Here is a 55,001-nt window from a genome sequence, read left to right as displayed (position 1 = left end):
GGCAAGCGCTGATGTCTAAGCCAGCATCCCCCCGCAAGGTCGGCGAGAAGGAAGCCCTCTCGGTCGGCACGCAGATCCGTGGATCGGCGCAGAAGCTCAACCTGGTTGCCGGGCTCATCCGCGGCAAGAAGGTCGGCGATGCGATGAACATCCTTCAGTTCTCCACGAAGGGCATGGCAGTCGACGCGCGCAAGGTGCTGGCGTCTGCCATCGCCAATGCGGAGAACAACCACAACCTCGACGTCGACGCGCTCGTCGTCGCCGAGGCGTCGGTCGGCAAGTCGATCACGATGAAGCGCTTCGCGACCCGCGGCCGTGGCAAGTCCACCCGCATCCTGAAGCCGTTCAGCCGTCTGCGCATCGTCGTGCGCGAGCAGGAAGAAGCATAATGGGTCACAAGAGCAACCCCATCGGCCTGCGTCTGCAGATCAACCGCACGTGGGACAGCCGCTGGTTCGCCGAAGGCGCGGACTATGGCCGTCTGCTGCTGGAAGATCTGAAGATCCGCCAGTATATCCTGAAGACGCTGCCCCAGGCGGCGATCTCGAAGGTCGTTATCGAGCGTCCGGCCAAGCTGTGCCGCATCTCGATCTATGCCGCGCGCCCCGGTGTCATCATCGGCAAGAAGGGCACCGACATCGAGAAGCTCAGGAAGACGATCGGCGGGATGACCTCGTCGGACGTGTCGCTGAACATCGTCGAGATCCGCAAGCCCGAGGTTGACGCCAAGCTCGTCGCACAGGGTATCGCCGACCAGCTCGAGCGTCGTATCGCTTTCCGCCGCGCGATGAAGCGTGCGGTGCAGTCCGCGATGCGTCTCGGTGCCGACGGCATCCGCGTCGCGTGTGGCGGTCGCCTTGGCGGCGCCGAGATCGCGCGGTCGGAAAGCTACCGCGAGGGCCGGGTGCCGCTGCACACGCTGCGCGCCAACCTCGACTATGCCGAAGCCACCGCGCACACCGCCTACGGCGTGTGCGGAGTGAAGGTCTGGGTGTTCAAGGGCGAAATCCTTGGCCATGACCCGATGGCGCAGGACCGGCTGATGATGGAGGCACAGACCTCCGGCGTGCGCCCAGCGCGCGATGATCGCCGATAGGAACGGATCATGCTGCAACCGAAAAAGACCAAGTTCCGCAAGGCCTTCAAGGGCCGCATCCACGGCGATGCGAAGGGCGGCACCAGCCTCAACTTCGGCTCGTATGGGCTGAAGGCGATGGAGCCGGAGCGGATCACCGCGCGTCAGATCGAGGCGGCCCGCCGCGCGATCACGCGCCACATCCGCCGTCAGGGCCGTTTGTGGATACGCGTGTTCCCGGACGTTCCGGTTTCGTCGAAGCCTGCCGAAGTCCGCATGGGCAAGGGCAAGGGCTCGCCGGAATTCTGGGCTGCGCGCGTCAAGCCGGGCCGGATCCTGTTCGAGCTCGACGGGGTCGAGGGCAAGATCGCCGCTGAGGCGTTCGAGCGGGCAGCGATGAAGCTGCCGATCAAGGTGAAGGTCGTCGCCCGTCTCGGCGACACCTCGCATCTCGGAGGCGAGTGAGATGGCCAAGGCGAGCACCAAGACCAAGACCAAATCGGATTTCGTCGGCAAGACCGACGACCAGCTCGGCGAGAGCCTCGGCGAGCTGAAGCGCGAGCAGTTCAACCTCCGCTTCCAGGCGGCCACGAACCAGCTCGAGAAGCCGAGCCGCGTGCGTGAGGTCCGTCGGGACATTGCGCGCATCAAGACTCTCCAGGCGCAGCGCACCGCTGCTGCCGGCAAGTAAGGAACGAGCACATGCCAAAGCGCGTGCTGACCGGGCTGATCGTCTCGGACAAGGGCGACAAGACGGTGGTCGTGAACGTGGAGCGCAAGGTTCGCCACGCGCTCTACGGCAAGATCATCCGCCGCTCGAAGAAGTACCACGCCCATGACGAGGCGAACGAGTACAAGCAGGGCGAAACCGTGCGGATCGAAGAGACCGCACCGATCTCCAAGCTGAAGACCTGGAAGGTCGTCGATCGCGTGAACACTCATGCGACGCCGGAACGGGTCGACCTGGCGGGCGAAGAAGCCGCTTCGGCGTAAGTTTTAACCAAGGCGGGGCTGGGTCAGAAATCCACCCCAGTTGAGAAGGAACCGGATCGATGATCCAGATGCAGTCCAATCTCGACGTCGCTGACAACAGCGGCGCGAAGCGGGTGCAGTGCATCAAGGTGCTTGGCGGGTCCAAGCGCCGCACGGCAGGCGTTGGCGACATCATCGTCGTCAGCATCAAGGAGGCGCAGCCGCGTGGCCGCGTGAAGAAGGGCGACGTTCACCGCGCGGTGATCGTGCGGACCCGCAAGGACATCCGCCGCGCGGATGGCTCGGTGATCCGTTTCGATTCGAACGCGGCGGTGCTGGTCAACAAGAACGAGGAGCCGATCGGCACCCGTATCTTTGGACCCGTCGTTCGCGAGCTTCGCGGCAAGAAGCACATGAAGATCATCTCGCTGGCTCCGGAGGTTCTGTAATGGCCGCTGCCAAGATCAAGAAGGGCGACAAGGTCATCGTCCTGTCCGGCAAGGACAAGGGCAAGACCGGCACCGTCACCATCGCGATGCCGAAGGACGGCAAGGTCGTGGTCGAGGGCGTGAACATCGCGACCCGCCACAGCAAGCCGAGCCAGGCCGATCCGCAGGGCGGGCTGAAGCGCGTCGAGGCGCCGCTGCACATTTCGAAGGTCGCGCACGTGACCGCGGACGGCAAGCCGACCCGCGTCCGTTTCGAGACCAAGGACGGCAAGAAGGTCCGCGTGGCCGTCAAGACCGGAGACAAGATCGATGGCTGAGAAGAACGCCGCCGCCTACACGCCGCGCATGCGGCAGATGTATGACGAGCGAATCGTCAAGGCGATGACCGAAAAGTTCGGTTACAAGAACGCGCTCGAAGTGCCGCGGATCGAGAAGATCGTGCTCAACATGGGCGTCGGTGAGGCGACCCAGGACAAGAAGCGCGTCGATCAGGCCGCGTCGGAAATGGAGCTGATCGCCGGACAGAAGCCGGTCGTCACCAAGGCGAAGAAGTCGATCGCGCAGTTCAAGCTGCGTGAGGGCATGCCGATCGGCGTGAAGGTCACCCTTCGCCGCGAGCGGATGTACGAGTTCCTCGACCGCTTCATCACGATCGCGCTGCCGCGCGTCCGCGACTTTCGTGGCCTCAACCCGAAGTCGTTCGATGGCCGTGGCAACTATGCCTGCGGCCTGAAGGAGCAGATCGTGTTCCCCGAAATCAACTATGACCGCATCGACAAGGTGCGCGGCATGGATGTGATCGTCGCGACGACCGCGAAGACCGACGACGAGGCGCGCGAGCTTCTTCGCCTGTTCGGCTTCCCGTTCCCGATCGAGGAAACCGAAGAAGAGAAGAAGGCGGCGTGAGCCACCTGTGTTCGAATTGGAAGAAGAGAGCTTAAGTCCATGGCGAAACTGAGTTCGGTGAACAAGAATGAGCGTCGCAAGAAGCTGGTCGCGCAATATGCGCCCAAGCTTGCGAAGCTGAAGGCCCAGGCCAACGACACGTCGCTTGACGAGACCGAGCGTCTCATCGCGCGGCTTAAGATGGCCGAACTGCCCCGCAACGCGAACCCGACGCGCATCCGCAACCGCTGCGAGCTGACGGGCCGTCCGCGCGCCTATTACCGCAAGTTCCGCCTCTGCCGCGTGCAGCTGCGCGATCTGGCCAACAAGGGCCTGATCCCGGGCGTCACGAAGTCGAGCTGGTAAGGATCAAGAGATGGCAGTGACCGATCCCCTGGGTGACCTGCTCACCCGCATCCGCAACGGCCAGCGCGCGAAAAAGGACTCCGTCCTGACGCCTGCGTCGAAGCTGCGCGCCCGCGTGCTCGACGTGCTGCAGCGCGAGGGCTATATCCGTGGCTACAGCGACGAGCAGATGGGCCCCGTGCCCGGCATCCGCATCGAGCTGAAGTATTTCGAGGGCCAGCCGGCGATCAAGCATGTCGCGCGCGTTTCGAAGCCGGGCCGCCGTATCTATTCGGGTTCGCAGGATCTTCCGCGCGTCCGCAACGGCCTTGGCATCACGATTGTCTCCACGCCTCGCGGCGTTCTCTCGGACGCGGAAGCGCGCGAGCAGAATGTCGGTGGCGAAGTGCTGGCGGAGGTGTTCTGATGAGCCGCATCGGCAAGAAGCCGGTCACCGTGCCTTCGGGCGTGACCGCGACGATCGAGGGCAAGCAGCTGAGCGTCAAGGGTCCCAAGGGCACCCTGAACCTCGCGCTGCGCGACGAGATCACCTACACGCTGGAGGATGGCGGCATTTCGGTGCAGCCGGCCAACGAGACGAAGCAGGCACGCGCCTTCTGGGGCATGCAGCGCACGATGGTGCAGAACCTGGTCACCGGCGTGACCGATGGTTTCACCAAGAAGCTGCTGATTACCGGCGTCGGCTACCGCGCCGCCGCCCAGGGTCGCAAGCTGAAGCTTCAGCTCGGCTACAGCCACGACGTCGATATCGAGATTCCGGAAGGTCTCGAGGTCAAGACGCCCGACCAGACCACCGTCGAGATCAGCGGTGCGGACAAGCAGAAGGTCGGCCAGCTGGCCGCCGAGATCCGCCGCTGGCGCAAGCCGGAGCCCTATAAGGGCAAGGGCATCAAGTACGACGGCGAATATATCTTCCGCAAGGAAGGGAAGAAGAAGTGATGACCAAGGGACTGTCTCTCTTCGAGAAGCGGCGCCGCCGCAACCGCACTGCGCTCCGCGCGCGGGCCGGCACGCGTCCGCGTCTGTCGGTGCACCGTTCGGGCAAGCACATCTACGCGCAGGTGATCGACGATGCCGCCGGCACGACGCTGGCTTCGGCATCGACGCTGCAGGGTCACGACGGCGCGACGTCGAACGTCGATGCGGCATCGGCGGTCGGCAAGCGCGTGGCGGAAGCCGCAAAGGCTGCCGGCGTCACCCAGGTGGTGTTCGACCGCGGTGGTTTCCTGTTCCACGGCCGCGTGAAGGCGCTGGCCGAAGCCGCGCGCGAAGCCGGATTGGAGTTCTAAGACATGGCTGACGAGAACAACCAGGCCGAGGCGCCCGTCGCCGAAGCAGCAGCCCCCGAAGCAGCACCGCAGCAGTCCGGCTATCAGGGCCAGGGCGGTCCCGGCGGCGGCGGTCGCGGTCGTGGCGGTCCCGGTGGCGGCGGTGGTCGCGGTCGTGGCGGCCCGGGCGGCAATCGCGGTGGCCGTGACGGCGGTCGCGGTCGCGACGGTCGTGGTCGTGGCGGCCCCGGCACGGACGATGGTGGCGAGGAGCTGATCGAAAAGCTCGTCCACATCAACCGCGTCTCGAAGACGGTGAAGGGCGGCAAGCGTTTCGGCTTCGCAGCACTCGTCGTCGTTGGCGACGGCAAGGGTCGCGTCGGCTTCGGTCACGGCAAGGCGCGCGAAGTGCCGGAGGCCATTTCCAAGGCCACTGCGGCTGCGAAGAAGGCGATGGTCCGCGTGCCGCTGAAGGATGGCCGCACGCTGCATCACGACGGCAACGGCCACTTCGGTGCCGGCCGCGTGACGCTACGCTCGGCGCCGCAGGGCACCGGCATCATCGCGGGCGGCCCGATGCGCGCCGTGTTCGAATCGCTCGGCGTTGCCGATGTGGTGACCAAGTCGGTCGGCACGTCCAACCCCTACAACATGATCCGCGCCACCTTCGAGGCTCTGGGCGACCAGACTTCGCCGAAAGCGGTGGCGCAGCGTCGTGGCAAGAAGATCGCCGATCTGCTCGGCCGCGGTGGGTCGCAGACCGCCGAGGCTGACGCCGCGGCCGTCACGGAGTAAGCGACATGGCGACCATCAAGATCAAGCAGACCGGTTCGCCGATCCGCCGCACCAGCGATCAGCGCGCGACTCTGATCGGCCTTGGCCTCAACAAGATGCACCGCGTCTCGGAATTGCAGGACACCCCCGAGGTGCGCGGCATGATCCGCAAGGTGCAGCACATGGTGGAAGTGCAGGACTGAGGTCCGGCATACTTCCACGTGACAAATATGGGGAGGGGGGCTAACCGGCCCCCTTCTCTTTTCCATCAGCGCGACAAAAGCGAAAGCGAGTGCAAATCATGAAGCTCAACGAACTCCGCGACAATGCAGGTGCCCGCAAGTCCAAGATGCGCGTCGGACGCGGCATCGGCTCGGGCAAGGGCAAGACCGCCGGCCGCGGCCAGAAGGGTCAGAAGAGCCGCGAGGGCGTGTCCATCGCCGGCTTCGAAGGCGGCCAGATGCCGCTCCACATGCGTCTGCCGAAGCGCGGCTTCAACAACATCTTCGCTAAGGATTATGCCGAAGTGAACCTGGGCGCGATCCAGAAGGCGGTCGATGCCGGCAAGATCGAAAAGAACGCGACGCTCGACCATGATGCGCTGAAGGCCGCTGGCCTTGCGCGTGGCGGCAAGGACGGCGTCCGCCTGCTCGCCAAGGGCGAGCTGACGACGGTGCTGTCGTTCTCGGTGGCCGGCGCGTCGAAGGGCGCGATCGAGGCGGTCGAGAAGGCTGGCGGCAAGGTCGACGTGATTCATGTCGTCCCCGCCGCCGAGAAGGCCGCTGCCAAGAAGGGTGTGATGTACAAGGAACGCCAGGCGAAAAAGGCCGCGTTCAAGGCTTGAAGCTTTGCACCCCGGCGAAGGCCGGGTTCCGGTAGCGGGCCGCCCGCGACTGGTCCTGGTCTTCACCGGGGTAGAAAACGCTCTGGCGGGTTAGACAAGCCACCAAGCGTGACTATATGGCGGCGGGGGCGGTAAAACGTCTTCCCGCCGTTTTTGTTTCCTAGGACGTTTGAACGCATGGCATCCGCAGCCGACCAGATGGCGCAAAGCATCAGCCTGTCGAAATTCGCGCAGGCGACCGACCTCAAGAAGCGGTTGTGGTTCACGATCGGCGCGCTGATCGTGTTCCGGATGCTCAGCTACGTGCCGCTGCCGGGGATCGATCCCACCGCACTCGGCCTGCTGTCGCAGCAGACCCAAGGCGGCGTGCTCGATTTCTTCAACACCTTCTCGGGCGGCTCGCTCAGCCGAATGTCGCTGATCGCGCTCGGCGTGATGCCCTATATCACCGCCTCGATTGTCGTGCAGCTCGCGACGTCGCTGTCGCCGCAGCTCGCCGCGATCAAGAAGGAAGGCGAGAGCGGCCGCAAACGGCTCAACCAGTATACGCGTTACGGCACCGTCGCACTGACCGCGGTGCAGGGCTATTTCATCGCGGTCGGGCTGGAGGCGCTGGGCGCCAATCAGGGCGTCCAGGCGGTGATCGAGCCGGGGATGCTGTTCCGCATCGGCGCGGTCGTCAGCCTTATCGGCGGCACGATGTTCCTGATGTGGCTGGGCGAACAGATCACCAGCCGCGGGATCGGCAACGGCGTCTCGCTCATCATCATGGCCGGCATCGTCGCGCATCTGCCCACGACGCTTGTCAATCTTCTGGAAGGCGGCCGTTCGGGCAGCGTCGATGCGGTGCGGCTGATCGGCATCGTCGTTGCGGTCGCGTTCCTCGTCCTCTTCATCTGCTTCATGGAGCGTGCGCAGCGCCGCATCCTGATTCAATATCCCAAGCGCCAGACGCAGCGCGGCATGCAGGCGGATCGCAGCCACCTGCCGCTCAAGATCAACACCGCCGGCGTCATCCCGCCGATCTTCGCCTCGTCGCTGCTGCTGATGCCGCTCACGATCAGCCAGTTCGCCGGTCAGCGTGTCGCGGGCGAGAGCGCGTGGGGCGATTTCATCATCAGCCTGAACCAGTATCTCCAGCACGGCTCGCCGGTGTATATGGCGCTCTATGGTGCTGGCATCATCTTCTTCTCGTTCTTCTACACCGCGGTCGTCTTCAACCCCGAGGAAACGGCGGAGAATTTGAAGCGGCACGGCGGGTTCATCCCCGGCATCCGTCCGGGCAAGAACACCGAGCAGTATTTCGATTACGTGCTGACCCGCATCACCGTCATCGGTGCCGCGTATCTGACGATCATCTGCCTGCTGCCCGAATATCTGGTGACGGCGCTGCAGATTCCGTTCTACCTCGGCGGCACGAGCCTGCTGATCGTCGTGAACGTGACGATGGACACGGTCACGCAGATCCAGTCGCATCTGCTGGCGCACCAGTATGGTGATCTCATCAAGAAGGCCAAGCTCAAGGGCGGACGTCTCCGGTAAAATAGAAACGGACGAATGGGAGTGCGTTCGCGGTGAACATCATCCTGCTTGGGCCGCCGGGGGCGGGCAAGGGCACGCAGGCGAGCCAGCTCGTCGAAACGCGCGGCATGATCCAGCTGTCGACCGGCGACATGCTGCGTGCCGCGGTCAAGGCGGGCACTGCGGTCGGGCTGAAGGCCAAGGCGGTGATGGACGCAGGCGAGCTCGTCTCGGACGAGATCGTCTCGGGGATCATCGGCGAAGCACTCGACGCGCTGCCGCTGACCACGGGCGTGATCTTCGACGGCTATCCCCGCACCGCTGCACAGGCGCACGCGCTCGACGATATTCTGTCGACACGCGGCCGCACGCTCGATTTCGTGATCGAGCTCGAGGTCGACGAGGCGCAGCTGATCGAGCGCATCGTCGGGCGCTATACCTGCGCGAAGTGCGGCGCGGGGTATCACGACACCTTCAAGAAGCCCAGGGTCGCCGGCGTTTGCGACGTCTGCGGTTCGACCGAATTCAAGCGCCGTCCGGACGATAATGCGGAGACGGTGCGCACCCGCATGGCCGAATACCGTGCCAAGACCGCGCCGATCCTGCCGATCTATGAAGCGCGCGGTCTTGTGCGGCGCGTCGACGGCATGGCCGACATCGCGCATGTCAGCGCCGCGATCGATGCGATCCTGGGGGCGATGGGTTAAGCGCGAGAATAATCCTCCCCTGGAAGGGGAGGGGGACCAGCCGTAGGCTGGTGGAGGGGTGTCGCGCTATCGAAAGGGCGATACCCCTCCGTCAGCGCTACGCGCTGCCACCTCCCCTTCCAGGGGAGGATTTCGCCAATCCACGCCCATGACGCATTTGTCATGTCGGCTTCACCGCTTTGACCGCGGCGAGCGTGTATTTCCGCTTCAACGACGGATGACAGGTCCATCGCAATTGAGCTTCAGCCCACGTTCCGCGCCGGCGATCGCCCAATGGAACGCCAAGGCCAGAACCGAGATCGGTGCCCGACACTCCCGGGGGTGCCGTGGGGCCGGCGGGAAGTTCGCTTCCCGCCGGCTTTCCTATATAGGCCGGGAACGGAGACGCCGATGAGCCGCAAGATCCTGATTGTCGAGGATGATGCCGCCACCCAGACCTACCTGCAAAAGGGGCTGGTCGAGGCTGGCTATGCCGTCGAGGCGTGCGCCGACGGGCGCGACGGCCTGTTCCTCGCCAGCGAAGGGATTTTCGATCTCATCATCGCCGACCGGATGGTGCCGGGGCTGGACGGGCTGGCGATGGTTAGCGCGATTCGCGCCGCGGGGCTGGCGACACCGGTGCTGATCCTCTCCGCGCTCGCCAGCGTCGATAACCGCGTCGATGGCCTGCGCGCCGGCGCCGACGACTATCTGTGCAAGCCGTTCTCCTTCGCCGAGCTTTCCGCGCGGATCGAAGCGCTGACCCGCCGCACCGATCGTGCGGCAGCCGAGCCGCAGAAGACGCGGCTTGAGGTCGGCGATCTGGAAATCGACCTGCTCGCCCGATCCGTGATGCGGGCCGGGCGCAGCATCCCGCTGGGGTCGCGGGAATTTTCGCTGCTCGAATACCTCGCGCGTCATGCGGGGCAGGTCGTGACCCGGACGATGATGCTGGAAAAAATCTGGAACTATCATTTCGATCCGGGCTCGAACGTGGTCGACGTTCATATCGGCCGCTTGCGCCGCAAGCTGGAGGAGGGATATCCCACCCCCATTCTCCACACCGTGCGCGGCGCCGGCTACAGGCTCGCCGCCGAAGCCTAGGAGCCTGAATGCGGCTGTCGGTTACCGCGCGCATCGCGCTCCTCACGATCGCGCTGGCGCTGGTATCGAACTTCGCCGTCATCCTCTTCGTCTGGAAGCAGACGCATGACGACGCGATCGCGGGCATCCGCCGCGATGCGATCGAGCAGGCCGACGCGCTGCAGGGCGTGTATCGCACCAGCGGCGTCGTCGCGCTGCGCGCGGCGATCGACGATGCGCATGGATCGGGCGACACCACCCTGATCGCCGAACTGCTGAGCCCGGACGGTCGCCGGCTGACCGGAACAGGCCCCTCGGCTTTGACCCGCCGGCCGCTGGAGCCGGTCGCCTTCCACATCGGCACGCTCGGCAACGAGCAGCCCTGGGGCCAGCACGATGCGGGCTACACCATCCGCCGCGTCGGGCCATATTGGCTGCTCTACGGCCGTCTGCTCGCGGTGGTCGAGCAGGAACAGCGCGCGGTCGAGCGGGCGCTGGCGGTCGCGGTGCTCGTATCGCTCGCCCTCGGCATCATCGGCGGGCTTGTGGTGTCGCGCTACGTCGCGACCCGGCTCGTGCGGATCGCCGGCGTCGTCGAGGCGGTCGAGGCGGGGGATTTGTCCCCGCGCGTGCCGATCCTGATGGGGGGGCGGGGCGATGCCTTCGACCGGCTGTCAGCACGCCTCAATGCGATGCTCGACAAGGTGGAGCGGCTGATGGCGGAACTGCGCGTCGTCACCGACAGCCTTGCGCACGACTTGCGCTCGCCGCTCACGCGGCTGCGCACGAAGACCGAAAATGCGGTGCTCATCGCCGATCCGCAGGGGCGCGAGGCGGCGCTGAGCGGGCTGCTGACCGAAACCGACATCGTCATGCGGATGTTGACGATGGTGATCGAGATCAGCCGCGCCGAGCAGGTGACCCGCGACCGTTTCATCGCGGTGGCGCCCGCGGAACTTGTCGAGGAGATCGGCGAGCTCTACGAACCCGTTGCCGAAGATGCGGGAATCGACTTTTCGGTGGCGCTGGATGCTGAGCCGGCGCCGCGGCCGATCCACCGCGAACTGCTGACCCAGGCGGTCACTAACCTGATCGACAATGCGATCCGCCACGGTGCGGGCGGCGCGATCACGCTGCGGCTGGCGGAGACCGCGCGCGCGGTCTGCATCCAGGTCGAGGATCGCGGCCCGGGCATTGCAGAGGCGGATCGGGCGCAGGCGCTCAAGCGCTTCGGCCGGCTCGACTTGGCGCGGTCCAAGCCGGGAGCGGGGCTCGGCATGGCGCTGGTCGAGGCGGTGGCCCGGCTGCACGACGGGCGCTTCGAACTTGACGACAACGCGCCCGGCTTGATCGCGAGGATCGTGCTGCCGAGGGCCTAGGCTTCCCGCGCTGTCTACCCCAGCGCCTCGACCTGCTCTGCCAGTTCCAGCCAGCGCATCTCCGCCGTCTCCTTGTCCGCGCGCACCTTCGCGATTGCTGCGCTCAGCCGGTCGAAGGCGGCGGGATCGCGGGCGTAGAGGCCGGGATCGTGCAGAGCAGCCTCGTCGCGCGCGATGGCGGCGTCGAATTCCTCGATCCGCTTGGGCAGCAGATCGTAATCGCGCTGATCCTTGTAGCTGAGTTTCGCGCGGGTCGGGGTGGTGGGTGGTGGCGGTGGCGGCGCCTTCGTCGCAGGGCGCTTGGCGGGCGCGGTGCGCTGCGCGCGCTGCCGCTCCCAATCCTCATACCCGCCGACAACGATATCGACCGTCCCCGATCCATCGAGCCCAAGCGTCAGGGTGACGGTGCGATCGAGGAAGTCGCGATCATGGCTGACGATCAGCACCGTGCCCTCGTAATCCGCGATCACTTCCTGCAGCAGGTCGAGCGTTTCGAGATCGAGATCGTTGGTCGGCTCGTCGAGCACCAGCAGATTGGACGGCCGGGCGAACTCGCGCGCCAAAAGCAGCCGCGATCGTTCGCCGCCCGACAGCGTGCCGATCTTCGCCTCCGCGATCGACGGATCGAAGAGAAACTCCTTGAGATAGCCGTGGACGTGCTTGCGCGCGCCCTGCACGTCGATCCAGTCGCCGCCGTCAGCCAACACTTCGCGAACACGCTTTTCGGGCGCCATCAGGCTGCGCTGCTGATCGATGACGATACCGTCGAGCGTCTTCGCGCGCTTGATCCGCCCCGCATCGGGTTCGATCTCGCCGGTCAGCAGCTTCAGCAGCGTCGTCTTGCCCGCGCCGTTGCTGCCGACGATGCCGATCCGGTCGCGGCGCGTGACGCGGAGTGTGAGGTCGCGGATGATCGTGCGTTGAGCGCTTCCGGCGCCATAAGCCTTGGTGACATGCTCGGCATCGATCACCACCTTCGTCTTGGTGTCGTCGGCCGCGATGGTCAGCGCGGCGGCCCCCTGCTGGCCGACCATCGCCGCGCGGACGGCGCGCATTTCCTTGAGTTTCGTGAGGCGACCCTGGTTGCGACGTCTGCGACCCGTGACGCCGCGCAGCAGCCAGTGCTCTTCGATCTTCAGCTTCGCGTCGAGCCGCTGCGCCTGGCGTTCTTCCTCGGCGGCGACCTGCTCGGTCCACGCCTCAAATCCACCGAAACCCACTTCGGCACGGCGGATCGCCCCGCGGTCGAGCCACAGCGTGCTTTTGGTCAGGCGGGTCAGGAAGGTCCGGTCATGGCTGATGACGACGAACGCGCCGCGAAAGCGCGAGAGCCAATCCTCCAGCCACTCGATCGCGGTGATGTCGAGATGGTTGGTCGGCTCGTCGAGCAGCAGGATATCGGGATCCTGCGCGAGCGCGCGGACGATCGCGGCGCGGCGACGCTCGCCACCCGATGCCGACGCCGCCTCGCGGGTGAGATCGATGCCGAGCTGGTCCGCGATCGCCTCCGCCTCATGGGCGAGCGGCGCGTCGTCGCCCGCCAGCACATAGTCGGCAAGCGTCGCGTGGCCCGCGACCGATGGGTCCTGTTCCAGCAGGATCACGCGGGTGCCGGGCACGATCGCGCGCCGTCCTTCGTCGGGCTCGATCCGCCCTGCGATAAGCTTCAGCAGCGTCGTCTTGCCCGCACCATTGCGGCCGATCAGCGCGAGCCGATCGCGCTGGCCGATGGCGAGGTCGAGATTGCGGAAGAGCCAGGCCGGGCCCTGGTTTAGGCCCAGGCCTTCGCAGGCGAGGATTGGTGCGGCCATGATCGAACGCGACCTAGGCGGCGCGGCGGTGACGGGCAAGGGTGTCGCGCGGCTGACGCGCACATTCACAGGCTGTTCAACCCTTGTCGTCCATGCAACACCCGTGAAGATGCTCCTCCCTTTGATTTTTCTCGGCCTCGTCGCCAACGCGCCCGCGCCCGACCAGCGGCGCGGCGGTGATCGCATGGAGGCGTGGCAGGCGACCCGCGAGGGGCGGATGCTGCCGCTTCGCGAGATCGAGCGGCGCGTGGTGCCGACGATGAAGGATGCGCAGTATCTCGGCTTCGACTTCGATAGCTCGACGAGCATTTACACGCTGAAGTTCCTGCGCGATGGGTCCGTCATCTGGGTCGATGTCGACGGGCGTTCGGGGCAAATCCTGGGGCGCACGGGGCGTTAGGTCCCGAATGACGCCAATCCACGCCATTTCCACAAGGGGACTGACATGCGCGTTCTGATCGTCGAGGACGAGCCGAACCTCGGCCAGCAGCTGAAGAACACCCTCGAAGGCGCGGGCTATGCGATCGATCTCGCGACCGATGGCGAGGAGGGGCACTTCCTTGGGTCTACCGAGAATTACGATGCGATCGTGCTCGATCTCGGCCTCCCCGAGATTGACGGGCTGACCGTGCTCGACCGCTGGCGCAAGGAGGGCAAGGTCACACCGGTGCTGGTCCTGACCGCGCGCGACAGTTGGTCCGACAAGGTCGCCGGGCTGGACGCCGGCGCCGATGATTATGTCGCCAAGCCCTTCCAGACCGAGGAACTGATCGCCCGTCTGCGCGCGCTGATCCGCCGCGCTTCGGGCAACGCGTCTTCCGAGCTCACCGCCGGCGATGTCCGCCTCGACACGCGGTCGGGCAAGGTCTCGCGCGGCGGTGAGCCGGTGAAGCTGACCGCGCAGGAATATAAGCTGCTGAGCTACCTGCTTCATCACAAGGGCAAGGTCGTCAGCCGCACCGAGCTGATCGAGCATATCTACGATCAGGATTTCGATCGAGATTCAAACACGATCGAGGTGTTCGTGACGCGCATCCGCAAGAAACTGGGTCAGGACGTCATCACCACGATCCGCGGCCTCGGCTACAGCCTGGAAGACCCGGAAGCCTGAGCCGGTGAGCGACGCGGACGCCACCACGGTGCCGGACGCCGTCGCAATCAACCGCCCGCGGCACACGGGGTCGCTGTCGCGGCGGATGATTCTGATCGCGGCGGCGTGGATCGGCGTGCTGCTGACCGGCGGCGGCTTCGCGCTGGACCGCGTGCTGTCGGCGGCGATCACGCGCAATTTCGACGATCAGCTGGAATATGTGCTGACCGCGCTTATCGTGTCCTCCGAAATCGGGCCCGAAGGCGAGGTGATCTTCAACCGCCAGCCCGCCGACCAGCGGTTCCTTGAGCCCAATTCCGGACTCTACTGGCAGGTGTCCGCCAGAAACCGCGAGCCGTTCCCGTCGCGCTCGCTGTGGGACCGCCAGCTTGCCTATGGCGACCCGCACGACGACCGCACCGTCCACTCCTATGACAGCGCGCAGTTTCCCGACGAGAAGCTGCGCATCGTCGAACGCGATGTGACGCTGCCCGGATCGAAGGTCCACTGGCGGTTCCAGGTCGCCGGTAGCCGGGACGGTCTGGACGCGCAGATCGCGGTGCTCAGGCGGACGCTGGTGCGCAGTTTCCTGTTGCTGGCGCTCGGGCTGCTCGCGCTCGCCTCGCTCCAGACGCTGTACGGGCTGTGGCCGCTGCGCAAGGTGCGCGAGGAGATCGCCCGGATGCGGGCCGGGCGGGCGACGCGCGTCGATGCGGGCATGCCGCGCGAGGTCGCGCCGATGGTCGAGGAGCTGAACGCGCTCATCGCGCATAACGAGGTGCAGGCGGAGGAGGCGCGGCGTCACGCCGGCAACCTCGCCCATGCGCTGAAGACCCCGCTGACCGTCATCATGAACGCCGCGACCGCGCAGCAGGCCGATCTGGCGGAGACGGTGATCCGCGAGGCGCGGACGATGCGGCGGCAGGTCGATCACCACCTGGCGCGCGCCCGCGCGGTCGGGCGGCGCGGGTCGGCGCATAGCCGCGCCGAGGTCTGGCCGAGCCTCGAATCGGTCGAGCGCGCGGTCGGACGGCTCTACCGCCACGTGCGTATTGACGTGGACGGCCCGCGCGATCTGCAGGTCCATGTCGAGCGGCAGGACCTCGACGAGATGCTCGGCAATCTGATCGAGAATGCCGCGAAATATGGTGGCGGCAGCGTTTTCGTGACGGTCGGCGCGCAGGCCGGCTTCGTCGAGTTCCTGGTCGAGGACGACGGCACTGGTATTCCGGAGGAAGAGCGCGTCCGCATCTTCGATCGCGGCGTGCGGCTCGACACGGGCAAGCCGGGAACCGGGCTCGGCCTCGCGATCGTGCGCGATGTCGCGGAGATCTATGAGGGCACGGTGAGCCTGGAGGAAAGCGAGGACCTCGGCGGTCTGCTCGTGCGTCTGCGGTTACCCGCGGCGAGCTGACCGCCGAGGCTGCCGGGCGGCGTCAACAGGGGAAACGCCGCCCGACAAACGGTTACGGCATCATCACCGTGTCGATGACGTGGATCATGCCGTTCGACTGATAGACATTGGCGATCGTGATCCGGCCCTTGTGGCCCTTGGCGTCCATGATCGCCCAGCCGTTGCCGGACTTCATGAACTTCAGCGATTCGCCCTGCACGGTCTTGTAGGTCGCGGTGCCGCCATGCGCCTTGGCATTGGCGGCGATCTGCGCCGCGGTGATCTTGCCCGGCACGACGTGATAGGTGAGGATCGCGGTCAGCTTCGCCTTGTTTTCGGGCTTCACCAGCGTATCGACGGTGCCCGCGGGCAGCTTTGCGAAGGCCGCATTGGTCGGCGCGAAGACCGTGAACGGACCCGGACCCGACAGCGTATCGACGAGCCCGGCTGCCTTGACGGCGGCGACCAGCGTCGTGTGGTCCTTCGAATTGACGGCATTCTCGACGATGTTCTTCGTCGGATACATGGCAGCGCCGCCGACCATCGGGTTGGTCTGGGCAGACGCGATCGTGCCGAGCGCGAGGGTCGCGCCGGCGAGGGTGAGAGACAAGCGGTTCATGGCACGTGATCTCCTGAAGCATCGTCGTTGCGATGCGTTCGGAGATACGGGCGCCGATGCGAACGGATGCACCGCGCGATACGATCAGGCGGGTTGCAGGGCGCCCATCGCTTCGGCGGTGAGCGTCAGGCTCCTCTTACGCGCCTGCGGGTCGTAGATCGCGCTCGCGACCATGACCTCGTCGACCCCGGTGCGGTCGACGAATGCCGCCATCTGCCGCGCGACCGTATCGCGCGTGCCGACCGCCGAGCATTGCAGCACATGATCGAGGATCGCTGACGCCTGTGTGCCAAGGCTCTCGCGGTAGCCGGCGACGGGCGGGGGGAGCTGGCGCGGATTGCCGGTGCGCAATGCGACAAACGACTGCTGCTGCGACGACGCGATCAGCTCGGCTTCCTCGGCCGTGTCGGCGGCGAAGACGTTGAACCCCGCCATCGCATAGGGCCGATCAAGGACCGCCGACGGCTTGAAATCACGCCGATAAATCGCGAGCGCCTGATCGAGCAGGTCGGGCGCGAAATGCGAGGCGAAGGCATAGGGCAGGCCGAGCGCCGCGGCGAGCTGCGCGCCGAACAGGCTCGATCCGAGGATCCACAGTTCCGGCTTCGCGCCGGCGCCGGGAGTCGCACGGATGCCGGTCTGGCCGTCGTCGGCGAAATAGCTTTGCAGCTCCAGCACATCGCGGGGGAAGGCGTTGGGGTCGGTTTCCAGGGTCCGCCTGAGCGCGCGCGCGACGCGCTGGTCCGATCCGGGCGCGCGGCCGAGCCCCAGATCGATCCGGCCCGGATACAGCGCATCGAGCGTCCCGAACTGTTCGGCGATCTGAAGCGGTGAATGGTTGGGCAGCATGATCCCGCCCGAGCCGACCCGGATGCTGCGCGTCGCGGCTGCGACATGCGCGAGCACGACCGACGTCGCGCCGCCTGCTATCCCGTCCATCCCGTGATGCTCCGCCACCCAGTATCGGTGGAAGCCGACGCTTTCGGCATGAGCGGCAAGGTCGGCGGCGTTGAGCAGGGCTTGGCGCACAGTGCCGCCTTCGACGACGGGGACGAGATCGAGCAGGGAAAGTTTCGTCATGCAACCGATATGGGAGCGATTGCGACAATCGGAAGGGGTTTGCTTGCCCCGCGTGACCCGCAGCTTTAGGGCCGGCGCCATGCAGGCGCGGCTCGATCATGTCCGGAACTGGATCTTCGATCTCGACAACACGCTGTATCCGGCGAGCGCGCGGCTGTTCGACCGAATCGACGCGAAGATGACCGCCTATGTCGCCGATCTGCTGGGGCTGGAGCATGACGCGGCCTACCGGGTGCAGAAGGATTATTTCCTCGCACACGGGACGACGCTCGCCGGACTGATGGCGCGCCATGATGTCGATCCGCACCATTTTTTGGCCGATGTCCACGATATCGAGATGGACGTGCTGGAGGAAAACGCGCCGCTCGCCGCCGCCATCGCGCGGTTGCCGGGACGCAAGATCGTCTTCACCAATGGCGACGGCCCCTATGCGCTCCGGGTTCTCGAACGGCTGGGCCTGCGCGAGACGTTCGAGGGCATTCACGATATCCACGCGATGGATCTGCGCCCCAAGCCCGAACCGTCTGCCTATGCCGGGCTTTGCGCGGCGTTCGATCTGAACCCGCGCCAATCGCTCTTCGTCGAGGATATGGCGCGCAACCTGAAGCCCGCAAAGGCGATCGGCATGACGACCTTGTGGGTCGACAACGGCTCCGAACAGGCGGCGGACGGCGACCGCAGCTTCATCGATTTTACCACCCATGATCTGACCGACTGGCTGCATTCGGTGCTGGAGGACGCATGAGCGAGGATTTGGCCGCCACGATCGACGCCGCGTGGGAGGACCGCGCGGCGATCGGTTTCCAGACGATGGGCGAGACGCGCGTCGCGGTCGAGCGCGCGCTGTCGATGCTCGATGCAGGGACGGCGCGGGTTGCGGAGCCGGATGGGGCAGGCGGCTGGCAGGTCAACCAGTGGCTGAAGAAGGCGGTGCTGCTGAGCTTTCGCCTCAACGACAATTCGCTCATCGATAACGGCCCCGGCGCGGGCCACTGGTTCGACAAGGTGCCGTCGAAGTTCAGCGGCTGGTCGGAAGGCGAGTTCCGCACCGCCGGCTTCCGCGCGGTGCCGGGCAGCATCGTGCGCCGCGGCGCGTTTGTCGGGAAGGGCGCGGTGCTGATGCCGAGCTTCGTGAACATCGGCGCCTATGTCGGCGAAGGCACGATGGTCGATACCTGGGCGACCGTTGGCAGTTGCGCGCAGATCGGGAAAAATGTCCATCTGTCGGGCGGCGCGGGGATCGGCGGCGTGCTCGAACCGCTCCAGGCCGACCCCGTCATCATCGGTGACGGCGCGTTCATCGGCGCGCGCGCGGAAGTGGCCGAGGGCGTGCGAGTCGGCGAGGGCGCGGTGCTGTCGATGGGCGTCTATCTCGGCGCGTCGACCAAGATCATCGACCGCGCGACCGGCGAAGTGTTCCGCGGCGAGGTGCCGCCCTATTCGGTGGTCGTGCCGGGATCGACCGGCGGCGGCAACCTCGCGCTCTACTGCGCGGTCATCGTCAAGCGGGTCGATGCGCAGACCCGCGCCAAGACCAGCATCAACGAACTGCTGCGCGACTGATCCGCGCCAATGACAGCTGAGGGGATAAGAATGACGACGGCAAGCAAGGTTCTCGACCGCGTGCTCGTGCTCGAGATGGTGCGCGTGACCGAGGCGGCGGCGATCGCTGCGTCTGCGCTCACCGGGCGCGGCGACGAGAAGGCGGCCGATGCCGCCGCGGTCGAAGCCATGCGCGAGGCGCTGAACGAACTCTACATGGACGGCACCGTCGTGATCGGTGAAGGCGAGCGCGACGAGGCGCCGATGCTGTTCATCGGCGAAAAGGTCGGCTCCGCGATCGGCAAGGGGCCCAAGATCGACATCGCGCTCGATCCGCTGGAAGGCACGACGATCTGCGCCAAGGCGGGACCGAACAGCCTCGCGGTGCTGGCGATCGCGGAAGAGGGCAACCTGCTCAACGCGCCCGACGTGTATATGGACAAGATCGCGGTCGGGCCGGGCTTTCCGGCGAACATCATCGACCTCGACCGGACCCCGACCGAGAACGTCACCGCGATCGCGGCGGCCAAGGGCGTGAAGCCCGCGGAGATCATCGCCTGCGTGCTCGATCGCCCGCGCCACGAAGCGCTGATCGCCGAGCTGCGCACGATCGGCTGCGGGGTGATGCTGATCGGCGACGGCGACGTGGCGGGCGTCATCGCGACCTCCGATCCGGATACGACGATCGACGTCTATATGGGCTCCGGCGGCGCGCCGGAGGGCGTGCTGGCGTGCGCGGCGCTGCGCTGCGTCGGCGGACAGTTCAAGGGGCGGCTGTTGTTCCGCAATGAGGACGAACGCGGGCGGGCACGCAAATGGGGGATCGAAGACCTCGATCGCCAGTATGATCTGACCGAGCTCGCCAAGGGCGACTGCATTTTCGCGGCTACCGGGGTGACCGACGGATCGCTGCTGGAGGGCGTGAAGCGCAAGGCCGGCAAGATGACGACCGAGAGCGTCGTCATGCGCGCCTCGTCGGGCACGGTGCGGTGGGTGAAGGGCGAGCACCGGCTGGGCTGATGCTGGCGGTCGTCCTGCTGCTGGTGGCGCTGGCCAGCTTCGGCTGGTTCCTGCGCGGTGATCGATCCGAATATGCGCGGATGAAGGCGCTGACCGATACGCGCGAGCGGCAGAGGCGTTACTGGGTCTGGACGGTGAAGGCGTTCCTGCTCTTCGGCGCGCTGAGCGTCGTGGAGCTGGTATTGCTCGGGCGCGCGGATGCGCCGCTTCGCTTCCCGGACGAGTTCGCGGGCGTCGCGGCTGGGTTGCCGCAGCTCGATGATTTTTCGCTGCTGCCCATTGCAGGCGCCGCAGTGATCGGCGGGATCGTCGGGTCGGTCGTGGTGGGGTTCATCGAGCGTCGTCGCAAGACCGCGGTCAAGGTCGGGGACTTCGACGCGCTCCTGCCCCGCAACGGGCGCGAGATGGCGTTTGCCGCGCTGCTCAGCGTGAATGCCGGGCTGAGCGAGGAGATGTTCTTCCGTCTGTTGATCCCGTTGCTGGTGATGGTGTTGACCGGCAGCGCGGTCGCCGGGTTCGCCTTCGCGGCGATCCTGTTTGCGGCGGCGCATCTGTATCAGGGCTGGAAGGGCGTCGCCGCCACCTTCGTGCTCGGGCTGGTGATGACCGGCTTCTATCTGTTTTCCCGCAGCCTGTTGGTCGTGATCGCCTTTCACGCGATCATCGATCTCAACGCGCTGATCGTCCGCCCCGCGCTGGGCCGCCTCATAAGGACCTAGCTCTTCATCCGCCAGCCGGTGCGGAAGATCCACACGATCAGCCCCATGCACAGCGCCAGGAACGCCGCGGTGACGGCGAGCGATATGCCGACATCCACATCGCCCTTGCCGAAGAAGCTCCAGCGAAAGCCGCTGACCAGGTAGACGACCGGGTTGAACAGGCTGACCGTCCGCCACGGCTGGGGCAGCATGTCGATCGAGTAGAAGGCGCCGCCCAGGAAGGTCAGCGGGGTGATGAGCAGCGCGGGGATGAAGTTCAGCTGCTCGAAGCCGTTGGCCCAGATGCCGATGATGAAGCCGAACAGGCTGAACGCGATCGCGGTCAGCAGCAGGAAGGCGATCATTGCGGCGGGGTGCGCGATGTTCAGCGGCACGAAGAACGCCGCTGTCGCCAGGATGATGAGGCCGAGGACGACTGATTTCGTGGCGGCGGCGCCGACGAAGCCGAGCACCATCTCGAACGCCGACACAGGCGCGGAGAGCAGCTCATAAACCGTGCCGGTGAATTTCGGGAAGTAGATGCCGATCGACGCGTTCGAGATGCTCTGGGTCAGGAGCGAGAGCATGATGAGGCCCGGCACGATGAAGCTGCCGTAGCCGACCCCGCCGACCTCCTGCATCCGGCTGCCGATCGCGCCGCCGAAGACGATGAAATAGAGCGAGGTGGTGAGGACCGGGGTGACGAGACTCTGCCACAACGTGCGCAACGCGCGCGCCATTTCGAAGCGGTAGATCGCCCAGACGCTGTGCGGGTTCACTGGCCATACCCTGCGTAAAGATGTGCTCCCGCGAAGGCGGGAGCCCAGACTGTATCCCCGCCTTTGCGGGGATACATTATGGCGAGAGAAGCCCTCATGCCCGCTCCCCCACCAGATCTACGAAAATATCCTCGAGGCTCGACTTCGAGGTTTCGAGGTCCTTGAAGCCGATATGCAGTTCCGCGAGCTTGCGCAGGAGCGAGGGGATGCCGGTGTGCTCCTCGGTCGCGTCGAAGACGTAGCGCAGCGTCTTGCCGTCGTTGACAAGGCTCAGGTCCCAATCGTCTAGCTCCCCGGGAAGCGTGGCCATCGGCTCGGCGAGCGTCAGGTCGAGCTCGCGCTTGCCGAGCTTCCGCATGAGGACGGCCTTGTCCTCCACCAGCAGCAGCTTGCCCTTGTCGATGACGCCGACACGGTCGGCTATTTCCTCGGCCTCCTCGATATAGTGCGTCGTCAGGATGATCGTGGTGCCGTGTTCGCGCAGGCGGTGGACGAGCTTCCACATGTCGCGGCGCAGGGACACATCGACCCCGGCGGTGGGTTCGTCGAGGAACAGGATTTCGGGTTCGTGGGCGAGCGCCTTGGCGATGAGGACGCGGCGCTTCATGCCGCCCGACAGTGTCATGATCTTCGCCGTGCGCTTGTCCCAGAGCGACAGATCGCGGAGCACCTGCTCGATATGCGCGGGGTTGGCCGGCAGGCCGAAGAGACGGCGGCTGTAGGTAACCGTCGCGAGCACCGTTTCGAACATGTCGACCGACAATTCCTGCGGCACGAGGCCGACGCGGCGGCGCGCGAACTTGTAGTCGTGGATCGCATCATGCCCGGCGACGGAGATCGTTCCCGATGACGGCGTGACGATCCCGCAGATGATGCTGATGAGCGTCGTCTTGCCCGCGCCGTTCGGGCCGAGCAGCGCGAAAATCTCGCCCTTGTTGATGGTGAGATCGACGGCGTGAAGTGCGGTGGTGCCGCCGGCATAGGTCTTCGCGACGCCGGCGACGCTGAGGATCGGATCGGTCATGGAGTCTTGGACGCCCCTTCGTCATGCCGGACTTGTTCCGGCATCCACTGTGCCGCGCCCATTCAGCTTCGAATATGCGGTGCAGTGAACCCCGGAACAAGTCCGGGGCAATGGAAAATCACGGGTTCCGCGCGTCGGCGATCGCCTTTTTCAGCGCATCATAGGGCAGCGCGCCGGACAGCACGCGATCACCCACCACCCAGCTCGGCGTGCCCGTCATGCCGAGACGGCCGGCCATCTCGAGGTTGTCGCGGATGAGGTTGTCGGCGCGGGGGTCGATCTTGGCGGGGTCGATGCCGGCCTTTGCGGCGGCGGCGGCGATGGTCTGCGCCGAGACGGAGCCGGCGGCGTAGAGCGCATCGTGGAAGGGCTTGAACTTGCCTTGCGCAGCGGCAGTAAGCGCGACGCGGGCGGCGGCGCGGCTCGTCTCGGCGAGGACGGGGAGTTCCTTGAAGACGACGCGCACATTGGGGTCGTCCTGCACGAGCCGTTCCACGGTCGGCAGCATCGCGCGGCAATAGGTGCAGTTATAGTCGTAATATTCGACCAGGGTCACGTCGCCCTTGGGGTTGCCGATCCACGCATTGCCGAATGGCGTGGTGATCGCGGCGCGGTTGTCCTGCACCACTTTCGAAAACTGCTTGTCCTGCAGTTTCTGCATCGCCTCGGGAATCAGCTCCGGGTTCGCAAGCACGTAATCACGCACGACCTGTTCGACCCGCGCCCGGTCCGCGCCCCCAAGCCCGGACGGCGCCATCTGGTCAGCGATATACATGCCGCCCGCGCCGAAGATCAGGCCCAGCGCGACCATGCCGAGCATGAGGCCGCGGTTGTTCAACTGGCGTTCGTTCACCGGCGCTTCTTCTTGTTGTCGTCCAGATCGTTCTGCGCGGTCATCGCGATGTCCTGCGCGCGGATCCAGTCGGGGGTGTTGGGCTTGATGCCGGCCATCGCGGTCCTTGCGCTCTGGGCGGCGGTGCGGCTGTCGCCGGTGAGGCTGGCCTGTTCGGCCGAGGCGAGCGCTGCGTGCGCGGTGTCGCCCGACGCCTCATAGGCCATGCCGAGCTGATACCAGCCGAACGGATTGTCGGTATCGCGCGCGACCGCGAGGCGCAGGACACGCACCGCCTCGGGATAGTTCGCCTTGTCCTCGGTCGCGATCAGCGCGTGGCCATAGGTGGTGGCGATGAGCGAATTGTTGTTCGATCCCGCGGTCGCTGCTTTCAGATAGGAGAGCGCTTCCCCGGGTTTGCCCGCTTCCAGCAGGATCTGGCCGCGAATTTCCTGGAAATAGGGATCGGTGGGGTCGGCCTTCACCAGCGCGACGGCTTCCGCATCCGCCTTGTCCGGGTAGCCACCCTTGTGGAAGGCATAGGCGCGCGCATAATGGGCATAGAGGCTCTGGTCGCTTTCCGGATAGTCACGCATGGTTCGCGACGGCTCCATGACATAGCCCTCCAGCTTCGCCTTCACCCGCTTGAACCGCTCCTCGAGCCCCGCGTCGGGCGCCTTGTTCCAGGCGGGTTGTGCCTGAAGATCGGCGGTCATGTTCTGGATGCGCTCGCCCGACAGCGGGTGGGTCTGCATGAACGGATCGATATTGCTCAGCCCGTAGCGATATTCCTCCTGCTGGAGCACCTTGAAGAAGCTCAGCATGCCTTTGCCGGAAACGCCCGCGGTGCGCAGATACTTGACCGCGCTGGCGTCGGCCGTCGCTTCCTGGGTGCGGCTGAAGGCGAGATACTTGCCCATCGCCGCCTGCTGACCGGCGGCGAGGATTCCCGCGCCGGCATCGCCCGCCCCCGCTGCCATCGCGGCGAGCCCGAGGACGAGGCTGAGCACGGTGATGCCCATCGCGGGCTTCGCACCCTGATCGCCGGTGACGACATGGCCGTCGGCGATATGGCCGAGTTCGTGTGCGATCACGCCCTGGACCTGGTTGGCGCTCGATGCCGCCTGGAGCAGCCCTGAATGGACATAGACGATCTGCCCGCCAGCGACGAAGGCGTTGATCGAATCGTCGTTGATCAGGACGACCTTGACGGTGTTGGGCGAGAGCCCGGCTGCCCTGATGAGATCGCGCGACATGTCCGCGAACAGCGCCTCGGTCTCGGCATCGCGCAGGATCGACTGCGCGCGCGCCGGCGACGTCCACAGCAACGAGAGCATGACGAGGCTGGCGAACAGCCGGCGGACGCCAGCAAGCAGACCGAAGGTCTTCGTCGTTCCGGAGGTTTCAGCCTGCATCGTGCGACCACAGCACAATCGGGGTGCGCGCGACAACCGTCATGCGGTGCATGCCTGGCGACGCCGGCCTGAATGTTGCGTGAAGCGGATGCGAAAAGACCGGCCGCGACGGTGTCGCGACCGGTCCTTTTCCTGTCCGTTTTCGACGATCAGGCGCCGAAGGTGCGCTGCCACCAGCCGCGGCGCGGGGAGCCGTCGCCGTTGTTCTGATCGCCTTCGGCTGTCGCGTCCGCATCCGCCACATTCGCCGCGGCGTCATTGGCTGCGACCGGAGCCTCGGCAGCTGTCTCCACCGCGGGAGCCGCTTCGTCTGCCGCAACATCAGCCTTCTTGCGACGCGTCCGCTTGGGCTTTGCCGGTGCTTCCGCGTCGGCGGCTGGCTCCGCAACGACCGGCGCCTCGGCCGCGGGAGCGGCCTCCGCATCGGCCTTCTTGCGACGCGTGCGCTTGGGCTTGGCGGGCGCCTCCTCGGCGACCGGTGCCTCCGCTGCCGGCTCAGCGGCAACCTCGGCCTCGACCGGAGCGTCGATCGGCTTGCGCGCACGCGGGCGGCGTCGGGTCTTGGGGGCCACAGCCTCCTCGATCTCTTCGGCGACCGGTGCCTCGGTGGAGACGATCGCCGTCACCGCGTCGATCGGCGCCGCCTCTTCGTTAGCGGCCGGGGCATCGCCGCGGCCTTCGCCCCGACGTCCGCCGCGACGACCGCGACGTCCCCGGCGGCGACGGCCCTCGCCCTCGCCGCGGGTTTCGCCGTCGGCTTCGGCCTCGACAGCCTCGACGTCATCGCCATCCTCGTCAGCCGAAACCTCGCCGGCTTCCGCGGATTCGCCACCCACGTCACCCTCGCCCTCGGGACGGTTGCGACCGCGGCGACCACGACGGCGACGGCGACGGCGGTTGCCGCCCTCGCGGTCTCCCTCGGCCTCGCGACGCTCTGCGCGGGGAGCGTCGTCGGCCTCGTCCTCGTCCTCGATCTCGACCTCGTCCTCGATATCGTCCTCGATATCGTCTTCGGGTTCCTCGATCAGTGCCTCGAACTTGGGTGCATAGGCGGGCGGCGGGCCGGACGCCTCCACCGACATGCGCGCGCCTTCCTGCTCGCCGTCGGGCAGGATCTCGACGCGTACGCCGTAGCGATCCTCGATCTCGGCGATGTCGGCGCGCTTGCGGTTGAGCACATAGACCGCCGCCTCGACGCTGGCGCGCAGCGTCAGGATCGAACCACGGCCGCGCGCCGCCTCGTCCTCGATCAGGCGCAGCGCGGAAAGGCCGGCGGAGGAGGCGGTGCGGACGAGTCCGGTGCCCTCGCAGTGGGGGCAGGCGCGGGTGGAGGCTTCGAGCACGCCGGTGCGCAGCCGCTGGCGGCTCATTTCCATGAGCCCGAAGCTGCTGATGCGGCCGACCTGGATGCGGGCGCGATCGTTCTTCAGCGCCTCCTTCATCGCCTTCTCGACCTTCCGGACATTGGAATTGTTGTCCATGTCGATGAAGTCGATGACGACCAGGCCCGCCATGTCGCGCAGGCGCAGCTGGCGCGCGATTTCCTGCGCAGCCTCGAGGTTGGTCGCGGTCGCTGTCTGCTCGATATTGTGCTCGCGGGTCGAACGCCCCGAGTTGATGTCGATCGAGACGAGCGCCTCGGTCGGGTTGATGACCAGATAGCCGCCCGACTTCAGCTGGACGACGGGGTGATACATCGCGGCGAGCTGATCCTCGACGCCCGCGCGCTGATAGAGCGGGACGGGATCGCTGTAATGCTTCACCTTCTTCGCGTGGCTGGGCATCAGGAGCTTCATGAACTCCTTGGCCTGGCGATAGCCGTCATCGCCCTCGACGATGACCTCGTCGATCTCCTTGTTGTAGATGTCGCGGATCGCGCGTTTCATCAGGTCGCTGTCGCCGTAGACGAGCGCGGGGGCGGCGGACTTCAGCGTCTCTTCGCGGATGCCGTCCCAAAGCCTTGCGAGATAATCGAAGTCGCGCTTGATCTCGACCTTGGTGCGCTGAAGCCCCGCGGTGCGGACGATGCAGCCCATCGAGGGCGGCAGCGCCAGTTCGGCCATGATCGTCTTCAGCCGCTTGCGGTCGCCCGCATTGCTGATCTTCCGGCTGATCCCGCCGCCGTGCGACGTGTTGGGCATCAGCACGCAGTAGCGACCGGCGAGCGAAAGGTAGGTGGTGAGCGCTGCACCCTTGTTGCCGCGCTCTTCCTTCACGACCTGGACGAGCAGAACCTGACGGCGGCGGATGACGTCCTGGATCTTGTAGCGACGCCTGAGGTTCATGCGGCGCTGGCGCAGCGCCTCGACCTGATCGTCATTGCCGTTCGACTTGCGCGCGGGCTTCGCGTCGCCCGCGTCATCGTCGTCGTGGGCCTCGTCGTCTTCGTGGCCGCCATCGTCGTCGAAGCGCTCGATCGATTCCTCGTCGATGTCCTGCGCGTCGTCGTGATCGTCTGCCTCGTCCTGCTCGGCGCGCAGCGCGGCCTCTTCGGCGGCGTGCTCGGCCTCCTCGCGCAGCAGCGCCTCGCGGTCTTCCTTGGGGATCTGATAATAGTCGGGGTGGATTTCGCTGAACGCCAGGAAACCGTGGCGATTGCCGCCATAATCGATGAACGCCGCCTGGAGCGACGGTTCGACCCGGGTTACTTTCGCAAGATAGATATTGCCCTTGAGCTGCTTGCGCTCGGCACTTTCGAAATCGAACTCCTCGATCCGGTTACCCTTGACCACCGCCACGCGGGTCTCTTCCCGGTGGCGTGCGTCGATCAGCATGCGCGTTGTCATTATAAAGTCTCCACGCGCGCGGACGGCCTGTCGGCCCGGTCGGCGCGCGATGATTGGGCGCGGGCAGGGGAACTCCCCCGCAAGCGCAATTCGGGATGAATGCCTTCGTTCGCGGCGCATGCCGGGGCGATGGGCCCGGGCGCAGGCTCGGGTCCGCGCGTCCGCCGGCACTGGCCTGGCGGGATCGGGACTTGAGGAAATGCGGCATGCGAACGTCAACCTGATGACACCCGCCCCTAGGAAAGCCCGGGCGGGCGGTTAGCCGGGCACCGCGCATACGACGCGCAGTTTTCGGTCGATAACCGGCCTAGCATTGCATCGCTCGCGCATCAACTGGCAGGTTGTTGCCGGCAGAGCGGCAGAAAAATGCCGAACGCCGTGTTAACCCAGTCCGGCAACCGTGATTTCAGCCCATCAGCGCTACCCCGTTTTCGCCGCGTATCGGCGAGCGCAAGAGGTGGGTTGGCTATGCAATTTCGCTGGACCGGGAACAGCCCCACGCGCCATGGTCGCGCGATGGCGATGCTGATCGCGTTCCTGACGAGCCTGTTTCTCGGCACCCCCGGCTTCGCTGCGACCGTGCAGCATGTCGCGGTGGCTGATGGCCGCATCGTCATCCGCTTCGACGACGCGGTCGAGCGTGCCTCGGCCTTTCTCGTCGACGGGTCGCGCCGGATCGTCGTCGACGTCAGCGGTGCGCGGCCCGGCGCGCGCCATAGTTTCGACGGCACGGTCGCATCGGTGCGCGAAGGCGCGCGGGGTTCGAACGGCGCGCGCGTGGTGTTCGATCTCAATCGCCCGACCGTGATCGCCGATGGCGGATTCCAGGACGGCGGGACGTCGCTGGTCCTGACGTTGCGCGATGTCGATGCCGCACGCTTTTCTAGCGCCAGCCTGGCGGGGCCGCTCGATTTCCTGTCGTTCGACTGGGGAAAGGCGAAACCGCGCTACAAGCTGTCGATCCCGGTGCCCGCCGCCTCGAAAGTGATCCTGCCCGACGTGCAGGGCGATGCCGACCGTCCGCTCGTCGTCATCGATGCAGGGCATGGCGGGGTCGATCCCGGCGCGATCAACCCGGTGACGGGACTGCGCGAAAAGGACGTGACGCTGAAGATCGCGCAGGCGATCCGCGACGCGCTTCTGGCTTCCGGCCGGGTGCGGGTCGCGCTGACGCGGGACGACGATCGCTATCTGATCCTGCGCGAACGCTACGGCATCGCGCGCAAATTGCACGGCGACCTGTTCATCTCGATCCACTGTGACAGCGTGGGATCGGAGGACGCGACCGGTGCGTCGGTCTACACGCTGTCCGAGGTCGCTTCCGACAAGGAAGCCGCGCGTCTCGCGAGCCGTGAGAACAAGGCCGATATCATTGCCGGGGTCGATCTCGGTCGTAGCAATGCCGACGTGTCGTCGATCCTGATCGACCTGACCCAGCGCGAGACGATGAACGCGTCGGCCGGGTTCGCCCGCCTGCTGGGGCGCGAGGCGAAGCCGCTCATTCCGACCAAGGCGATCTTCCACCGCATGGCATCGCTGATGGTGCTGAAGGCGCCCGACATGCCATCCATCCTGTTCGAGACGGGCTATATCTCGAACCCCGCCGACGCGACGTTCTTGGATAGCGCCACGGGGCGCGCGAAGATCGCGGAAAGCGTGAAGCGCGCGGTGGAGGTGCATTTTGCGCGGGCGATGGCGTCGCGGTAAATGCTGTTTCGGAACTGTGTGGAACCGACAGCGCTTCGCGCCTGATCGATCCTCCCCTGGAAGGGGAGGTGGCAGAGCGCGGCGCTGACGGAGGGGTGTCGCCCTCTCGATAGCGCGATACCCCTCCACCAGCTTCGCTGGTCCCCCTCCCCTTTCAGGGGAGGATTGAATCGAGCGCCGTCGCCGGGATGACGATCAGGAAGCCAGTGCCAGTTCGCCCGCCTCGAACGCAGCCTCCGTCGCATCGATCCAGCCCCCGCCGAGCACGCGGTCGCCATCGTAGAGCACCGCGGCCTGGCCGGGGGAAACGCCGTATTCCGGGGCTTCGAAAACCAGCCGGTCGCCGTCCATCCGCGCCGGTGCCGGTTTCGCCATCGAGCGGACCTTGGCGAGCAGCGGCCGATCGAGCGGGCCGAGGATGTTCATGTTCGACAGCCGCGCGGCGCCCACCGCGAGCGCTGCGCGCGGGCCGACGATGACGCGGTTCGCCTGCGCATCGAGGCGGACGACGTAGAGCGGTTCGGGCGTGCCGCCGATCTCCAGACCGCGGCGCTGACCGACGGTGAAATGGATGATGCCGCGATGTTGCCCGAGCGTGCGGCCGTCCAGATGGACGATCTCGCCGGCAAGCTCCGCCTCCGGGCGCAGCTTTTTCACCAGTCCGGCATAGTCGCCGTCGGGGACGAAGCAGATGTCCTGGCTGTCGGGCTTGGCGGCAATGCCGAGGCCGATCTCGGCCGCGATCTCGCGAACCCGCGTCTTTGGCAGCGCACCCAGCGGGAAACGCAGGAAATCGAGCTGCGCTGGCGTGGTCGCGAACAGGAAATAGCTCTGGTCGCGTGCCGGATCGGCACCGCGGCGGAGTTCGGCGCCTTCGCGGCCGATGACCCGGCGGACATAATGCCCCGTCGCGAGGCAGTCGGCACCCAGATCCCGCGCCAGCCGGAACAGATCGGTGAACTTCGGCCCCATATTGCACTGGACGCACGGAATGGGCGTGCGTCCGGCGAGATATTCGTCCGCAAAGTGATCGACGACCGTCTCGCGAAAGCTGCTTTCGTGGTCGAAGACATAATGCGCGATGCCGAGCGTATCGCAGACCGCGCGTGCATCGCGGATATCGCGCCCGGCGCAGCACGCGCCGGCCCGCCCGACCGCCTCGCCGTGATCGTAGAGCTGGAGCGTGACGCCGATCGTTTCTGCGCCCGTCCGCGCGGCGAGTGCAGCCACGACCGAGCTGTCGACGCCGCCCGACATGGCGACGACGATGCGGCGTCCCGACAGGTCGCCGTCCAGCTGAAAATCTATGGCTTCCGTCACGGCCGCGCACATAGGCGCTTGGGCCACGAAGCGCAAAGTAACCTCTCTCAACGAAGCGTTTCACCCGCCTTTACCGAGCCTTCAGACCCTGCGGCTAAAGCGGAGTCGGCCGATGGCGGCGCACAGCGAAAGCGGATGATTTGGATCTCGGTTTTTCCCGGTTCGACAAGGATATGGTGGTCACCACGCTGCCGGCGGACCTCGCGGTCCTGCTGGTCGGGGTGGCGGCGCGCCAGGCCGGATCGCCGACCGCCGCGAACTATGCGCGACTGTTGAATGCGCCGGTTGAACCGACGCTGCTCGCACCGCTCCACGGCGCCTTCAACGGTCCGGTCGCGGCGCGTCAATTGCGATGGAAAGAGGAATGAAGGGTCCGTTTACCGTGGCGCTTTAGCCGATCTTCAGGCGGCTGCCGCTACACCACCGACATGAGATTTGGAGAGGGGGCCCCCCGCCCCGAACCAGAGGTTGCACCAATGATCCAGAACCAGAAAATCCGCCCCGCAAAAGTGATCGGCCCGCTTGGCGAGTCGCTCACGATCGAAACGCTGCCGCCGCCGTCCACGACGCGGTGGGTGGTGCGTCGCAAGGCGGAAGTCGTCGCTGCGGTCAACGGCGGTCTGCTGAGCGTGGACGAGGTCTGCGATCGCTACGGCCTGACGGTCGAGGAATTCGCCGGCTGGCAGCGCGCCATCGACCGCTCCGGCATGCCGGGGCTGCGCGTCACGCGCATCCAGCATTATAAATCGCTCTACGAGCGCCAGCAAAAATACTGAAAAGTTGATCCACGTTTAAAACGCAAGCGGAACAATCCTCCCCCTCGCGAGTAATTGCACCACGGCCCGGATGTGGCGGGCTAGCAACGCAGGGGAGTTTATCATGGGTCTCATCATCTGGCTCATCATCGGCGGCGTCATTGGCTGGATTGCCAGCATGATCATGCGCACCGATGGTCAGCAGGGCATCCTGCTCAACATCGTCGTGGGCATCGTCGGCGCGTTCATCGGCGGCCTGATCTTTTCGGGCGGATCGATCAACAATCAGCCGCTGACGCTCTATTCCTTCCTCGTGTCGCTGCTGGGTGCCGTCATCCTGCTCGCGATCGTCAACCTGATCCGTCGCGGCAGCGTGCGCTAAGCGCCGACCGCCTTCGGACAGAGCATGCGGCCGCCCGATCATTCGGGCGGCCGTTTTGCTGTACGCCTCAGCGCAGCGCGAAACGCACCGCCAGCGTCACCGACAGGTCGGTTTCGCCCGGCAGCACGATCGTGTCGGATTCAGCCTTCGCGCGCGCCATATACATGACCGGCGGGCGCGGACCCCCGCCCGCATCTTCGCCATTCTCGCTGATCGACACGATCCGTTCGACCCGCAGCCCGGCGGCGCGCGCATAGAGTTCGGCGCGGGCCTTTGCGCGCGTGATCGCGTCGGTGCGCGCCTCGTCCAGCGCCGCTTCGGGCTTGTCGACCGACATTGACGGGCCATCGATCTGGTTCGCACCCTCGGTCACCAGCGTGTCGAGAATCCGCCCGCTCCTGCCGATATCGCGAAACTTCACGCTGACGCTGTTGGTCGCCTGATAGCCGGTGACGACCGGCGGCTGATTTTCGGCATAGCGATATTGCGGGGACAGATTCACCGCCGCGGTGGAAAGATCGCGATCAGCGACGCCGGCGCTTTTGAGCGCGGCGACGACCTTTGCCATCCGGCTCGCATTTTCGGACACGGCGGCGGCGGCGGTCTTTGCCTGGGTCACGACTCCGGCGCGAATGGTCGCGATGTCGGGCGTGCGCGTAACGCGGCCGGTGGCGGTCACCTCCAGCAGGGTCGCATCGGCGGGCAGAGGGGTTATGCCCGTCGCCGTCTGCGCCATCGCGGCGACTGGGAGGGCGGCGAGCAGGGGAAGCGCCGAAAGCGCGGCACGCAGGATCATGGGTTCACTCCTCGGTCGTCGACATCCTGCCGACAGGACGCCGCCCTAGCGTGGGGCAGCAATACGCAGGCTTAACCGATACGCTTGTAAAACGAACGCGCTAGGCGCAGAAATCGCCGCGAGCGCACCGTGCCCCCTTGAGGTCGGTGCTTTATTTTTATAATACACGTGGCAGGGCAATGCTGCGGCGAAGAGCCGGGACGGGGAAAGTGACGGGAATGAGCTACGAATCGGGCAACCTTGAGGGTGAGCCGCTGGCGATCGAAGGACCCGACGCGCCCCGCAGCCGTCGCCGGCTGTTCGTCGGCGCCGGCATCGTCGTCATTGCCATCCTGATCGCTGTGTGGGCCTTTTCCGGCGGCAAGAAGGACGGCGCCAAGACGTCGGGCGTGCCCGTCGAGCAGGTGCCGAGCGTCACCGTCGTCGTGCCTGGCCGTCACACCGTCGATCGCACGATCAACGCGACGGGCAGCCTTGCCGCACGGGTCGACATGCCGGTGGGCGTCGCTGGCGAAGGCGGCTTGGTGACGCGCGTGCTCGTCCAGCCGGGTCAGTGGGTCGGTGCAGGACAGGTGCTCGCGACGGTCGATCGCTCGGTGCAGACCCAGACTGCGGCGTCGCTTGACGCGTCGGTCGCGGTCGCGCGGTCCGATCTTGCCATCGCGCAGTCGAATCTCGACCGTGCGAGCAAGCTGGTCGATCGCGGGTTCATCTCGAAGGCCGATCTCGAACAAAAGGCTGCGACGCGCGATGCGGCGGCGGCGCGTGTGAAGGTCGCGCAAGCGCAGCTTTCGGAGACGCGCGCGCGCAACGGCCGCCTCGATATCCGCGCGCCGGCGGCTGGCCTCGTGCTCACCCGTGCGGTCGAGCCGGGGCAGATCGTCGGGGCGGGGTCGGGCACGCTCTTCCGCATGGCGAAGGGCGGCGAAATGGAAATGCGGGCGCAGCTGGCCGAAACCGATCTGATGGGCCTGCCGGTCGGCGCGCAGGCGCAGGTGACTCCGGTCGGCGACACGAAGGCGTTTCCCGGCCAGGTCTGGCAGGTCTCGCCCGTCATCGATCCGCAGACGCGGCAGGGCATCGCGCGCATCGCGCTGAAATACGATCCCGCGCTGCGTCCGGGCGGCTTTGCGTCTGCGACGATCGTCGGCGGCGCCGCGCAGGCGCCCGAACTCCCGCAATCGGCGATCCAGAGCGACGATGCCGGCAATTTCGTGTATGTGATCGGCGCCGGTGACAAGATCGAACGGCGTGGCGTGAAGATCGGCACCGTGTCCGACAATTCGGTCGCGATCGCTGACGGCTTGAACGGAACGGAGCGGGTCGTGCTGTCCGCCGGCGCGTTCCTTAACCCGGGGCAGAAGATCAAGCCGGTGGTCCAGAAGGCGGCAGTCGCTGCTGCCGGTGCGGAGTAGGGGCATGAATTTCCGCAACATTTCCGCCTGGTCGATCCGGAACCCGGTTCCGTCGATCGTGCTGTTCCTGATGTTGACGGTCGCGGGAATCGTCAGCTTCATGCGGATGGACGTGAACAACGATCCGGACATCGATTTCCCGGTCGTCATCGTCTCGATCAGCCAGCCGGGCGCGGCGCCGACCGAACTGGAGAACCAGGTCACCCAGCGCGTCGAGGCGGCTGTGCGTTCGCTCCAGGGCATCGACGAGATCAGCTCGGACGTCCAGGAAGGCGAATCGACGACCGTCATCCAGCTCAACATCGGCACACCGATTGACCGTGCGGTGGAGGATGTGCGCAGCGCGATTAGCCAGATCCGCGGCAATTTGCCCGAAGGCATCCTCGAGCCGCAGATCATGCGCGCCGACACGACCGATAACGACCTCGGCAGCTATTCGGTCATCGGCACCGACATGACGATGGAGCAATTGAGCTGGTTCATCGACAATACGGTGGCGAAGGAATTGCTGTCGGTGCCGGGCCTGTCGAAGGTCGAGCGTAACGGCGGCGTCAGTCGCGAAATTCGCGTTATCCTCGATCCGGCGAAGCTCCAGTCGTTCGGGCTGACCGCAACCGAAGTGAACCAGCAGCTGCGCCAGGTGAACCTGAACGCCGCGGGCGGGCGCGCGGAGATCGCGGGATCGCAGCAATCGGTGCGTGTCCTCGGCAACGCGAAGAACGCGTATCAGCTCGGCCAGACGCAGATTTCGACCGGGCTTGGCCGGACGATCCGCCTCGTCGACGTGGCGCAGGTGCGCGATCTCTATGCCGAGCCGCAATCGGCCGCGACGGTCGATGGTCGCCCCGTCGTCAGCTTCGACTTCAAGCGCGCGAAGGGCGCGTCCGACGTCAGCGTCTTCAAGGGCGCGCAGGCGAAGCTCGCCGCACTCGAAAAGCGCACGCCGAACGTGAAGTTCAAGCTGCGCGACAATGGCGCGAAATATGCCGAGGAGCAGTATGAAAGCGCGCTCCACGCGATGATCGAGGGCGCGGTCCTCGCGGTCGTCGTGGTGTTCCTGTTCCTGCGCGACTGGCGCGCGACGATCATCTCCGCGCTCGCGATCCCGCTGTCGGCAATCCCCGCCTTCTGGTTCATGGACTTGCTGGGCTTCACGCTCAACCAGATGACGCTGCTAGCGCTCAGTTTGGTGGCGGGCGTTCTGGTCGACGACGCGATCGTCGAGATCGAGAATATCGTCCGGCATATGCGGATGGGCAAGAACGCCTATCAGGCATCGATCGACGCGGCGGACGAGATCGGTCTCGCGGTGCTCGCGACGACGATGGCGATCGTCGCGGTGTTCCTGCCGGTCGGGTTGATGCCCGGCATTTCGGGCCAGTTCTTCAAGAATTTCGGCCTCACCGTCGTCGTGTCGGTGCTGATGAGCCTTGCGGTCGCGCGCCTAGTCACGCCGATGATCGCCGCCTATTTCCTGAAGGCGAGCGGGCATGCGAGCCACGGCGAGAATGCGATGATGCGCGGCTATACGCGGCTGCTCGCCTGGACGCTGAACACCGAAAAGGCGCAGCGCGTGCGGGATGGTGCGGGCTGGCTGAAGCGGCGCGCGGCGCGCTTCGTCGATCACCGGGTATGGATCGTCGGGGTCGGCGTGCTCGCGTTCATCGCGACGATCGCCTGTTTCATGATGCTGCCGATGACCTTCCAGCCGGCGCAGGACAATGACCGCAGCACGGTAAGCGTCGAGATGGTGCCTGGCACCACGCTGGAGGATACGCGCAAGGTCGTGGACCGCGTCGCGGCGCTGCTGCGCAGCCAGACGACGATGGTCGAATCGGTCTATGCGCGCTCGTTCATCGGCAGCGGCCGCGTGACCGCGACGCTGCGTGACGACCGGCCGATGAAATCGACCGAGTTCGAACGCAGTCTTGCGCCGCAGCTCGCCAAGATTCCCGATGCGCGCGTGAACTTCCAGTCGCAGTTCGGCTGGGGCGGCAGCAACCGCGATCTGTCGATCACGCTCGGCGGGGACGACCCGGTGCAGCTGCGCCAGACCGCGAACAAGATCGTTGCGGAAATGGCGAAACTGCCGACGCTCGTGGCGCCGCGCATTTCGGGCGATCTCAACCGTCCCGAAATCGTCATCCGGCCGCGCATGGACCTGGCCGCCAATCTGGGCGTGACGACGCAGGCGCTGTCGAGCGCGATCCGCATCGCGACGCTTGGTGACATCGACCAGAACAGCGCGCGATTCTCGCTCTCCGATCGCCAGATCCCGATCCGCGTCGCGCTCGATCAGTCGGCGCGCGAGCGGCTCTCGACGATCCAGAACCTGCCCGTGCAAACGCAGAGCGGCGGGTCGGTTCCGCTGAGCGTCGTCGCCGAGATCGGCTTCGGCGCCGGCCCGACCAAGATCCAGCGCAACAACCAGCAGCGTCAGTTGACCATCGGCGCCGATCTGGCGCCCGGCATCGTCAGCAGCGTCGCGCAGAAGCAGATCCACGCGCAGCCGACGATGTCGCACCTGCCGCTGGGCGTGAACGAGATCGTCCTCGGCCAGTCGAAATGGCAGGCGGAGATGATCAACAACTTCATCATGGCGGTGATTTCGGGCATTTTCCTGGTCTTTGCGGTGCTTGTGCTGCTCTATCGCCGCCTGCTGCCGCCGCTGGTCAACATGGGCTCGCTGCTGCTCGCCCCGCTCGGCGGGCTGTTAGGCCTGCTGGTGACTGGGAATCCGGTGTCGATGCCGGTGTTCATCGGGCTCCTCATGCTGCTCGGCATCGTCGCGAAGAACTCGATCCTGCTGATCGACTTCGCGCTTGAGGAGATGGGCAAGGGCGTTCCGGTGCGCGAGGCGATCCTCGATGCCGGGCACAAGCGGGCGCAGCCAATCGTGATGACGACCGTCGCGATGGTTGCGGGCATGATCCCGACCGCGCTGTCGATCGGCGGCGACGGATCGTGGCGCGCGCCGATGGGCATCACGGTGATCGGCGGACTGACGCTCTCGACGCTGCTTACGCTCATCATCGTGCCGGCGGCGTTCAGCCTGGCGGTCGGGGTGGAGCGCTGGGTCGGGCCGAAGCTCGGCCGGCGACTGCTTACCTATCGTCCGGGCGACGACGGCTCGACGCTGATCGGTCCGGTCGCGCCGCACGGCACGCTGCCGCCGGCGCCGGGACGGCTGGAGGGGCCGCAGCCTGCGGAGTAAAAATCCTCCCCGGCACGGGGAGGGGGACCATGCGCCGCATGGTGGAGGGGGTCCGCCACGAACGGATCGCTCGCGGCGGGCCCCCTGCACCACGCCGCTACGCGTCGCGGTTCCCCTCCGCGTGCCGGGGAGGATCTCATCGCCCTTGAACATTCCCCGGTTTCGGGGATTGTTCCGGGCATGACCCTTCCTTTCAGCCGGCGCCCGACCCACGAGGCCGCTCCTGCCGGGCTGGTGCGGATGCGCGTCGTCGCGACGGGGCTGCTCGTCTTGATGGCCGTGACCTACGCGCTCGCGCGCTGGCAGGAACCGGCGCATCCCGCATTCGGCTTCGTCCGTGCCTTTGCCGAAGCGGCGATGGTGGGCGGGCTCGCCGACTGGTTCGCGGTGACCGCGCTGTTCCGTCATCCGCTCGGCCTGCCGATCCCGCACACAGCGATCGTCCCACGCAACAAGGACCGGATCGGCGAAACGCTCGCCAGCTTCCTGCGCAATAACTTCCTTGTGCCGGCGGTGGTCGCGCGGCGGATGCGGCGGCTCGATATCGCCTCGGCCGCCGGCCGCTGGCTCGCCCAGCCGCCGGGCGGACCCGGCCGGCTGCGCCGCGGCGCATCGCGGCTGGTGGCGGAGATGCTCCAGGCGTTCGATCAGGACCGGCTCGGCGGACTCGTCAAGTCGACGGTCGCGCAGCGCTTGCGCCAGATGGAGGTCGCACCACTGATCGGCCAGGCGCTGACCGCGGCGATTGCCGAGAACCGCCACGTGCCGCTGCTCGACGGCATCGTCCGCTGGGCGGGCAGGGTGCTTGCGGCGAACGATCACCTGATCCGGGCGATGGTGCATGAGCGCGCCGGATCGATCATGCGCTGGACAGGGCTCGACGAGACGCTGTCGAACAAGTTGATCGACGGGCTCGACCAGCTCCTCGCCGACATGGCCGACGATCCGCACCACCCGCTGCGCGACAAGGCCGAGGAGGGGCTGGCGGTGCTCGCCCATGACCTCCAGCATGACGCCACGATGCGACTGCGGGTGGAAGCGCTGAAGCTCGATCTGCTCGACAATCCCGCGATGCAGCGCTGGATCGACGGCATGTGGGAACAGATGCGTGGCGGGATGCTCAAGATCGCGCGCGATCCCGACGCGGCGATGGCCGGGCGGCTGGGCGAGATGCTGCGCGAACTCGGCGAGCCGCTCCAGCACGACCCGAAGCTGCGCCGCACGATCAACCGCTTCGTCCGCCGCGCTGCCGTCGGCGCCGCCGCCGACTATGGCGACGCGATCGTGCGCCTCGTGTCCGACACGGTGCGCGGGTGGGACACCGGCACCATCACGCGGCGGCTGGAGAACGCGGTCGGGCGCGACCTGCAATATATCCGGATCAACGGCACCATCGTTGGCGGGCTGGTCGGGCTTCTTATCCATCTGGTCGATGTGGGAATTTGAAGGAGGTTGAACGATGGCGCGGGAATCTGGCGCTGTAGCAATTGACCATATGGGGTTTTCGGTCGCGTCACTGGACGAGGCGGTGGCGTTCTGGACCGATGCAATGGGTTTCGAGCTTGTCCGCACCGGCGAGATGGGCGGCAGTTTTCTCCGGGATGTGACCGGAGTGGACGATCCTCATTGCAGAATGGCCGTCGTGGTTTCGCCGGAGGGATATGCGATCGAGCTTCTCGAATATTCGAAGTCCGACACGTTGGACCGAGCGCCTGAAAGCGCGGGCGCAATCGGCGCTGCGCACATTGCCGTTTCCGTTGCCGACATCGAAACGGCATTGGAAAGGATCGAGGCACATGGCTGGCACGCCAAGGGGTCGCCGCAACCCGTTCCAGCCGGGCCGCGCGCCGGTACGGTCGTTGTCTATGTGTCGGGGCCGGACAACATACACATCGAACTCATGCAACCGCCCCGGTAAATCACCTTGCCCGCGGACCTCTGCGCTGGCCGCTGGAGAAGAGCCGAAGTGGCGGCCACCGGTTTGGCGACCGAACGAACGGCGCTGTGCCCTATCTCTCCCAATCCAGCACGGTCCACCCGCGCTTGCTGGCGAGCGATCGCAGCGGGCCGTGGGCGTTGACCGCAAAGGCTTCGTCCGCCCATTCGAGGACGGGCGCGTCGGAGACATGGTCCGAATAGAAGCGGATGTGGCTTGTCTTGCGGCCGATGGCTTGGCCGCGCATCCAGTCCTCTATCATGCGCAGCTTGACCGGGCCGTAGCAGTTCTCGCCGGCGATGCGCGCGACGATGGCGTTTTCGGCGCCGGTCATCGTCTCGGTCCCGATCGTGTCGTCGAAGCCGAGTTGCGCGGCGATGGCGCCGGCGTAGAAGCGGTAGGATGCGGTCGCCATGACAAGGCGGTAGCCGGCGGCGCGATCGGCCTCGATCTGCGCGCGCGCGCCGGCAAACACCCCCGATGCCACGACACGCGCCGCGAAATCGTCGGCCACGCGTGCGGCGTCATCGGCGCGGAGCGATCGGCCCAGCAGCATCGCCTGCGTCCACTGTTTCAGCCGCGCGCGATCGATCAGCCGCGCTGTATAGGCGAGACCGGCAAGCCCGGCCACGGGCAGCAGCGCGAGCCGCCACGGCGCGAGCGTGCGTGCCGCCGCGATCAGGAACGGGGTCCATGTCGGCAGATGGGTGATCGTGCGATCCATGTCGTAGATCGCAAGCTTGTGGGTGGTCATGATTTCGTCCCTGTCGCGGAACGGCTTGCCGTCGCCAGCACTTTCCCGCAAGGGTGCGGGCGATGGGCGCGAAGGCGGATTTTGCTGAAAGCGGGGGCTCCGGCGCCGGCACGCTCGATTTTTCGGGGCGGTTGGCCTTGTCCGATCTCGGCGATCTTCCCGATCGGCTCGATGCCTATCAGGGCGATGTGGAGCGGCTCGATCTGTCGGCGGTCGAGCGGATCGATACGATCGGCGCCTGGGTCGTCCACCGCTTTGCCAAGGCGCGGGGTGCCTCGATCGAGGGGCTGTCACCGGACGGCGCGCATTTGCTGGAGCAGGTCGCGGCATCCGATCAGTCGGTTTCGGTGCGCCCGCACTATGTCAGCCCACTGACCCGCGTGCTCGGCGAGGTGGGCGACGCAGTCGTCATCGCCTTCCAGACGCTGTACGGCCTCCTCGGTTTTCTCGGCGCGACGGTGATCGCGCTGGGAACCGTGATTCGCCATCCGTCCAAATTCCGCTTCAACGCGACGGTTCAGCGGTTCGAGGTCGTTGGCGTGTCGGCGCTGGGCATCATCGCCTTGATGAGTTTCCTGATCGGCATCGTCATCGCGCAGCAGGGCGCGGTGCAGCTGCGCCAGTTCGGCGCGGAGGCGTTCACGATCAACCTTGTCGGCCGGCTGACGCTGCGCGAACTCGGCGTCCTGATGACCGCGATCATGGTCGCCGGGCGATCGGGATCGGCGTTCGCGGCGCAGCTCGGCACGATGAAGCTGACCGAGGAGGTCGACGCGATGCGCACGATCGGCGTGTCGCCGATGGAAGCGCTGGTGTTGCCTAGAGTGATGGCCGCGACGTTGCTGATGCCGCTGCTGGGTTTCTACGCGTCGATCATCTCGATTCTCGGCGGCATGTTTCTGTGCTGGGCGTCGCTCGGGATTCCCCCGGAAACCTTCGTCCAGCGCATTCGCGAGGTCGTGCCGATCACCGACCTGTTCGTGGGGCTGGTCAAGGCGCCCGTCTTCGGCGCGATCATCGGGATCGCCGGCTGTTTTCAGGGGATGCAGGTCGAGGGCGATGCAGAGCAGGTCGGCAGCCGCACGACCTCGGCCGTGGTGCAGGCGATCTTCCTCGTCATCGTGCTCGATGCGTTCTTTGCGGTGTTCTTCACCTGGATCGGATGGATCTGATGGCGGACGATCAGGATCCGGTCATCCGCGTGCGCGGGCTGAAGAACAGCTTCGGCGACCAGGTGGTGCACGAAGGGCTGGACCTCGACGTGCGGCGGGGAGAGATTTTAGGCGTCGTCGGCGGATCGGGGACGGGCAAGTCGGTGCTGATGCGCTCGATCATCGGCCTTCAGGTGCCCGATGCTGGCGAGGTGCTGGTCTTCGGCGAGCCGACGGTGGACCGTGAGGAAAGCGAGACGCTGGATATCCGCAAGCGCTGGGGCGTGCTGTTCCAGGGCGGCGCGCTGTTCTCGACGTTGACCGTGGCGGAAAACGTCCAGGTGCCGCTGAAGGAATTCTACCCCGAGCTGCCGCTCTCGCTGCTCGACGAGATCGCGTCCTACAAGGTCGTGATGACGGGTCTGCCCGCCGATGCCGGGCCGAAATTTCCGGCAGAGCTTTCGGGCGGGATGAAGAAGCGCGCCGGCCTCGCCCGGGCGCTCGCGCTCGATCCGGAACTGCTGTTCCTCGACGAGCCGACCGCAGGGCTGGACCCGATCGGCGCGGCGGCGTTCGACGAGCTCACCAAATCGCTCCAGAAGACGCTGGGGCTGACCGTCTTCCTCATCACCCACGATCTCGACACGCTGTATGCGATCTGCGACCGGGTGGCTGTGCTCGCCGACAAGAAGGTGATCGCGGTCGGCACGATCGACGAGTTGCTCGCGCTCGATCATCCGTGGATCGAGGAATATTTCAAGGGGCCGCGCGGCCGCGCCGCGGTGGCGACCCAGGACGCGCACAAGACGCAAGCGCACGAAAAGGCAGAGGCGTAAGGCATGGAAACCCGTTCCAATCACGTGCTCGTCGGTGCGGTCGTGCTGATCCTGCTCGGCGTGCTGGCCATCTTCACCGTCTGGATCGCGCGCGCAGGCGGCGCGACCGAGAAGAAATACGACATCTTCTTCAAGCAATCGGTCGATGGCCTCGCCAAGGGGTCCGCGGTCAATTTCTCCGGCGTGCCATCGGGTCAGGTCGAGGAAATCTCGCTGTGGAAGCCCGATCCCCAGTTCGTGCGCGTGCGCGTGAGCGTGAAGGACGAGACACCAGTGCTGCGCGGCACGACCGCGACGATCCAGGGCAGCTTCACCGGCACCAGCACGATCCAGCTCGACGGTGCGGTCAAGGGCGCGCCGCCGATCGTGTGTCCCGACGTCAATCCGCAGGTCGATTGTCCCTACGGCGTACCGGTCATCCCGACCAAGGCCGGCGGTTTGGGCGCGATCCTCAATTCCGCGCCGCAATTGCTCGAGCGACTTTCGACACTGACCGAGCGGCTGACGGGCATGCTTTCGGACAAGAACCAGGCGTCGATTGCGGGCATCCTCGACAACACCAACCGGCTGAGCGACGCGCTTGCCGATCGCGGGCCGGAGATTGCCGCCACGCTCGCCCAGACGCGCGTCGCGATCCAGCAGGCCGGCGATGCCGCGCAGTCGATCGGGCAGCTGGCCGCGACCACCAACGGCGTGCTGGCGGAAGACGTGAAGCCGGCGATGGCGAACCTGAACAAGGCGATCGTCTCTGCCCAGCAGAGCGCCGATACGCTGAACGGCGCGATCAGCGATGCGCGGCCGGGGCTTCAGGCGTTTTCGAAGCAGACGATTCCGGAGGTCGGCAAGCTCGTCCACGATCTGCGCCAGACGTCGGCGGCGCTCTCGTCGATTGCGGAAAAGGTCGATCGCCAGGGCGCCGGCTCGCTGATCGGTCAGCAGAAACTTCCGGATTACAAGGGCAAGTGAGGGTTCCCATGAAGAAGACGCTCGTCCTGATCGCGGCCCTGCCGCTTGCCGGATGCATCAGCTTCGGCGCGAAGCCGCCGGCACAGTTGCTCAGCCTCACCTCGACCGCGCAGGTACCCGCGGGGCAGGTGCAGAACTCCGCGGCCTCCCCGACGATAACCATCGCGGTGCCCGCGGTGCCGCAGGCGCTGGCGACCGCGAGGGTGCCGGTGCAGCAATCGCCGACCGCGGTCGCCTATCTGAAGGACGCGCAGTGGGTGGAGCCGCCGCAGCGCCTGTTCGCGCGGCTGCTTGCCGACACGGTCGGTGCGCGGACCGGGCGCGTGGTGCTCGGCGAGGCGCAGTCCTATGCCGATCCCGGCGCGCGCCTGACGGGCGAGCTGCGCAATTTCGGGTTCGACGCGCCGTCGCGGGCGGTGATCGTCACCTATGATGCGGAATTGATCCGTAGCGACGGCAAGGCGGTGGAGAAGCGCCGCTTCGAAGCGAGCGTACCGGTGACCGCGATCGATGCGGTCAGCGCCGGCCCCGCGCTGAACGATGCGGCAAACCAGGTCGCGACTCAGGTTTCCGACTGGGTTGGTCGGTAGGCCTTCCGGGCGGGGTCGGGCCGCGGACTATTTCGCGCCGACCCGCCGCACCGCGAGCGGGATGTCGCACACGCTGGCGCCGGTCGCGATCATTGGCGCGGCGGGCGTTTCCTTCAGCCGCACCATCGCGGTGAAGCGCGCGTTATCGGCGCTGCGATATTCGAAGCGCGGGCGGCCTGCTGCGGGCAATTCGCTCGCCAGCCGAACCGAGACGATCGGCGTCCGCTCGGCTGCGGTTGCGTAGAAGCCCATTGCTGCGTCGCTGCGGGGCAGGGCGGAGAGATATTGCATCCCCTCGATCACCCGACCGACAACGGCGTAGTTGCGGTCGAGCCGCCGCGCGGACTGGCCGATCGGGGTGAACAGTTCGGAACCCGAGCCGCTGCGCGGGTCGCTGTTGCGCGCGACGCCGACCATGCCATAACAATGGGTGAGCCACGCGGCCTTGCCGTCCGAAGCCATCGGCCACCCGTCTGCGCTGATCCCGGCCGCCTGCGAATAGCTGTCCGCCTTCGCCATGCGCACGACGGGGTCGAAGCGCGCGATCTCGAACTCGGGCGTCACCGACGCGGCGACGCCGGCGGCAAGCGGCTTCTTCTCGGTCGGGTCGCCCCACTGTGCGACCCAGTTTTCCTGCACGCGGTAGACGGATTCCCCGTCCCACCAGCGCGCGGCGACGAGCTTGCGGATATTGGCGATGTGATCGGGCGCGAAGCGAGCGGCAAGGCGAATCGCGACCGTCTTTCCGCCTGCAAGCGAGACGATCATCACCTCGCCGTCGGGGATCGGTTTCCAGTCGCCAGCGGCGGGATCGCTCGGCAGCGGGGCGGTAGCGGGCGCGGCCTGCGCGACGAGCAGGAGCGGAAGGGTGATCGACAGCATGGGCGAAGCCTCGCACGGCACACACAGTCTGCGCAACCGGCTTGCGGGCCGCGCAGACACGCTCTAGGGCACCTCCTCCCGTCCAGGGTATGCGGAGCGGTGGCCGAGTGGTCGAAGGCGCTCGCCTGGAAAGTGAGTATACGCCAAAAGCGTATCGAGGGTTCGAATCCCTCCCGCTCCGCCAACATGCTGTCCCGTCGCGTCCCACGCCGTCCCAGCAGGGCCAGCTTCTTTTTCTGTTCGGGCGCGCCCGGTGACACTCGTGAACGACATCAATCGCAAATCCGGGGACCAGATATCCGTGCGGGTGCGTCCACATTCATGAATCCGGCGTGAAACGACTAAGTCTGGCGCTGTCGTCAAACCGTCACCGTTGCTACGCGCAGCGGGCGTAGCCGCCCCGAGAGGCACCAAGCCATCAAGGGGATCACCATGTTCATCCGTTCGCGCGTTCGCGGCGTGCTGTTTGCGACCGTCGCCATTGGCACGCTTTCTCTGGCCGCACCCGCTACCGCGCTGGCCGAAGCCGCACCCGACGCCGCCCCGACCGCGGATCCGGCTGCGACGCCCGACACGACGCCCGACCCGCAGCTCGGCGAGATCGTCGTCACCGCAACGCGGCGTGAGACCAGCCTGCAGAAGACGCCGATCGCGATCAACGTCATCGGTGCCGACGACATCAAGCAGCGCCACGTCCAGAGCCTGCTCGATCTCGGCGACGGGACGGTGCCTTCGCTGCGCGTCGCGACCTTCGAGGCGCGCCAGTCGGCGCTCACCGTCGGTATTCGCGGGATCGTTCCGTTCGATCAGAACCAGACCGCGCGCGACACCGGGGTCGGCGTCTATATCGACGGCGTGTATCTCGGCCGCTCGCAAGGTCTCAACGCCGCGCTGTTCGATGTCGAGCGGATCGAGGTGCTGAAGGGGCCGCAGGGCACGCTGTTCGGCCGCAACACCGAAGGCGGCGCGCTGAACATCGTCACCGCGCAGCCGACCGGCGTCTTCGGCGGACGCCTTTCGGCGGGCGTCGGCAACTATGGCAGCCATACGGTGCAGGGGCATCTGAACCTGCCCGAATTCGCCAACATCGCGATCAAGATCGACGGCGTGCAGGAGCATCAGGACCCGACCGTCAAGAATCCGCTCGCCGGGCAGGCGGGCTGGAACTTCTACAACCGCGAAGGTGGTCGCATTTCGGCAAAATGGTCGCCGACGTCGAACTTCAGCGCGACCGTCGCCTATGACAAGGCGAAGGACGAGAATACCCCGAATTTCAGCCAGCTCATCAGCTACAATCCGCTTGGCAAGACGGTGGGCCAATATGACCCGGTGACGCTGAAGCTCGTCGCGCCGGGCAGCCCCGCCGGCACCGCGACCGTTTGCACCGCGTGCATCGCGCCGCTGTCCCCGCTGATTCAGCCGACCGGCGGCGATCGGCAGAAGAGCGCGGTGGTGGGCGTGCCGCAGCAGCCGAGCATCGACCGGACCGAGGGCGTGTCCACGACGCTGAAATATGCGGTAGCCCCCGCTCTCGAGCTGCGCTCGATCACCGCGTGGCGCCGCGTTTCGACCGAGCAATGGGACAATTCGGGCGGACCCGCGCGCACGATCTTCGCGCCGAACACCAATTTCAGCCGCTACAGCCTGTCGTTCCTGCGCCAGCACCAGTTCAGCCAGGAATTCCAGGCGGTCGGCAGCATCCCGCAGCTCGATTACACCGCGGGCCTCTATTATTTCAACGAATACGCGCAGGAACAGGCCGCGACGCCCAGTTCCAATAAGTGGAACGCGAACGGCACCGACTACACGATCAACAGCGAAACCGTGACCGGTCCGGTCACGTCCTCGAACCAGGGCTGGGCGATCGGCGACCAGTTCCTCCAGCGCGCAAGCTATGCCCGTGCAAAGAGCTATGCGGCGTACGGCCAGCTGACCTACACGCCCGACAGCTTCGACCTGTTCCATCTGACGCTTGGCGGGCGCTACACCGACGACAAGCGGAACGGGCGCCTCTACATTGTCTCCGGCGTCGCGACGCCCTACACGCTGGACCTGGAATACAAGCGGTTCGATCCGCTGGCGGTCGCCGCCTTCGATCTGTCGCAGACGGTTCACGTCTATGCGAAATATGCGACCGGTTACCGCGCAGGCGGTGCCAACGACCGGTCGGCGACATTCCTCGCGTTCGGTCCGGAATCGGTCAAATCCTACGAGGTCGGCGCGAAGATGGATTTGCTCGATCACCGCGTGCGCCTGAACCTTGCCGGTTACATCATGGATCGCAAGGGCACCCAGACCGATTTCGACAATGTCGATACCAACCCGTATCTGCCGGGGACGACGACGCCGAACCCGACCTTCAACCTGCATACCGAGAACACGGCGAACGCACCCGGCACGTCCAAAATCCGCGGCGCCGAGGCGGATTTGACGGTGCGCGCGACCGACAACATCACCCTCGGCGCGTCCTACGCCTATACCTACACGAAGGTGCCGCCGACCCCGAACCCCAACCTCGGCAACGTGCTGTATCAGGTCTATACGGTGTACACGCCGCGCAACGCTGCGTCGGGCTATGTCGATTACAGCGTTCCGGTCAGCGGCAACGGCACGGCGCTGCGCGCGCATCTCGATGCCGCCTATGCCGATCCGCAGTACAGCTTCCAGAACGAGGCAACCAGGACCGATCGCAGTTTCGTCGTGAATGGCCGCCTCGCGCTCGCCGACATCCCGGTGACCGCGAGCGGGACGAAGATGACGCTGTCGCTGTGGAGCCGCAACCTGCTCAACACGACCTATATCTATCGCCGTTCGAACGCGAACGACGCGGTGCTGGGGGATTACGGCAACTTCAACCCGCCGCGGACCTTCGGCGCGGAGATCGGTGTCGCCTTCTAGGCGGGGCCGATTCGCAACGTCGCGGCAAGGCCCGGCTCTGCATCCGACAGCATCAGGCTGCCGCGGTGCAACCGGGCGATCGCATCGACGATCGGCAGGCCGAGCCCGTGCCCCGGCCTGCCGCGGCTGGGGTCGAGCCGGCCAAACCGGCGCAGCGCGTGGGCCCGGTCGTCGGGCGCGATTCCGGGGCCGTCATCGCGCACGACCACCTGCGCTCCGTCGGATTCCGCCGAGACGGATACGGCGATGCGCGTTCCGGTTGGCGTGTGCGCCAGCGCATTCTCGACGAGATTGAGGATCGCCTGGGTCAGCAACCGCGCGTCGCCCATCACCTCGATGGGGGCAGGGGGGGTGGCGACAACGATCTCCCGGTCATCCTCCGCGGCGACCGGTGCCATCATCTCGGCCGTGGCGGTCGCGAGCGCCGCCAGGTCGAGAGCGGCAAATCCGGTCTTCCCGCTCGCCTCGATCTCGCCGATCCGCAAGATGGCCGCAAAGAGATCGAGCAGGTCGTCGCATTCGGCAATGGCAGAGTCGATACCGTCGCGCGGCAGCGACGGGGTGGCGGACGCCACCCGCGCCAGGTTCGACCGCAGCCGCGCGAGCGGCGCGCGCAGGTCATGCGCGATGTCGCCCGAAATATGGCGCAGCCCGTCCATCAGATCGGTGATCCGGTCCAGCATCCGGTTCATCGTTACCGCCTGCCGATCGAACTCGTCGTCCGTGCCGCTCAACGGTACGCGGCGCGAAAGATCACCGGCGATGATCGCTTCCGCAGTGGCGCGCATCGCCGCGATCCTTCGCGTCACGAGCGCGCCGAACAGCGCGACCCCACCCAGCACGATGACGACGATCGAGCCGAACCCCGCCAGATAGATGCGAAGCCGCGCCGCGTCATAGTGATCGAGCGGCTCGGTTTCCGCGACCGTGACCAGCATCATCCCGTCCCCGACCGCGCGAACGAGCGCGCGGCCGTGCGTCAGCCCGGGGATGCCGTCACCCGTGCGCAGGGTCGAGAAGCCGGTCGGCGGGAGCCGCCGAAGCCGCACATTGCCGGCCAGCGTCTGCCGCTGCGCGTTCACCAGCAGGAACCCGATATCGCCGGTGTCGCGCTCCCGTGAGAAGCGGGCGATCCGTGCGATCATCGCTGACGCTGCGTCGGGCCGGCCGTCGCGGTCGCCGGCGACGACATCGCTGATCGCGGCGATCCTGCGATCGACCAGCCGGGTGATCGTCAGACCGGTGACGGTGTAGGTCGCGATTCCGGTCAGCAGGACCGCAAGGAAGAACAACAGCAGGAACAGCGCGGTGAGCCGGCCAAAGCTCATCGTCGGGCCACGTCCAAGCCGTCGGCCACTATCGGCCAAGCGAATATCCGATGCCGCGCACCGTCGATATCGGATCGGCGCCGCCGGCTTCGGTCAGCTTCTGGCGCAGCCGGCGGATATAAACGTCGAGGATGTTGCTGCGCGGGTCGAAATCGAAGCCCCAGACACGGTCGTACAGCATGCGACGCGTCAGCACGTTTGCTGGATTGCGCAGAAATTCGGCGAGCAGCGACACCTCGATCTTGCCGAGGTCGATCGGGCGCCCCGCGCGCCACGCGCGAAAATGCGTCGGACTGACGACAATGTCGCCGAATTCGAGTGTATCGGTTCCGGGCTTGCTCCAGCCGCGCCCGCGCAGCACCGCGTGCAGCCGCGCCGCCAGTTCCTCCGCTGCGACCGGCTTTGCGATATAATCGTCCGCGCCGGCGTCCAGCCCCTCGATCTTCTCGGTCGAGCGGGTCAGCGCCGTCAGCATGATGACGGGCACCGTCATGCCGTCGTCGCGCATGCGGCGCAGCACCGACATCCCGTCGAGTTTCGGCATCATCCGGTCGAGGACCACCGCATCGAACTGGCTCTCGCCAAGCGCGACGAGCGCAGCCCTGCCTTCGGCCGCGATCGACATGCGGACGTCAAGCGCGGCCATTTCCTCGGCGAGCGACTCTGCGAGAGCACGGTCATCTTCGACAAGGAGAACGTTCAGAGGCATGGATGCATTTCCGCTCGGCTGTGATGGCACTGGTCCCAACCGAACCATTGGATAGCCGCTCGTCATGCCCTGGCGCCAGTGCAAGTCGGAGGCGCAAGCCCGCTTTCGGGTCGTCGGCTTTCGGAGCGTGCGGGCGATCCCCAAAGAACAAGCGCGTCTCGATCAATCAGGCCCTGGAATACCGAGCCTGACCGTCTGCAGCCTTTCTCCCCGAACTGCGATAGCGTGACAAAATCAGGGTCACAGCAGGAATGCCGAGGCCCAGCAGGTCAAGGGCGACGACCGCGCCCGCCGATGGCAGGGTGATCGCCAGATGCAGTCCAGCGGTCAGGGCAATCGCTGACATGAGCCATGCCGACAGGCTGGCCGCTGCGATCCATGACGGGCGAAGCATGCCGAGCGCCATGCCTGCCGCCATCATCGCCCAGAACCAAGCCGCAAGCGGTGCATCTGGCCCGCCGAGCGCGCGGACCCAGGTCAGCGCGACGATCGCCAGCGGGCTGCCCCACACGACGACGCGCCAGCAGGCGTCCAGCCGGTCGCTACCCAACCCGCGTCGGCGCCGCTTCTGCAGCCATAGCGTGGTGCCGGTCGCGGTGATGACGCAAAGCGCGAGGCCGAGCAGGACATAGAGCAATTCGACCGCGAGGCCGCCGAAATTGCCGAAATGGAGGTTGTAGGTCGATGCCGCGAACTGCTTGCCCATCGCGCCATCCGCCAGCCCGACGGCACCACGCCAGCGTCCGGCCGCGTCGAACGCGTAGGTTTCGCCGTAGATCAGGCGGCGCGGATGCTCCGCGATGATCTGGACATGCTGGCCACGCGTCCCGGGATCGTGGACGATGACGTAGGTCGGGCTTGCCTGCGGGACGCGCGCGGTGAGGGTCGTCAGCGCCCGCGCGATATCCGGCGGCGGTGCGGCGCGCTTGTCGGGCGTGGCTTCCGCGCCGAAGATGGGTGCATAGGCGGCCTCGAGATTTCCGCCCGAATAGGCCTTGGCGAGGACGGTGAAGCCAACGCTGCCAAGCCCGATGAACGCGCCGGTGAGCGCGATCGCGAGCGCGAAGGGCAACGTCCACACGCCGAGACGATTGTGCCAGTCGGCGCGCGCGATCTGCGAATCATGCCGTGCGCGCAGCGTGAAGGCGTCGCGCAGGATGCGCGGATGCGCGAGCACGCCGGTGACGACTGCCGCGGCAAGCGCCACGCCCAGCGCGCCGACAAGGATCATTCCCCACGTCATCGGCAGATTAAGATACATGTGGAGCGCGAGGACGAATTCGGTCCAACTGTGCGCCTCGCGTCCCGCGATCCCGCCCTGCGCATCAATATAGCGTCCGCCGCTGTCGGTCGTGACGACCGCGCGGGGCAGGTCGGGGGTCGGCATGCGGATGTAGAGGTGGGTCGTGGCGGGCCTGCCACGCTCCGAGGCGAGCACATTGGTCATCGCCGTCTGTGCCGCCGCAGGCGTCAGCGCGTGCATTTCGGCGATGTTCGGTTGTTCCCAGCGTTGCCAGCGATCGTGGATCACCGCGATCGCACCCGACAGGCAGACGAGATAGAGCAGCGCGCCGACGAGCAACCCGATCGCGGCATGGCCGGCCAGCGCGCGCTGGACGAACGTCGCGGGTCGTGGGTGCGCCGCGGTCACGACGCCGCCCACAGCAGTGTTCCCAGCAGCGCAGCGGCGGCGGGGGCCGCGATCATTCGCCACGGATCGGCGCGGGTCATCTGGACCGACATGACCACCGCCCATATCGCCGGTTGCACGAAAAGCGACAGCGCGGTTGCATTCGTCGCGCCGGCGCCGGTGCCGCGCGCAAACGCCTGCGCACCGAAGGCGAACCACTGCGCCGCGGCGAAGGCAACCGGGACGACGAGCGCGAACACCGCGAGACGACGGCCAAACCCTCGCCAACGCCGCGGCAACTCTATCGACGGCGGCGATCGGAGGGGGCGCCGGAGCTTAGCCGGCGCCGTCCAGCCCGCGTAGAGGACGAACGACAGGGCTAGGGTGGTCGCCACGAGGCATCCGATCGTCAGGCCCCAGGCGCCGGTCAGCCATGTCATGCCAAGCAGGCCGACCGCGACGATGAGCCATCCCGCGACGGCTCGCGCGCGTTTGCCCGCCCAGCCATGTCGCACCACCGTCATGCCGATCACGACAGTGGCCGCGCCCATCCACATCAGGGCTGTCTCGCCGACCACGATCAGTAGCGCACGCTCAAGGTGCCGAGGAGGCTGCGCGGCGCTCCGTAATAGCCCTGATCGAAGGTGAGCGAGGTCAGATACCGCGCGTTCGTCACATTGCGCAGGTTCGCGCTGACCGACACGTTGCGGGTGAGGTCGTAGCGCGCGAGGAGATCGACCAGCGCATAGGCGTCCTGACGCAGTCGCGTGCCGATTCCCGTCGCGGTCGTCGCGTCGGTGTAGATGCCGCTCTGATACTGCATCGAGGTGCCGAGCTTGAGTGCTGGGAGCGCAGGCGGCGAATAGGTGAGATTGAGCCGGCCGACGTTGCGCGGCACGAAGGTGCGGGCCGGCGTATCGTCCCGGTCGTTGCGGACACGCATGACGCTGAAGCCGCCGGTGACCTGCAATCCGGCAGCGGGCTGGCCGGCAACCTCCAGCTCGATCCCCTGCGAGGTGGCATCGACCGGCGTGTAGATGGTGCGTCCGCGCACCGCATCGAACCCGGCCGCTTCCGCGGTGTTCTGCTGTCGTGCCCGAAAGATCGCGGCGCTGGCGTTGAGCCGCCCGCCGAACCATTCGCCCTTGAACCCGGCTTCGAGATTGTCCCCCTCGATCGGGTCGAGCAGTCGGTTCTGGTCGTCGAATTCCACCTGTGGATTGAAGATCGTCGCGAAGCTCGCATAGGCGCTTATATTCGCGGTCAGATCGAACGTCGCCCCGACGAATGGCAGGAATTTCGACCGGTCGAAATTCTGCGCGGCGCCGTAGGATACGCCCTCGCTGGTGTAATGGGTGTAGTTGCCGCCCAGCATCACCTTCAGCGGATCGGCGAGGTTCAGGCGGACGAGGCCGTAGGCCGTCTCTCGCCGCGTGTGCTGGTCGAGGCTCGGCGTGTAGGGCGTGGGGAAATTCGGGCGCGGGAAATTGCCGTCGAACAGCGTGTCGAGCGGCAGCGGGATGCCGATCGATGCGGTATCGTAGCTCGAGGCCTGCAGGTAGCTTTGCGCGCCGCGGTTGATCCCGGCCATCACGTCATGCTGGCGCCCGCCGATTGTCACCTTGCCGCCGACATAGGCGTCGATGGTCAGGTTGCGGTTCTCGCCGGTGAAGGCGCCGGGATAGCTGAAGATCGCCTGTGGTTTCGTAGGGTCGCTGAGGTCGATGCCGCTCGGCGATCCGCGCCCCGGATTGCCGTAGATGTAGAACAGCGTGTCCGCCTCGTCGGTCGCGCGGCGCAGGACCGAAACCTTGCCGGTCCAGCCGCCGCCGAAATCATGGGTGAGATCGCCGAAGATCTGGCGGTCGGTGACGTTCCAGCTCGACCAGTCGGGCGCGTAGTTGCTGTCGCGATCGAACGGGATGCGGGTGCCGTCGGCAAACGCGAGCGGGATCGCGCCCCACATCGCGCCGCGGCTCTTGTGATCCTGGTGCGCATAGCCCGCGCTGACGACCGTGTTCGGGCCCAGATCGGCCTCGACGATGCCGTAACCGGTCCAGCGGCGCAGGTGATAGCGGTCGAGATAGCTGTCGGAGTCGAGAAGCGCGCCGACCCCGCGGGCCCGGACGCTGCCGTTTGCCGTCAGCGGCACGCTCACGTCGCCATCGAGGCGCAACTGATCGAACGAACCATATTGCGCGCTCGCGCTTGCCTTGAAGGTGCGATCGGGGCGCTTGCGGACGAAGTTGATGACGGCGGACGGATTGCCGGTCGACGACAGCAGGCCCGGGGCGCCGCGCACGACCTCGACCCGGTCGTAGATCGCGGTGTCGAGTGAGCCGGTCTGGATGCCGAACGCGAAGGGCAGGCCGATGCCGTCGATCTGGAAGGTCTGGATGTCGAAACCGCGCGCGGAATAATACACGCGGTCGGTTTCCGCCGCGAGCACACTGACGCCCGGCACCGTCGTCAGCAGCGCGTTGACGTCGTTGAGCTGGAAATCCTCGATCTGCGCCCGCGTGACCACGCTCACCGATTGCGGCGTCTCGCGCTGGCTGAGCGGCAGGCGCGTCGCCGTCGTCTGTGTTTTCGCGCCGTAGTCGTCGCTGCCTTCGCTGCGCAGACCCGTGACGACGATATCGGCGCGGTCCTGATCGGTCACCTCGGGATCGGTCGATCCCATCGCCGCCGCAGCGATCATCGCGGTAAATGCAAACATGGTCAGCCCTCCCTGGCGGAGCGCTGACTAGACAATGCAATCTGCTAATGCAAGTCCCTCGCATTAGCAGATTGCATTGGGCGCGATTTTATTCTTCCGGGACACGCACGACCGGACGCTCCCGCACATTCGCCATGACAAATGAACCCTAATTCGACGGCTTGGCAGGAAAGGCCGCGACCAGCGCATCATATTGGCGCCGGGAGATGGCGATCATCGATCCGTGGCGGGCGCCCGGCGTCATCTCGTAGCGGTTCCACGCCGGCACGCCGCTGTTGCCGGACACCTGATACCATGGCCCGCGCAGGCTCGGGGCCTTGGACAGGCCGTAACTCGTGCCTGCATATTGCTCGTAATAAAGCAGCCAGTCCTTGCCGTCGGGCGACCGGATCACCGTCGGCGCCTCGCGGAAATTGGGGCTGAGCGGGGGGCCGGGCGGGGGATAGGGGCCGGTCAGTTTCGCCGCGCAGCTGAGCCGGATCGTCTTGCCCGTCACCCAGGCATAGGACGGATAGCGCTCGTCCTTGATGAAGGCGCAGTAGCCCGATCCGCTGTCGTTCGGCTGCACGACGGTGTCGATGGTCGCCATGTCCCAGTCGAACAGGCGCCGCGGCGGTGCATCGAAGCGCTTCAGGTCGGGCGACAGGACGTAGAGGGTGCGCTGGCTCCCCCAATAGCGTTCGGGGTCGGTCGCCGATCCGTCCAGGTTCGGCGTGTGCCAGCTGAGCAGGAAGCGTCCGGATGCTGCATCGAAAAACAGCTTCGGCGCGCCGATCCGCTGCAGCGCATGGGGAAGGCCGGGGATGTCCTTCAGGTCGGGCCGATAGGTGCCGTAGGGCGTCCAGCGGATGAGGTCCGTGGAAACCCAGAAGCGGATCAGCGGATCGTCGTCCCCCTTGTTGCCGACCAGATAATAGCGCCCGTCGCCGCCTCGCGCGATCGAGGCGTGGCCGTGATAGTCGGCCGACACCGGCTTCCCGCCGTTCAGCGCCCGCCAGTGCAGCCCGTCGATGCTGGCCGAATAATACAGCGTCCCGTAATCGCCCGTCATCATGTGCGCGAAGAGATACGCTTTCGCCGGATCGACATAGGGCGTTTCGGGGCCTCCGGGCGGGTTCTGCTGCGCGAATGTGGGCGCCGTCGTGACGGCGGCGGCGATCCCCAGGACGATGTTGCGCAAGCGCCGGCGTGCTTTCCGGATCGTCACCGCAGCGGCAGCGTCGGTGCGGCAGCCCCGTCGGTCATCCGGATCGGCAGGATGCGGCCATCGGCGGCGTAGCGGACGCGGTCGATCGCGATCTGGCGCTCGCCCCGGAACGGCTCGGGTCCAGGCGTGCGTTCCCAGCGGTGATAGACGATCAGCCATTCGCCGGACGGCGTGCGCACGAAGCTGTGATGGCCCGGCCCCTGATGGCGTGCGTCGCCGCTCAGGATGACCCCGCGATACGTCCACGGACCGGTCGGCGACGGCGCGGTCGCGTAGTGCACCGAATAGCTCGCGCCGTTCCATTTGCCGTGGCTGTAGGACAGGTAATAGGTGCCGCCGCGTTCGTGCATGAACGCGCCTTCGGTGAAGTGCGGCGGTTGATCGATCTTCACCTCGCGGGTGACGGTGACCATGT

The 55,001-nt window shown here is 66.3% G+C and carries 59 protein-coding genes and 1 tRNA gene (2 of these 60 cut by a window edge); 41 read left to right on the top strand and 19 right to left on the bottom strand.

Annotated features, from left to right (window positions below):
* The 20 genes from rpsS to BOS5A_RS12865 all read left to right on the top strand — a co-directional run.
* Positions 1–12: the 3' portion of a 30S ribosomal protein S19 gene (gene rpsS, locus BOS5A_RS12960; protein WP_151955496.1), read on the top strand. Its footprint begins 264 nt before the window's first position; 12 of the gene's 276 nt are visible here — the last part of the coding sequence; its start codon lies beyond the left edge, outside the window; its stop codon occupies positions 10–12.
* A complete protein-coding gene (gene rplV, locus BOS5A_RS12955; protein WP_151955495.1) occupies positions 12–389 on the top strand; it encodes a 50S ribosomal protein L22 in 378 nt (125 codons plus the stop codon). Before rpsS ends, rplV begins: the two co-directional genes overlap by 1 nt.
* Positions 389–1,096 carry a 30S ribosomal protein S3 gene (gene rpsC / locus BOS5A_RS12950; RefSeq protein WP_151955494.1) on the top strand — a complete coding sequence of 236 codons (708 nt, stop codon included), beginning with the start codon at positions 389–391 and terminating at the stop codon, positions 1,094–1,096. The genes rplV and rpsC overlap by 1 nt, the downstream gene beginning before the upstream one ends.
* Positions 1,097–1,105: 9 nt before the next feature.
* Complete coding sequence (gene rplP, locus BOS5A_RS12945) at positions 1,106–1,540, top strand: 50S ribosomal protein L16 (protein ID WP_151955493.1); 435 nt, start codon at positions 1,106–1,108, stop codon at positions 1,538–1,540.
* A gap of 1 nt (position 1,541) precedes the next feature.
* A complete protein-coding gene (gene rpmC, locus BOS5A_RS12940) occupies positions 1,542–1,766 on the top strand; it encodes a 50S ribosomal protein L29 (protein ID WP_151955492.1) in 225 nt (74 codons plus the stop codon).
* Between the two features lie 11 nt (positions 1,767–1,777).
* On the top strand, positions 1,778–2,068 hold the full coding sequence (gene rpsQ, locus BOS5A_RS12935; RefSeq protein WP_151955491.1) for a 30S ribosomal protein S17: 291 nt from the start codon (positions 1,778–1,780) through the stop codon (positions 2,066–2,068).
* Between the two features lie 59 nt (positions 2,069–2,127).
* Positions 2,128–2,496, top strand: coding sequence for a 50S ribosomal protein L14 (rplN, locus tag BOS5A_RS12930; protein ID WP_151955490.1), 369 nt, complete (start codon positions 2,128–2,130; stop codon positions 2,494–2,496).
* Positions 2,496–2,813 carry a 50S ribosomal protein L24 gene (rplX, locus tag BOS5A_RS12925; protein WP_151955489.1) on the top strand — a complete coding sequence of 106 codons (318 nt, stop codon included), beginning with the start codon at positions 2,496–2,498 and terminating at the stop codon, positions 2,811–2,813. The genes rplN and rplX overlap by 1 nt, the downstream gene beginning before the upstream one ends.
* Positions 2,806–3,402 (top strand): 50S ribosomal protein L5, encoded by a 597-nt coding sequence (gene rplE / locus BOS5A_RS12920; RefSeq protein WP_199857365.1) that lies wholly within the window; start codon positions 2,806–2,808, stop codon positions 3,400–3,402. Before rplX ends, rplE begins: the two co-directional genes overlap by 8 nt.
* 39 nt (positions 3,403–3,441) lie before the next feature.
* Positions 3,442–3,747: a 30S ribosomal protein S14 gene (gene rpsN, locus BOS5A_RS12915; RefSeq protein WP_151955488.1), complete on the top strand. Its 306-nt coding sequence runs from the start codon at positions 3,442–3,444 to the stop codon at positions 3,745–3,747.
* Between the two features lie 10 nt (positions 3,748–3,757).
* Positions 3,758–4,153, top strand: a complete 396-nt coding sequence (gene rpsH, locus BOS5A_RS12910; protein ID WP_151955487.1) for a 30S ribosomal protein S8 — start codon at positions 3,758–3,760, stop codon at positions 4,151–4,153.
* A complete protein-coding gene (gene rplF / locus BOS5A_RS12905; protein WP_151955486.1) occupies positions 4,153–4,686 on the top strand; it encodes a 50S ribosomal protein L6 in 534 nt (177 codons plus the stop codon). The genes rpsH and rplF overlap by 1 nt, the downstream gene beginning before the upstream one ends.
* Positions 4,686–5,036: a 50S ribosomal protein L18 gene (rplR, locus tag BOS5A_RS12900; protein WP_151955485.1), complete on the top strand. Its 351-nt coding sequence runs from the start codon at positions 4,686–4,688 to the stop codon at positions 5,034–5,036. The genes rplF and rplR overlap by 1 nt, the downstream gene beginning before the upstream one ends.
* 3 nt (positions 5,037–5,039) lie before the next feature.
* Positions 5,040–5,810, top strand: a complete 771-nt coding sequence (rpsE, locus tag BOS5A_RS12895; RefSeq protein WP_151955484.1) for a 30S ribosomal protein S5 — start codon at positions 5,040–5,042, stop codon at positions 5,808–5,810.
* Positions 5,811–5,815: 5 nt separating this feature from the next.
* Positions 5,816–5,992: a 50S ribosomal protein L30 gene (gene rpmD, locus BOS5A_RS12890; protein WP_151955483.1), complete on the top strand. Its 177-nt coding sequence runs from the start codon at positions 5,816–5,818 to the stop codon at positions 5,990–5,992.
* Positions 5,993–6,090: 98 nt separating this feature from the next.
* Positions 6,091–6,633 (top strand): 50S ribosomal protein L15, encoded by a 543-nt coding sequence (gene rplO / locus BOS5A_RS12885; RefSeq protein ID WP_151955482.1) that lies wholly within the window; start codon positions 6,091–6,093, stop codon positions 6,631–6,633.
* A gap of 177 nt (positions 6,634–6,810) precedes the next feature.
* The gene (gene secY / locus BOS5A_RS12880) at positions 6,811–8,175 is read left to right on the top strand and encodes a preprotein translocase subunit SecY (protein ID WP_151955481.1); all 1,365 of its coding nucleotides are present in this window, start codon (positions 6,811–6,813) and stop codon (positions 8,173–8,175) included.
* Between the two features lie 32 nt (positions 8,176–8,207).
* Positions 8,208–8,861 carry an adenylate kinase gene (locus BOS5A_RS12875; RefSeq protein ID WP_151955480.1) on the top strand — a complete coding sequence of 218 codons (654 nt, stop codon included), beginning with the start codon at positions 8,208–8,210 and terminating at the stop codon, positions 8,859–8,861.
* Between the two features lie 390 nt (positions 8,862–9,251).
* Positions 9,252–9,944, top strand: coding sequence for a winged helix-turn-helix domain-containing protein (locus BOS5A_RS12870; protein ID WP_151955479.1), 693 nt, complete (start codon positions 9,252–9,254; stop codon positions 9,942–9,944).
* Positions 9,945–9,952: 8 nt separating this feature from the next.
* The gene (locus BOS5A_RS12865) at positions 9,953–11,302 is read left to right on the top strand and encodes a sensor histidine kinase (protein ID WP_151955478.1); all 1,350 of its coding nucleotides are present in this window, start codon (positions 9,953–9,955) and stop codon (positions 11,300–11,302) included.
* A gap of 14 nt (positions 11,303–11,316) precedes the next feature.
* Here the strand turns inward: BOS5A_RS12865 and BOS5A_RS12860 are convergent, their stop codons facing one another.
* Entirely contained in the window at positions 11,317–13,113 is a 1,797-nt protein-coding gene (locus BOS5A_RS12860) for an ABC-F family ATP-binding cassette domain-containing protein (RefSeq protein WP_151955477.1), read from the bottom strand.
* Here BOS5A_RS12860 and BOS5A_RS12855 point away from each other — a divergent pair.
* From BOS5A_RS12855 to BOS5A_RS12845, 3 genes are all read left to right on the top strand, one after another.
* Positions 13,112–13,513: a hypothetical protein gene (locus tag BOS5A_RS12855; RefSeq protein WP_442800517.1), complete on the top strand. Its 402-nt coding sequence runs from the start codon at positions 13,112–13,114 to the stop codon at positions 13,511–13,513. The genes BOS5A_RS12860 and BOS5A_RS12855 overlap by 2 nt on opposite strands.
* Positions 13,514–13,558: 45 nt before the next feature.
* A complete protein-coding gene (locus BOS5A_RS12850) occupies positions 13,559–14,224 on the top strand; it encodes a response regulator transcription factor (protein WP_151955476.1) in 666 nt (221 codons plus the stop codon).
* Between the two features lie 85 nt (positions 14,225–14,309).
* Complete coding sequence (locus tag BOS5A_RS12845) at positions 14,310–15,617, top strand: sensor histidine kinase (protein ID WP_151955998.1); 1,308 nt, start codon at positions 14,310–14,312, stop codon at positions 15,615–15,617.
* Between the two features lie 52 nt (positions 15,618–15,669).
* Here the strand turns inward: BOS5A_RS12845 and BOS5A_RS12840 are convergent, their stop codons facing one another.
* Both BOS5A_RS12840 and BOS5A_RS12835 read right to left on the bottom strand, forming a co-directional pair.
* Positions 15,670–16,215, bottom strand: coding sequence for a fasciclin domain-containing protein (locus tag BOS5A_RS12840; RefSeq protein WP_151955475.1), 546 nt, complete (start codon positions 16,213–16,215; stop codon positions 15,670–15,672).
* Between the two features lie 84 nt (positions 16,216–16,299).
* A complete protein-coding gene (locus BOS5A_RS12835; protein ID WP_151955474.1) occupies positions 16,300–17,295 on the bottom strand; it encodes an LLM class flavin-dependent oxidoreductase in 996 nt (331 codons plus the stop codon).
* A gap of 79 nt (positions 17,296–17,374) precedes the next feature.
* Between BOS5A_RS12835 and BOS5A_RS12830 the strand changes: the two genes are divergently transcribed.
* The 4 genes from BOS5A_RS12830 to BOS5A_RS12815 are packed head-to-tail and all read left to right on the top strand — an operon-like array spanning position 17,375 to position 20,576.
* Entirely contained in the window at positions 17,375–18,040 is a 666-nt protein-coding gene (locus BOS5A_RS12830) for a pyrimidine 5'-nucleotidase (protein WP_151955997.1), read from the top strand.
* Positions 18,037–18,858 (top strand): 2,3,4,5-tetrahydropyridine-2,6-dicarboxylate N-succinyltransferase, encoded by an 822-nt coding sequence (gene dapD / locus BOS5A_RS12825; protein WP_151955473.1) that lies wholly within the window; start codon positions 18,037–18,039, stop codon positions 18,856–18,858. The genes BOS5A_RS12830 and dapD overlap by 4 nt, the downstream gene beginning before the upstream one ends.
* Positions 18,859–18,888: 30 nt before the next feature.
* A complete protein-coding gene (gene glpX / locus BOS5A_RS12820) occupies positions 18,889–19,857 on the top strand; it encodes a class II fructose-bisphosphatase (RefSeq protein WP_151955472.1) in 969 nt (322 codons plus the stop codon).
* Entirely contained in the window at positions 19,857–20,576 is a 720-nt protein-coding gene (locus BOS5A_RS12815) for a CPBP family intramembrane glutamic endopeptidase (RefSeq protein WP_151955471.1), read from the top strand. The genes glpX and BOS5A_RS12815 overlap by 1 nt, the downstream gene beginning before the upstream one ends.
* Here BOS5A_RS12815 and BOS5A_RS12810 read toward each other — a convergent pair.
* The 5 genes from BOS5A_RS12810 to BOS5A_RS12790 all read right to left on the bottom strand — a co-directional run bounded on the left by BOS5A_RS12810 (position 20,573) and on the right by BOS5A_RS12790 (position 27,379).
* The gene (locus tag BOS5A_RS12810) at positions 20,573–21,334 is read right to left on the bottom strand and encodes an ABC transporter permease (RefSeq protein ID WP_151955470.1); all 762 of its coding nucleotides are present in this window, start codon (positions 21,332–21,334) and stop codon (positions 20,573–20,575) included. The two genes, BOS5A_RS12815 and BOS5A_RS12810, sit on opposite strands and share 4 nt — an antisense overlap.
* A 94-nt stretch (positions 21,335–21,428) precedes the next feature.
* On the bottom strand, positions 21,429–22,358 hold the full coding sequence (locus BOS5A_RS12805; RefSeq protein WP_151955469.1) for an ABC transporter ATP-binding protein: 930 nt from the start codon (positions 22,356–22,358) through the stop codon (positions 21,429–21,431).
* A gap of 118 nt (positions 22,359–22,476) precedes the next feature.
* On the bottom strand, positions 22,477–23,211 hold the full coding sequence (locus tag BOS5A_RS12800) for a DsbA family protein (protein WP_234419329.1): 735 nt from the start codon (positions 23,209–23,211) through the stop codon (positions 22,477–22,479).
* Entirely contained in the window at positions 23,208–24,605 is a 1,398-nt protein-coding gene (locus BOS5A_RS12795; RefSeq protein ID WP_151955468.1) for a M48 family metalloprotease, read from the bottom strand. Before BOS5A_RS12795 ends, BOS5A_RS12800 begins: the two co-directional genes overlap by 4 nt.
* Before the next feature lie 149 nt (positions 24,606–24,754).
* A complete protein-coding gene (locus BOS5A_RS12790) occupies positions 24,755–27,379 on the bottom strand; it encodes an Rne/Rng family ribonuclease (RefSeq protein WP_151955995.1) in 2,625 nt (874 codons plus the stop codon).
* A 528-nt stretch (positions 27,380–27,907) separates the two neighbouring features.
* Here BOS5A_RS12790 and BOS5A_RS12785 point away from each other — a divergent pair.
* Positions 27,908–29,098 (top strand): N-acetylmuramoyl-L-alanine amidase, encoded by a 1,191-nt coding sequence (locus BOS5A_RS12785; protein WP_151955467.1) that lies wholly within the window; start codon positions 27,908–27,910, stop codon positions 29,096–29,098.
* A 195-nt stretch (positions 29,099–29,293) separates the two neighbouring features.
* Here the strand turns inward: BOS5A_RS12785 and mnmA are convergent, their stop codons facing one another.
* Entirely contained in the window at positions 29,294–30,430 is a 1,137-nt protein-coding gene (mnmA, locus tag BOS5A_RS12780; protein WP_151955994.1) for a tRNA 2-thiouridine(34) synthase MnmA, read from the bottom strand.
* Positions 30,431–30,558: 128 nt separating this feature from the next.
* Between mnmA and BOS5A_RS12775 the strand changes: the two genes are divergently transcribed.
* From BOS5A_RS12775 to BOS5A_RS12765, 3 genes are all read left to right on the top strand, one after another.
* Complete coding sequence (locus BOS5A_RS12775; RefSeq protein WP_151955466.1) at positions 30,559–30,786, top strand: hypothetical protein; 228 nt, start codon at positions 30,559–30,561, stop codon at positions 30,784–30,786.
* A gap of 108 nt (positions 30,787–30,894) precedes the next feature.
* Positions 30,895–31,194 (top strand): CtrA inhibitor SciP, encoded by a 300-nt coding sequence (sciP, locus tag BOS5A_RS12770; RefSeq protein ID WP_151955465.1) that lies wholly within the window; start codon positions 30,895–30,897, stop codon positions 31,192–31,194.
* Between the two features lie 103 nt (positions 31,195–31,297).
* The gene (locus tag BOS5A_RS12765; protein ID WP_151955464.1) at positions 31,298–31,555 is read left to right on the top strand and encodes a GlsB/YeaQ/YmgE family stress response membrane protein; all 258 of its coding nucleotides are present in this window, start codon (positions 31,298–31,300) and stop codon (positions 31,553–31,555) included.
* A 67-nt stretch (positions 31,556–31,622) separates the two neighbouring features.
* On the opposite strand, the gene BOS5A_RS12760 is transcribed toward BOS5A_RS12765, so the two are convergent.
* Positions 31,623–32,351, bottom strand: coding sequence for an SIMPL domain-containing protein (locus tag BOS5A_RS12760; protein WP_151955463.1), 729 nt, complete (start codon positions 32,349–32,351; stop codon positions 31,623–31,625).
* A 218-nt stretch (positions 32,352–32,569) separates the two neighbouring features.
* Between BOS5A_RS12760 and BOS5A_RS12755 the strand changes: the two genes are divergently transcribed.
* The 4 genes from BOS5A_RS12755 to BOS5A_RS12740 all read left to right on the top strand — a co-directional run bounded on the left by BOS5A_RS12755 (position 32,570) and on the right by BOS5A_RS12740 (position 38,898).
* Positions 32,570–33,766 (top strand): efflux RND transporter periplasmic adaptor subunit, encoded by a 1,197-nt coding sequence (locus BOS5A_RS12755; protein ID WP_151955462.1) that lies wholly within the window; start codon positions 32,570–32,572, stop codon positions 33,764–33,766.
* Between the two features lie 4 nt (positions 33,767–33,770).
* Positions 33,771–36,980 carry an efflux RND transporter permease subunit gene (locus BOS5A_RS12750; RefSeq protein ID WP_151955461.1) on the top strand — a complete coding sequence of 1,070 codons (3,210 nt, stop codon included), beginning with the start codon at positions 33,771–33,773 and terminating at the stop codon, positions 36,978–36,980.
* Between the two features lie 180 nt (positions 36,981–37,160).
* Positions 37,161–38,426: a DUF445 domain-containing protein gene (locus BOS5A_RS12745; protein ID WP_234419328.1), complete on the top strand. Its 1,266-nt coding sequence runs from the start codon at positions 37,161–37,163 to the stop codon at positions 38,424–38,426.
* A 13-nt stretch (positions 38,427–38,439) separates the two neighbouring features.
* Complete coding sequence (locus BOS5A_RS12740) at positions 38,440–38,898, top strand: VOC family protein (RefSeq protein WP_199857364.1); 459 nt, start codon at positions 38,440–38,442, stop codon at positions 38,896–38,898.
* Between the two features lie 91 nt (positions 38,899–38,989).
* Here the strand turns inward: BOS5A_RS12740 and BOS5A_RS12735 are convergent, their stop codons facing one another.
* On the bottom strand, positions 38,990–39,670 hold the full coding sequence (locus BOS5A_RS12735) for an HAD family hydrolase (protein ID WP_151955460.1): 681 nt from the start codon (positions 39,668–39,670) through the stop codon (positions 38,990–38,992).
* Positions 39,671–39,732: 62 nt separating this feature from the next.
* On the opposite strand from BOS5A_RS12735, the gene BOS5A_RS12730 reads away from it, so the two are divergent.
* From BOS5A_RS12730 to BOS5A_RS12715, 4 genes are read left to right on the top strand one after another with little or no spacing between them, the layout of a single operon-like run.
* Complete coding sequence (locus BOS5A_RS12730) at positions 39,733–40,842, top strand: ABC transporter permease (protein ID WP_151955459.1); 1,110 nt, start codon at positions 39,733–39,735, stop codon at positions 40,840–40,842.
* Positions 40,842–41,657: an ABC transporter ATP-binding protein gene (locus BOS5A_RS12725; protein WP_199857363.1), complete on the top strand. Its 816-nt coding sequence runs from the start codon at positions 40,842–40,844 to the stop codon at positions 41,655–41,657. Before BOS5A_RS12730 ends, BOS5A_RS12725 begins: the two co-directional genes overlap by 1 nt.
* Before the next feature lie 3 nt (positions 41,658–41,660).
* The gene (locus BOS5A_RS12720) at positions 41,661–42,623 is read left to right on the top strand and encodes an MlaD family protein (RefSeq protein WP_151955457.1); all 963 of its coding nucleotides are present in this window, start codon (positions 41,661–41,663) and stop codon (positions 42,621–42,623) included.
* An 8-nt stretch (positions 42,624–42,631) separates the two neighbouring features.
* Complete coding sequence (locus BOS5A_RS12715) at positions 42,632–43,213, top strand: ABC-type transport auxiliary lipoprotein family protein (protein ID WP_151955456.1); 582 nt, start codon at positions 42,632–42,634, stop codon at positions 43,211–43,213.
* Positions 43,214–43,240: 27 nt separating this feature from the next.
* On the opposite strand, the gene BOS5A_RS12710 is transcribed toward BOS5A_RS12715, so the two are convergent.
* Complete coding sequence (locus tag BOS5A_RS12710) at positions 43,241–44,095, bottom strand: peptidylprolyl isomerase (protein WP_151955455.1); 855 nt, start codon at positions 44,093–44,095, stop codon at positions 43,241–43,243.
* Positions 44,096–44,188: 93 nt separating this feature from the next.
* Here BOS5A_RS12710 and BOS5A_RS12705 point away from each other — a divergent pair.
* Positions 44,189–44,279: transfer RNA gene (locus BOS5A_RS12705), tRNA-Ser, on the top strand.
* Positions 44,280–44,527: 248 nt separating this feature from the next.
* Entirely contained in the window at positions 44,528–46,993 is a 2,466-nt protein-coding gene (locus tag BOS5A_RS12700) for a TonB-dependent receptor (protein ID WP_151955454.1), read from the top strand.
* Here BOS5A_RS12700 and BOS5A_RS12695 read toward each other — a convergent pair.
* The 7 genes from BOS5A_RS12695 to BOS5A_RS12665 all read right to left on the bottom strand — a co-directional run.
* Positions 46,990–48,321, bottom strand: a complete 1,332-nt coding sequence (locus tag BOS5A_RS12695; RefSeq protein WP_151955453.1) for a sensor histidine kinase — start codon at positions 48,319–48,321, stop codon at positions 46,990–46,992. The two genes, BOS5A_RS12700 and BOS5A_RS12695, sit on opposite strands and share 4 nt — an antisense overlap.
* Before the next feature lie 28 nt (positions 48,322–48,349).
* The gene (locus tag BOS5A_RS12690) at positions 48,350–49,030 is read right to left on the bottom strand and encodes a response regulator transcription factor (RefSeq protein ID WP_199857362.1); all 681 of its coding nucleotides are present in this window, start codon (positions 49,028–49,030) and stop codon (positions 48,350–48,352) included.
* A 166-nt stretch (positions 49,031–49,196) separates the two neighbouring features.
* Positions 49,197–50,681, bottom strand: coding sequence for a PepSY-associated TM helix domain-containing protein (locus BOS5A_RS12685; RefSeq protein WP_234419327.1), 1,485 nt, complete (start codon positions 50,679–50,681; stop codon positions 49,197–49,199).
* Positions 50,678–51,217, bottom strand: a complete 540-nt coding sequence (locus tag BOS5A_RS12680) for a hypothetical protein (protein ID WP_151955451.1) — start codon at positions 51,215–51,217, stop codon at positions 50,678–50,680. Before BOS5A_RS12680 ends, BOS5A_RS12685 begins: the two co-directional genes overlap by 4 nt.
* A 23-nt stretch (positions 51,218–51,240) precedes the next feature.
* Complete coding sequence (locus BOS5A_RS12675; protein WP_151955450.1) at positions 51,241–53,379, bottom strand: TonB-dependent siderophore receptor; 2,139 nt, start codon at positions 53,377–53,379, stop codon at positions 51,241–51,243.
* Positions 53,380–53,527: 148 nt separating this feature from the next.
* Positions 53,528–54,550 (bottom strand): glycosyl hydrolase family 43, encoded by a 1,023-nt coding sequence (locus BOS5A_RS12670; protein WP_442800529.1) that lies wholly within the window; start codon positions 54,548–54,550, stop codon positions 53,528–53,530.
* 32 nt (positions 54,551–54,582) lie between these two features.
* Positions 54,583–55,001: the final stretch of a family 43 glycosylhydrolase gene (locus BOS5A_RS12665; RefSeq protein ID WP_234419325.1), read on the bottom strand. It continues 541 nt past the right edge of the window; 419 of the gene's 960 nt are visible here — the last part of the coding sequence; its start codon lies off the right edge, out of view; it ends in the stop codon at positions 54,583–54,585.

This window comes from Sphingomonas sp. EC-HK361 (assembly GCF_902498785.1).
In the GTDB taxonomy this organism is placed as follows: Bacteria; Pseudomonadota; Alphaproteobacteria; order Sphingomonadales; family Sphingomonadaceae; genus Sphingomonas.
The sequence above is the reverse complement of the archived record's forward strand: the minus strand, read 5'-3'. Positions and strand labels throughout refer to the sequence as shown.

Excerpts from the sequence above, each read along its gene's own strand:
- rplV (WP_151955495.1), top strand. The coding sequence starts at position 12 with ATGTCTAAGCCAGCATCCCCCCGCAAGGTCGGCGAGAAGGAAGCCCTC.
- rpsC (WP_151955494.1), top strand. The coding sequence starts at position 389 with ATGGGTCACAAGAGCAACCCCATCGGCCTGCGTCTGCAGATCAACCGC.
- rplP (WP_151955493.1), top strand. The coding sequence starts at position 1,106 with ATGCTGCAACCGAAAAAGACCAAGTTCCGCAAGGCCTTCAAGGGCCGC.
- rpmC (WP_151955492.1), top strand. The coding sequence starts at position 1,542 with ATGGCCAAGGCGAGCACCAAGACCAAGACCAAATCGGATTTCGTCGGC.
- rpsQ (WP_151955491.1), top strand. The coding sequence starts at position 1,778 with ATGCCAAAGCGCGTGCTGACCGGGCTGATCGTCTCGGACAAGGGCGAC.
- rplN (WP_151955490.1), top strand. The coding sequence starts at position 2,128 with ATGATCCAGATGCAGTCCAATCTCGACGTCGCTGACAACAGCGGCGCG.
- rplX (WP_151955489.1), top strand. The coding sequence starts at position 2,496 with ATGGCCGCTGCCAAGATCAAGAAGGGCGACAAGGTCATCGTCCTGTCC.
- rplE (WP_199857365.1), top strand. The coding sequence starts at position 2,806 with ATGGCTGAGAAGAACGCCGCCGCCTACACGCCGCGCATGCGGCAGATG.
- rpsN (WP_151955488.1), top strand. The coding sequence starts at position 3,442 with ATGGCGAAACTGAGTTCGGTGAACAAGAATGAGCGTCGCAAGAAGCTG.
- rpsH (WP_151955487.1), top strand. The coding sequence starts at position 3,758 with ATGGCAGTGACCGATCCCCTGGGTGACCTGCTCACCCGCATCCGCAAC.
- rplF (WP_151955486.1), top strand. The coding sequence starts at position 4,153 with ATGAGCCGCATCGGCAAGAAGCCGGTCACCGTGCCTTCGGGCGTGACC.
- rplR (WP_151955485.1), top strand. The coding sequence starts at position 4,686 with ATGACCAAGGGACTGTCTCTCTTCGAGAAGCGGCGCCGCCGCAACCGC.
- rpsE (WP_151955484.1), top strand. The coding sequence starts at position 5,040 with ATGGCTGACGAGAACAACCAGGCCGAGGCGCCCGTCGCCGAAGCAGCA.
- rpmD (WP_151955483.1), top strand. The coding sequence starts at position 5,816 with ATGGCGACCATCAAGATCAAGCAGACCGGTTCGCCGATCCGCCGCACC.
- rplO (WP_151955482.1), top strand. The coding sequence starts at position 6,091 with ATGAAGCTCAACGAACTCCGCGACAATGCAGGTGCCCGCAAGTCCAAG.
- secY (WP_151955481.1), top strand. The coding sequence starts at position 6,811 with ATGGCATCCGCAGCCGACCAGATGGCGCAAAGCATCAGCCTGTCGAAA.
- BOS5A_RS12870 (WP_151955479.1), top strand. The coding sequence starts at position 9,252 with ATGAGCCGCAAGATCCTGATTGTCGAGGATGATGCCGCCACCCAGACC.
- BOS5A_RS12865 (WP_151955478.1), top strand. The coding sequence starts at position 9,953 with ATGCGGCTGTCGGTTACCGCGCGCATCGCGCTCCTCACGATCGCGCTG.
- BOS5A_RS12855 (WP_442800517.1), top strand. The coding sequence starts at position 13,112 with ATGATCGAACGCGACCTAGGCGGCGCGGCGGTGACGGGCAAGGGTGTC.
- BOS5A_RS12860 (WP_151955477.1), bottom strand. The coding sequence starts at position 13,113 with ATGGCCGCACCAATCCTCGCCTGCGAAGGCCTGGGCCTAAACCAGGGC.
- BOS5A_RS12850 (WP_151955476.1), top strand. The coding sequence starts at position 13,559 with ATGCGCGTTCTGATCGTCGAGGACGAGCCGAACCTCGGCCAGCAGCTG.
- BOS5A_RS12845 (WP_151955998.1), top strand. The coding sequence starts at position 14,310 with ATGATTCTGATCGCGGCGGCGTGGATCGGCGTGCTGCTGACCGGCGGC.
- BOS5A_RS12840 (WP_151955475.1), bottom strand. The coding sequence starts at position 16,215 with ATGAACCGCTTGTCTCTCACCCTCGCCGGCGCGACCCTCGCGCTCGGC.
- BOS5A_RS12835 (WP_151955474.1), bottom strand. The coding sequence starts at position 17,295 with ATGACGAAACTTTCCCTGCTCGATCTCGTCCCCGTCGTCGAAGGCGGC.
- BOS5A_RS12830 (WP_151955997.1), top strand. The coding sequence starts at position 17,375 with ATGCAGGCGCGGCTCGATCATGTCCGGAACTGGATCTTCGATCTCGAC.
- dapD (WP_151955473.1), top strand. The coding sequence starts at position 18,037 with ATGAGCGAGGATTTGGCCGCCACGATCGACGCCGCGTGGGAGGACCGC.
- glpX (WP_151955472.1), top strand. The coding sequence starts at position 18,889 with ATGACGACGGCAAGCAAGGTTCTCGACCGCGTGCTCGTGCTCGAGATG.
- BOS5A_RS12815 (WP_151955471.1), top strand. The coding sequence starts at position 19,857 with ATGCTGGCGGTCGTCCTGCTGCTGGTGGCGCTGGCCAGCTTCGGCTGG.
- BOS5A_RS12805 (WP_151955469.1), bottom strand. The coding sequence starts at position 22,358 with ATGACCGATCCGATCCTCAGCGTCGCCGGCGTCGCGAAGACCTATGCC.
- BOS5A_RS12795 (WP_151955468.1), bottom strand. The coding sequence starts at position 24,605 with ATGCAGGCTGAAACCTCCGGAACGACGAAGACCTTCGGTCTGCTTGCT.
- BOS5A_RS12790 (WP_151955995.1), bottom strand. The coding sequence starts at position 27,379 with ATGCTGATCGACGCACGCCACCGGGAAGAGACCCGCGTGGCGGTGGTC.
- BOS5A_RS12785 (WP_151955467.1), top strand. The coding sequence starts at position 27,908 with ATGGCGATGCTGATCGCGTTCCTGACGAGCCTGTTTCTCGGCACCCCC.
- mnmA (WP_151955994.1), bottom strand. The coding sequence starts at position 30,430 with ATGTGCGCGGCCGTGACGGAAGCCATAGATTTTCAGCTGGACGGCGAC.
- sciP (WP_151955465.1), top strand. The coding sequence starts at position 30,895 with ATGATCCAGAACCAGAAAATCCGCCCCGCAAAAGTGATCGGCCCGCTT.
- BOS5A_RS12765 (WP_151955464.1), top strand. The coding sequence starts at position 31,298 with ATGGGTCTCATCATCTGGCTCATCATCGGCGGCGTCATTGGCTGGATT.
- BOS5A_RS12760 (WP_151955463.1), bottom strand. The coding sequence starts at position 32,351 with ATGATCCTGCGTGCCGCGCTTTCGGCGCTTCCCCTGCTCGCCGCCCTC.
- BOS5A_RS12755 (WP_151955462.1), top strand. The coding sequence starts at position 32,570 with ATGAGCTACGAATCGGGCAACCTTGAGGGTGAGCCGCTGGCGATCGAA.
- BOS5A_RS12750 (WP_151955461.1), top strand. The coding sequence starts at position 33,771 with ATGAATTTCCGCAACATTTCCGCCTGGTCGATCCGGAACCCGGTTCCG.
- BOS5A_RS12745 (WP_234419328.1), top strand. The coding sequence starts at position 37,161 with ATGACCCTTCCTTTCAGCCGGCGCCCGACCCACGAGGCCGCTCCTGCC.
- BOS5A_RS12740 (WP_199857364.1), top strand. The coding sequence starts at position 38,440 with ATGGCGCGGGAATCTGGCGCTGTAGCAATTGACCATATGGGGTTTTCG.
- BOS5A_RS12735 (WP_151955460.1), bottom strand. The coding sequence starts at position 39,670 with ATGACCACCCACAAGCTTGCGATCTACGACATGGATCGCACGATCACC.
- BOS5A_RS12730 (WP_151955459.1), top strand. The coding sequence starts at position 39,733 with ATGGGCGCGAAGGCGGATTTTGCTGAAAGCGGGGGCTCCGGCGCCGGC.
- BOS5A_RS12725 (WP_199857363.1), top strand. The coding sequence starts at position 40,842 with ATGGCGGACGATCAGGATCCGGTCATCCGCGTGCGCGGGCTGAAGAAC.
- BOS5A_RS12720 (WP_151955457.1), top strand. The coding sequence starts at position 41,661 with ATGGAAACCCGTTCCAATCACGTGCTCGTCGGTGCGGTCGTGCTGATC.
- BOS5A_RS12715 (WP_151955456.1), top strand. The coding sequence starts at position 42,632 with ATGAAGAAGACGCTCGTCCTGATCGCGGCCCTGCCGCTTGCCGGATGC.
- BOS5A_RS12710 (WP_151955455.1), bottom strand. The coding sequence starts at position 44,095 with ATGCTGTCGATCACCCTTCCGCTCCTGCTCGTCGCGCAGGCCGCGCCC.
- BOS5A_RS12700 (WP_151955454.1), top strand. The coding sequence starts at position 44,528 with ATGTTCATCCGTTCGCGCGTTCGCGGCGTGCTGTTTGCGACCGTCGCC.
- BOS5A_RS12695 (WP_151955453.1), bottom strand. The coding sequence starts at position 48,321 with ATGAGCTTTGGCCGGCTCACCGCGCTGTTCCTGCTGTTGTTCTTCCTT.
- BOS5A_RS12690 (WP_199857362.1), bottom strand. The coding sequence starts at position 49,030 with ATGCCTCTGAACGTTCTCCTTGTCGAAGATGACCGTGCTCTCGCAGAG.
- BOS5A_RS12680 (WP_151955451.1), bottom strand. The coding sequence starts at position 51,217 with ATGTGGATGGGCGCGGCCACTGTCGTGATCGGCATGACGGTGGTGCGA.
- BOS5A_RS12675 (WP_151955450.1), bottom strand. The coding sequence starts at position 53,379 with ATGTTTGCATTTACCGCGATGATCGCTGCGGCGGCGATGGGATCGACC.